The following is a 53,814-nucleotide window of genomic DNA, read 5'->3' as shown; positions in this document are numbered from 1 at the left end:
CGGTGCTCTCGGGCGCGGCCTGGCCGCCCAGCACCGCCTTGCTCAGGGGCGGCCGCTCGTACGGCGGGTGCGGCTCATCGCCCAGCAGCACGATGCGGCCGCGGTAGCCACGGCCGCGCAGCGTCGCCGCGGCCCAGCCGCCGGCCTGCCCCGCGCCGACGATGACGATGGCGCCGGCGCTCACGCGGCCTCCGGGCTCAGGTAGATGGTGCCGGCCTCGACCCGCACCGCGTAGCGCCGCAGGTCGGTGGTGACGGGCGGACATTGCGGTTTGCCGCTGCGGACGTCGAACACGCCCTGGTGCAAGGGGCATTCGATGGTGCCGTTCTCCAGGTAGCCGTCGGCCAGGCTGGCATTGCCGTGCGGGCAGCGGTCCTGGGTGGCGCAGATCTCGCCCTGCAGGTCGTACAGGCACACGGCCTCGCCCTCCAGCGCGACGCGCAGCGTGCCGGTGTCGGGGGAAATATCGCCCACCTGGGCGACCGGAGTCCAGGTCGTCATGGTCACAGCCCCATCGCGTTGCGGTAGTAGTCGTAGAACGAGCGGATCAGCACTTCGGTCACCATGTAGTCGGCCGGCTCGGTGTCGCGCCCGCCCATCTCGACGATGCCGCGCGCCTCGGGGTAGCCGGTGACACCGATCTGCACCTGGTTCAGCATCTCGCTGTCGTCCATCGAGACGAAGCCGGCCGGGCCCAGCAGATTGGCGTGCTTCAGGCGCAGGCGGGTCATTTCCTCGTCATCGTCCTCGTAGCCGTAGTAGGTGAAGACGAGTTCGTGCTCGGTCGGGCTGCGCGGAATCACGTGGCGGGTCTTGAGCGAATTGGCCTGGATGCCGAACTGCGCGGCGGGAAAGACCCAGGCGCCGCCGACCCGGCCGCGGTTGAATTCGGCGCGCGGGGTCACGGTTTCCAGGTCGAGCAGCTCCAGGTCGTCGCGAAAGCGGCTCATTTCGCTGGTGGCCTCGGTCTTCTTCTTGCCCTCGTTGTGCGACACCATCACGCTGTGCGCGCCGCCGCCGGTGGGAATGCATTCGGACTTGGAGTCCGCGCGCCACAGGCCGAAGGTGATGTAGAAGGTGTGCAGCAAGGTGGCGTGGTACGGGTCTTTCAGGTTCTCCAGGTACATCTTCCAGTTGCTGGGAATGAGCTGGCGACTGTAGCCCAGCAGCTTGAGCTTCTTGCCCGGCAGCATGTGGTCGATCTCGGCCAGCACCTCGGGGCCGCAGTAGTCCTCGAAACTGGGCGCATCGTCGGCGAACGTCGCCCAGATCGAGCCGCCGCGGTTGACGCTGCGCAGCTTGCGGATGCCGTTCTGCCTGGGATCGAAATCGCGCGGCATGCCGCCCTTGCCCATGGCGCCGCGGCGGAACGGCACGCCCTGCAGGTTGCCATCCAGGTCGTAGTTCCACTGGTGATACGGGCAGGTGAAGTCGCTCACCTGGCCGGTGTTCTTCCAGCAGATCTGCGCGCCGCGGTGGGCGCAGCGGTTCTCAAGCACGTTGATCTCGCCGCTCTCGGTGCGCACCATGATGACCGGGCGGTTGCCGATCCAGTTGCGCTTGTAGCAGCCGGTCTCGGGCACTTCGCACTCCAGGCCGACGTAGTTCCAGGTGCGGCCACCGAAGAAGACGTCCATCTCCTTTTGGAAAATGGCCGGGTCGGTATAGACCCAGTTGGGGATGCGCGTGTAGCCCTCCTTGGGCCAGCGGCGCTCGATATGGATGGGGGCCGCGGCGGGAGTTTCCAGCACGGCGGAATCGGAACAGGTCATGGCGGGTTTCCTGGCAGCGGGATCAGAGGGGAACGATGAGCGAGGTGCGCACGCGGTAGTTGTCGTAGACGCAGTCGCGGCGGGTCAGCAATGGGCCCTGCGGCGTCAGGCGCAGCTCGTCCAGGTAGCGGCCCACCATGTTCAGCGTGGGTTCGCGGTCGGACAGCGACTCCATCACGGCGAAGTTGGCCTGGGCCACGATGCGCTCGCCCTGCGCCTGGATGACGCGCACGCCGCTGATGAAGTGGCGCAGCGAGCGCGGCTCGAACATGGTGGTCTCGCGCAGCGCGGTGACGCGGTCGCGCAGCATGTTCTTGTTCATGCAATAGATCAGGCCGAGCGGCAGGCCGGCGTCATGGTTCTCGCGCGACAGCACGCGGTAATGGCAGTCCTCGGTGAAGAAGTCCGGCCACTCCTCCAGCCGGTCTTCGTCCAGGCAGTAGGCGTAGTCGTCGTAGAAGTCGCGCAGGCGGGCGCGCAGCGAGGTGTCGTCGGGCAGTTGGATCTGGGTCATGGGAATTTCCGGGATGCGGCGGGCGCGTTCAGGACGCGGCGGCCAGTTGCGCCAGGTTGCTTTCGAAGCCGCCCTGGCTGCCGAGCGCCAGGATCGGTTCCTGCATGCGCTCCTGCCAGATCAGCGATTCCATGGCGATCTGCAAGGGATGGTCCTGCACCGTCAAGGCCGAGGTGGTCTCGGTGCCCGAGTGATGCGAATGCATGGCCCAGCCGGGCGCCGACAGGATCAGGTCGCCGGCCTTCCAGTCCAGCCGCACGCCGTTGACCTTGCTGTAGCCGTTGCCGCGCAGGTAGTAGTTGATGGCCGACGAGCTGTGGCGGTGCGGCACGTGGTGGTTGTCCGGCGGCGACGACGAGATGGTGGCGAAGAAGCTGTGGGTGGTGCCGATGCGGCGCTCGGTGGCCGGGTTGTACAGCACGAACAGGCGCCGGCCGTTGTAGCCGCGCGCCATGTCCTCGACGCTGGGCAGGTGGCGCGAGACCGCCGCCCAGGGCCAGTGCAGCGCCTTCGATTCGAGCACGTCGATGTCGATCAGCCACTCGTAGCCCATCAGCCAGGCGCCTTCCGGCGTGATCTGTTCGCGCAGCGCCAGGTCACGCGCGCGGACCGACTCGGGCGAGCGCGCGGGCGCCGGGCGGGTGTTGGCGTCGGCCGGCGGCACGTCGCCCTCGAATTCCTCGACGTAGTGGATCTCCAGCTTTTCCAGCAGCGGCGCGTTCGAGTACGACAGCCGCACCCAGGGAGTATTGCCTTCGTTGCGGTACGAATGCACCTGCATCGCAGGCGTGTTCCACACGTCCCAGCGGCTCACCGCGATGTCGCGGCCGGCCACCGTGGCCACGCCCGCGCCGCTGATACAGATCTCCAGCATGTTGGAGTTCTTGCGCAAGTTGAAGGTGCGTTCGCCGGGATTGACGACGTTGATGGTGACATCCGTGCCGGGAGCCAGGCCCAGGCCGGGCGCCGTCGCCTGCGGATGCACGATGAGGGACGCACGGCGGCCGTTGTCGGGGCGCGGCGCGTCGATCAGGCGGGCGATCTCCAGGTCGATCGCTTCCTTGGGGATCACGATCGATGGCCATTTGTTCTGTTCGCGGGGCGCGGCCCCGCTGATGTCGACGAACATGTCTGTCTCCTGTGGCCGGCGGGCGGTGCGCGCCGGCGTCATGATGCTTTGAAGGGGGTAATCGAAATCAGGGCTGCGCCAGCAGCAGGTTGTCGCGGGTCTGCGGCGGCAAGGCAACGCCCAGGCCATGGTCGCGGGCGTGTTCGTACGCCACCTGCGCCATCGCCAGGTCCGACAGGCCCATGCCCATGCCCTTGAACAGCGTCAGCCGCGCATCCGGCGCGCGCGTTTCGCCGCTTGCCAGCAGCTCGCCCAACACCGCCACGCCGTCCCAGGGCGCGCCGTCCGCGCCATAGCGTTCGCGCAACTCGCGTGAACCGCGCCGGGCGTTTTCCAGGTCGTCCACCACCACGCGGTCGGCGCGCTCGAACACGTCCTGGGCGAACTCGGCCTTGGCCGGCAGGATCGCGCCCACCGCGTTCAGGTGGCGGCAGTCGGCCAGTTGGGCCGCGTCGACGAACGGTTCGACGGCACGCGTGATCAGCGTGACGATCTCGGCGCCGGCCAGCGCGTGTTCCAGCGTGGGCGATTCCTCGATCGTGAAGGCGTACTTGCCGGACACGGCATCGACGAAGGCGCGGCGCTTTGCCGGCGTCGGGCTGTAGACCCGCACGCGCCGCAGCTTGCGCACCGCGGCCAATGCGGCCAGTTGCGTCACTGCCTGCGGGCCGGTGCCGATCAGGGCGGCCTGCGTAGCGCCCTCGGGCGCCAGGGCGCGGGTGGCCACGCCGCTGATGGCGGCGGTGCGCAACATGCCCAACGCGCGCGCTTCGATCACCGCCCGCAACAGGCCGGTGTCGGCATCGAACAGGCTGAACAGCGACCCGCCGCCCGCCTTGGTGTGGACCCAGGTCTTGAAGCCGGCATAACCGCCGGGGCCGGGCTGCACCGAGCCCAATGCATGCATCGAGCTGCCGTCGCCCCAGGTGGCCAGCGCCTTGGGCACGTTACGCGCCCCGTCGCGCGCCTGGGCCACCAGCATGCGCTGCAGCGCCTCGATGGCGCGCGGGATGGTCAGCGCCGCCACCACGTCTTTTTCGGTGAGATACCGCAATGCCTCGGTCATGCCTGTGTCCTTCGTGTCAGTGGGGGTGGGCGGGTTCGTCCGCCACCGTGTTGCGCAGCGTGCCGACGCCCGGCACCTCGATCTCCAGCGTGTCGCCGGCCGCCAGGAAGCGCGGCGGCTGGCGGCTGGAACCGACGCCTTCCGGCGTGCCGGTGGCGATCACGTCGCCGGGCGCCAGCGGCGTGAAGGCGCTGATGTAGGCGATCAGTTCTGGAATCGGGAAGATCAGGTCGGCCAGTTCGCCCTGCTGCACGGTCTCGCCGTTCAGGCGCGTCTGGATGCGCAGGCCCGCCGGGTCGCCGATCTCGTCGGCGGTGACCAGCCACGGGCCGATCGCGCCGCTGCGCTCGAAGTTCTTGCCGGGCGTGACCTGGGCGTTGTGCTTCTGGAAGTCGCGCACCGAGTTTTCGGCCATGCAGGTGTAGCCGGCCACGTGGGCCAGGGCGTCGCGCGCCGCGATGTGGCGCCCTGCCCGGCCGATCACCACGGCCAGTTCGCCCTCGTAGTCGAAGCGCTCGGAGGCGCGCGGCTTCCAGACCGGCGCGCCGTGGCCAACGAAGCTGTCGGGATAGCGGGCGAACAGCGAGGGATGGCGCGGCAGCTCGCGCCCGGCCTCGGCCACGTGGCGGCCGTAGTTCAGGCCGACGCAGAGGACCTTGCGCGGCGCCGGCACCGGCGGCAGCCATTGCAGGTCCGCCAGCGCGATGCCGGGGCCTTCGTGCCGCGCGGCCGCTTGCGCGATCTGCGCCACCCCCGCCGCCAGGGCCGTGGCCAGGTCGGGCCAGTACCGCGTCAACGGCACGACCTCGGCGTCGCGCAGCATGCCCCAGGCCGGCCGGCCCGCGTGCTCGAAGCTGATCAGCTTCATCTTGTCTCCTGTCCTGTGGGCGGTGCTCCTGGCATGCAATTGAGTGACGCATTGCATGCATTCAGTGGCTTTTAAGTGCCGTGACCGCTGTTTTTCCGAATTATTGCATGCAATTTTGATAAATCGCAAGGTCGTATTGTTTTTTTGATGCGCAATTGCATGCAATTTTGTAGGTACACTGGAGGCCCCTTCAGATACGTTTCAGCCGACGATCCGCTATGGCCGCTCAGATCGACAAAGTGATTTCCGAACTCCGGGACATGGTGCTTTCCGGCGCCCTGCAACCCGGCGAACGCGTGGTGGAACTGCAGTTCTCGGCGCGCCTGGGCGTGTCACGCACGCCGCTGCGCATCGCCCTGACCGAGCTGGAAAAGGAAGGCCTGCTGGAACGCCTGCCTTCGCGCGGCTTTCGCGTGCGGGCCTTCACCGTCGACGAGATCGGCGACGCGGTCGAAGTGCGTGGGGTGCTGGAAGGCATGGCGGCGCGGCTGCTGGCCGAGCGCGGCGCCAGCGCCGAGGTGCTGGAACAGTTGTCGCAGGCGGTGGAGGAAGGCCGCGCCCTGCTGGCGCCGGCGCGGCGCGACCCCAAGGCCACGGTGGATGCGCGCGCCTGGGGCCAGATCAACCGCCGCTTCCACGAGATCCTGTGCGAAGCGGCCGGCAACCGCGCCCTGCTGTCGGCGCTGGAACACAACAACAAGACGCCGCTGGCCGGCCCCGCCGCGCTGACGCTGCCGTCCACCCCTTCCCTGCTGGAGACGCCCTTCGTGCTGCGGGCGCAATCGGACCACGAGGACCTGCTGCGGGCGATTACGCGGCGCGAAGCCGCGCGCGCCGAGAACCTGATGCGCGAACACGCCTACCGCAGCCGCGAGAACAAGCGCGTGCTGCTGGAATCGCTGCGCGGTGGCGTGTCGGGGCCGGCGCTGCCGGCCGACAGCGCGGCGGCCTAGAGCCGCGCCGCCGGTTTGAAAGCGCGAGGCCTGGGGGCTGCCCGCCGGCCTGATGCGGGCCGGGGCGACGCATCCAAACGGCGGCCCGATGCGGCCGCCACAGGCAAGACTGCGTTCAGAACAGTCGGCGCACGCGCTCGCGGATGGCGCCGGCGTAGGCCCAGCACCATACCGCCAGCGCCAGCATCGCCACCGTGAAGTAGGCGCGCGCCCCGAGCGGCACCGGATTCAGGCGCGACAGCGTGGGAAACGGCTCGTAGCCGATGAAGTCGCTGGCGGCCAGCGCGCTGAACAGCAGCGCCAGCACCGGACCGGTGAAATGCGGGCGTTCGCCGCGGGTCTGCGGATCGGCCCGGAAACGCCAGTGGAACAGGCGCAGCAGCTGGATCACGACGGCGACCAGCGGAACGACCAGGGCAAGCTGCAGCACGAGCAGCGCAACGATGACTTGAGTGGGAAGCATGGCCGCGATTTTACGCGGCCCGGGGACCGGCCCTCGGGACAACCCCTATTACCCGCCCCAAGCCAAACAACTATCGTATTCGAGAATTATCAAATAAGAGAATTCTCGCTTCCGACAAAATGGCCGCAGACCCCCAATACGATTACGCCGTCATCGGCGCCGGCATCGCCGGCGCATCCGTGGCCTACCGCCTGAGCGCGTCCGCCTCCGTCGTGGTGCTGGAGCGCGAAGCCCAGCCCGGCTACCACTCCACCGGCCGCTCGGCCGCCATGTTCATGGAGACCTACGGCACCACCCAGATCAAGGCGCTGACCCGCGCCAGCCGCGATTTCTACGAACATCCGCCGCAAGGCTTCTGCGAGCATCCCCTGCTGAGCCCGCGCGGCGTGCTGTACATCGCCGCGCCGGGCCAGCAGGACCTGCTGCGCGAGGTCTATGACGATTTCCGCAGCCAGTCGCCCAACGTCACGCTGATCGACGCCGAACAGGCGCTGGCGCGGGTGCCCTGCCTGCGGCCCGACCAGCTTTGCGGCGCGATAGAGGAACCGGATGCGCGCGACATCGACGTGCATGCGCTGCACCAGGGCTTCCTGCGCGGCATGACGCGCCAGGGCGCGGTGCTGCGCAACAACGCCGAACTCGTTACCGCCACGTTCGAGGACGGCGCCTGGACCCTGACGCTGGCCGGCGGCGAGTCGCTGCGGGCGCGCGTGCTGGTGAACGCCGCCGGCGCCTGGGCCGACCACACCGCCGAACTGTGCGGCGTGCGGCCCGTGGGCCTGCAACCGTGCCGCCGCACCGCCTTCACCTTCACCGGGCCGGACGACGTCGATTTCGCGCACTGGCCCGCCGTGGTGGGCGTGGACGAGAGCTTCTATTTCAAACCCGACGCAGGCCAACTGCTCGGCTCGCCCGCCAATGCCGACCCGGTCCCGGCGCATGACGTGGTGCCCGAGGAACTGGACGTGGCCACCGGCATCTACCGCATCGAAGCGGCCACCTCGCTGACCATCCGCCGTCCGCGCCACACCTGGGCCGGATTGCGCTCGTTCGTGGCCGATGGCGATTTCGTGATCGGCTGGGACAGCGCCACCCCCGCCTTCTTCTGGCTGGCGGCGCAGGGCGGCTACGGCATCCAGTCCGCCGCCGGCGTTTCGCAGCTGGCGGCCGACCTGTTGCTCGACCTGCCGTTGAGCGCCAGCCTGACCGCGCAGGGCGTCGACCCCGCGCGCCTGTCGCCGGCCCGTTTCTCCCCTTCCCGATAGGAGCCCGTTCCATGAGCCAAGCCATCCAGCGCCTGCCCAGCAGCCTGCCGTTCCCGTTTTCGCGGGCCGTGAAGGCCGGCGGCTTCCTGTTCCTTTCGGGTCAGGTGCCGATGAGCGCCGCCGGCGAGGTGGTGCGCGGCGACATCCAGACCCAGACCCGCGCGGCCTGCGAGCGCATCGTCGAAAGCCTGGCGGCCGGCGGCGCGCGCCTGGACCAGGTGGTCAAGGCCACGGTGTGGCTGTCGGACATGGGCCACTTCGCGGGTTTCAACGAGGTCTACAAGGAGTTCTTCGGCGCGGCGCTGCCGGTGCGTTCGACGGTGGCGTCGGCCCTGGCCCTGAACGTCGACGTGGAGATCGAAGTGCAGGCGTATATCGGAAACGACTGAAGGCAACCATCCAGAACGGAGCGAGCGCATGAAGATTTTTTCCGGGTCCCTGGCGACCGAGACCAATACCTTTTCCCCCATCCCGACCGGCCTGTCGGCCTATCGGGCGCGCGGCTACTACCCGGCCGGCCAGCACCCGGACCGCATGCAGATGTTCTCCGGCCCGCTGTGGGCCGCGCGCCAGCGCGCCCAGGGCAAGGACTGGACGCTGATCGAGGGCATGACGGCGGGCGCGACGCCGGCCGGCCTGACCACGCGCCACGCCTACGAGACCTTGCGAGACGAATTGCTCGACGACCTGCGGCGCGCCGGCAAGGTCGACATCGCGCTGTTCGGCCTGCACGGCGCCATGGTGGCTGACGGCTATGACGACTGCGAAGGCGACCTGCTGCGGCGGGCGCGCGAGATCGTCGGCCCCGACACGGTGATCGGCGCCGAACTGGATCCGCACTGCCACCTGACCGACGCCATGATGAACAGCGCCGACTTCCTGGTCTGCTTCAAGGAATATCCGCACACCGACATCCTGGACCGCGCCTACGACCTGGTCGACCTGTGCGTGGCGCGCGCCGAGGGCCGCATCAAGCCGACGCGCGCGGTCTTCGACTGCGAGATGATCTCCATCATGCACACCAGCCGCGAGCCGATGCGCGGCTTCGTCGACCGCCTGCTGGCGATGGAAGGCAAGGAAGGCGTGCTGTCGGTATCGATCGCCCACGGCTTCCCGTGGGGCGACACGCCCGACATGGGTTCCAAGGTGCTGGTCTACACCGATGGCGACGCCGGCCAGGCCGAACGGCTGGCGCGCGCGCTGGGCGAAGAGATCATCGGCTTTCGCGACCAGCTGGCGCCGCCCTATCCCGGCGCCGACGAAGCCCTGGACCAGGCGCTGGCGCTGGCCGACTTCCCGGTGGTGCTGGCCGACTCGGCCGACAACGCCGGCGGCGGCGCGCCCAGCGATGCCACCTTCATCCTGGAGCGCGTGCTGGCGCGCGGCATCCAGGACGTGGCGACCGGCCCGTTCTGGGATCCGGTGGCGGTGCAACTCTGTTTCGAGGCCGGCCAAGGCGCGCAGATCAAGCTGCGCATCGGCGGCAAGGTGGCGCCGGTGTCGGGCCAGCCGCTGGACCTGGCCTGTGAGATCGTCGCGCTCAAGCGCGACGCCGTCATGACCGGCCTGGCCGGCACGCCCGCGCTGCTGGGCGATGTGGCCGTGGTGCGCAGCCAGGGGGTGACCATCGTCATGACCACCAACCGCACCCAGGCCATGGATACCGACCTGTTCACGCAGTTCGGCGTGGACCTGGGCGCGATGAAGCTGGTCATTCCGAAGTCGTCGCAGCATTTCTACGCCTCGTACTCGAAGCTCGGCCGCCACGTCATCTATGTCGAGACGCCCGGGGCGATCACGCAAGACTACAACGCGCTGCCTTTCACCAAGCGCAAGCTGCCGAAATGGCCCTTCAAGGGCTGATATCCAACCCATTGCCCACGCAGGCAACCGGAGAAAACAAGGGGATGACCATGATGAAACGATTCAGCCTGCTGGGCGCCGCCGCGCTGCTGGCCCTCGGCCTGGCCGCGGGCCAGCCGGCCCAGGCGCAAGGCAAGACGCTGCGGATGGTGCCGCACGCCGACCTGAAGACGCTGGACCCGCTGTTCAACACCGCCTACATCACGCGCAACCACGGCTACATGGTGTTCGACACCCTGTTCGCGCAGGACAGCCACGGCCAGCCCAAGCCGCAGATGGTCGAAAGCTGGACCGCCTCGCCCGACGGCAAGGCCTGGACCTTCAAGCTGCGTCCGGGGCTGAAATTCAACGACGGCACGCCGGTCACGGCCGAGGACTGCATTGCGTCGCTGCAACGCTGGGCCAAGAAGGACACGCTGGGCCAGGCCCTGATGGCGGCGGGCGCGGAACTGGCCGCGACCGGTCCCGACAGCTTTTCGCTGACGCTCAAGCAGCCCTTCGGCCTGGTGCTGGACGCGCTGGCCAAGCCGTCCGGCATGCCTCCCTTCATCATGCCCAAGCGGCTGGCGCAGACCGACGCTAACACGCCCGTGACGGAAATGGTCGGCTCCGGTCCGTTCCTGTTCAAGCGCGATGAATGGGTGCCCGGCAACAAGGTCGTGTACGTGAAGAACCCGGCGTACGTGCCGCGCAACGAACCGGCCGACGGCCTGGCCGGCGGCAAGGTCGCCAAGGTCGACCGGGTCGAGTGGATCTACATTCCCGACGGCAACACCGCCACGGCGGCGCTGATGAACGGCGAAGTCGACATGATCGAGCAGACCACGCCGGACTTCCTGCCGGTGCTGGAAAGCAACCCGGACATCAAGCTGAACACCTCGGTGGCCACGCAGGGCATGGCCATCGTCAACGCGCTGCATCCGCCGTTCGACAAGCCGCAGGCGCGCCAGGCGCTGTACTACCTGGTGAACCAGAAGGAAATGCTGTCGGCCATCGGCTACCCCGAGAAGTACCGGGTCGACTATTGCGCCACGCTGTACATCTGTGGCTCGCCGCTGGCCAGCGACGCGGGCGCGGCGCCCTACGCCAAGCCCGACCTGGCGCGCGCCAGGCAGCTGTTGCAGGAGGCCGGCTACAAGGGCGAGAAGATCGTGGTGCTCTACCCCACCGACCACATCAGCGCGCCCGCCGTCATGGTGCTGACCCAGAACATGAAGAAGGCCGGCCTCAAGGTCGACCTGCAGACCATGGACTGGGCCTCGCTGGCGGCGCGCCGCCTGAAGAAGGACCCGCCCGACCAGGGCGGCTGGAACCTGTTCCTGACCTGGGGCGGGTACTACGATGCCAGCACGCCGGTCACCAATCCATGGCTGTCGGCCGCCTGCGGCAACAGCCTGCCCGGCTGGCCCTGCGACAAGGAACTGGACACGCTGCGCACCCAGTGGATCCAGGAGCCCGACGCCGCCAAGCGCAAGGAGATCGCGGCGCAGTTGCAGGCGCGCGCCTACCAGACGGTGCCTTACGTCATGTGGGGCGAATTCAAGCCGGTGTCGGCCATCCGCGGGCTGACGCACACCGAGCTGATGAAGACCGGCATTCCGGTCATGTGGAACGTCGAAAAACCATGATGCGGCGCGGGGCCGCGCGTGATCTGCAAGCGCGCCCCGCTCCCGGACAATCAGGCCGCCGCCAAGCGCTCCGCGCGCGCCGCGCCAGGCCGGGGGGAAACCCAGCGTGAAAACCATCCTGCGCCGCATCGCGGCCGTCATACCCGTCATGGCCGTGGTCGCGGTCGTGGTGTTCCTGCTGATCCACCTGTCGCCGGGCGATCCGGCGGCGGTGATCGCGGGCGACAACGCCACCACCGAGGACGTGGAAAAGATCCGCCAGAACCTGGGCCTGGACAAGCCGCTGCTGACGCAGTTCGGCATCTGGGTCGGGCACCTGGCCACCGGCGACCTGGGCACATCCATCGCCACCCAGATGCCCGTGGCGCAACTGATCGGCCAGCGCATGGGACCGACCCTGTCGATCGCCGCCTTCACCATGCTGTTCGCCGTGCTGGCGGCGATACCCCTGGGCGTGCTGGCGGCCTGGAACGCCGGCAAATGGCTGGACCGGCTGGTGATGATCGGCGCGGTCTGCGCGTTCTCGGTGCCGGTGTTCCTGATCGGCTACAGCCTGGTCTACGGCTTTTCCATCAAGCTGGGCTGGCTGCCGGTGCAGGGCTACAAGCCGCTGGCGGACGGGCTGGCGCCCTATCTGCGGCACCTGGTGCTGCCCTGTCTGTCGCTGGGCCTGGTGTACATGGCCCTGCTGACCCGCATGACCCGCGCCACCATGCTGGAGGCGCTGTCGGAAGACTACATCCGCACCGCCCGAGCCAAGGGCCTGGCGGCCGGGCCGATCGTCTGGCACGCGCTCAAGAACGCCGCCAATCCCATCGTCACCACCATCGGCGTGGGCGTGGCGCTGCTGATCGGCGGCGTGGTGGTCACCGAAACCGTGTTCGCCATTCCCGGCCTGGGGCGGCTGACCATCGACGCCGTGCTGCGCCACGACTACCCCGTGATCCAGGGCGTGCTGCTGGTGGCCTCGGGCATCTACGTGCTGATCAACCTGCTCGTCGACCTGAGCTACCGCCTGTTCGACCCGCGTATCCGCTATTGAAAAGGGGCGATCCATGACCACCACCACCCTGCCCCTGGCCGCGGCGCGCCCGCGCTGGCGGCGCGCCGTCCGTTCGCTGCGGCGCCATCCCATGCTGTACGTCGGCGCCGCGATCCTGCTGGCCCTGGCCGTGATCGCCGTGGCCGCGCCCTGGCTGACCTCGATCGATCCGCAAGACATCAACCCGCTGGCGCGCATGAAGCCACCGTCTGCCGAACACTTCTTCGGCACCGACGCGCTGGGCCGCGACGTGTACGCGCGCACCCTGTGGGGCGCGCAGGTGTCGCTGCTGGTCGGCGTCGTGGTCGCGCTGGTGTCGACCGCGGGCGGCGTGCTGCTGGGCATGCTGGCCGGCTATTTCCGGCGGCTGGACGCCGTGATCATGCGCATCATGGACGGCCTGATGGCGATCCCCGGCGTGCTGCTGGCGATTGCGCTGATGGCCACGCTCAAGGGCGGCCTGGCCACCGTGATCGTGGCCATCGTGGTGCCGGAAGTGCCGCGCGTGGTGCGGCTGGTGCGGGCCCTGGTGCTGACCATCCGCGAACAGCCTTACATCGAGGCCGCCGTGGCCGCCGGCACCCGCGTGCCGGCCATCCTGCTGCGCCACATCCTGCCCAACCTGTTCGCGCCGCTGATGGTGCAGGCCACCTTCATCGCCGCCTCGGCCATCCTGACCGAGGCCGTGCTGAGCTTCCTGGGCGTGGGCATCCCGCCGCAGATTCCCAGCTGGGGCAACATCATGGCCGAAGGCCGCAACTTCGTCGCGGTGGCGTTCCACATCATCCTCTACCCGGGCCTGTTCCTGGGCGTGGCCGTGCTGGCCGTCAACCTGGTGGGCGACGGGCTGCGCGACATGCTCGATCCGCGCCTGGCGAAAAAGCTGTAGGAGCGCGCGCATGCCATCCCAACCTGTCCTGCAAGTGAATGACCTGACCACCTGTTTCGAGGGCGATGACACCACGGTGCTGGCCGTGGACGGCCTGTCGTTCGACCTGATGCCGGGCGAGACGCTTGGCCTGGTGGGCGAATCCGGCTGCGGCAAGAGCGTCACGTCGCTGTCCATCATGCGGTTGCTGCGCGCGCCCGGGCGCGTGGCGCGCGGCCGCGTCGAATTCGACGGCCGCGACCTGCTGGCCCTGCCCGAGAAAACCATGCGGGCGGTGCGCGGCAACCAGCTGTCGATGATCTTCCAGGAGCCCATGACCTCGCTCAATCCGGTCTTCACGATCGGCCGCCAGATCAGCGAGCCGCTGATGCTGCACCAGGGCCTGTCGCGGCGCGAGGCCATGAAGCAGGCCGAGGCGCTCTTGGAACTGGTGCAGATCTCCGACCCGGCGCGGCGCGTGCATGAATACCCCTACCAGTTGTCCGGCGGCATGCGCCAGCGCGCCATGATCGCCATGGCCCTGGCCTGCCAGCCCAAGGTGCTGATCGCCGACGAGCCGACCACCGCGCTGGACGTGACCATCCAGGCGCAGATCCTGCACTTGCTGCGCGACATCCAGGCGCGGCTGGGCACGGCGATCGTGCTGATCACCCACGACCTGGGCGTGGTGGCGCAGATGTGCCAGCGCGTCATCGTCATGTACGCGGGTCGCAAGGTCGAGGAAGGCAGCGTCGACGACGTGCTGGACCGTGCCGCCCATCCTTATACACAGGCGCTGATCCGCTCGCTGCCCGACTTCGTCGATGGCCAGGACCACGGCGCCCGCCTGGCCGAGCTGCCCGGCATCGTGCCGGTGGTGACGCCCGAATCGCGCGGCTGCGCCTTCGCGGCGCGCTGTCCCGAGGCCCTGCCGCGCTGCGCCGAGGAGGCGCCGCCGGAAGTCGCCAGCGGCGACCGCCACCGTGTCTGGTGCTGGGCGCGCCAGCCCGCGCCGGCCGCCAAGATGGAGCAAGACCCGCGATGAACCTGCACGACGCCCCCTTCCCATCCGCCGTCGCGGCGGCCTCCGCCGCCCCCATGCTGCAGGTGACCGACCTGAAGAAGCACTTCCCGCTGGAGGGCGGCAAGGTGCTGCGCGCCGTGGACGGCGTGTCCCTTTCGGTGGCGCGCGGCCAGACCCTGAGCCTGGTGGGCGAGTCCGGTTGCGGCAAGTCCACGACCGGCAAGTGCCTGATCCGCCTGACCGATCCCACCGCGGGCCGCATCCTGCTCGAAGGCGCCGACCTGGCCGCGATGAACAGCGGCCAGTTGCGCGCCATGCGGCGGCGCATGCAATTCATCTTCCAGGATCCGTTCTCGTCGATGAACCCGCGCATGCGGGTGCGCGACATCATCGGCGAGCCGCTGCGCAACTTCGGCTACGGCCGCGAGGCCATCCGCGAACGGGTGGCGCAGTTGCTGGCCCGCGTCAGCCTGCGCCCGGACGCCGCCGACCGCTACCCGCACGAGTTCTCCGGCGGCCAGCGCCAGCGCATCGTCATCGCCCGCGCCCTGGCGCCGGAACCGGGCCTGATCGTCTGCGACGAACCGGTGTCGGCGCTGGACGTGTCGGTGCAGGCGCAGGTCATCAACCTGCTGATGGACCTGCAGCGCGACCTCGGGCTGACTTACGTGTTCATCTCGCATGACCTGAGCGTGGTGCGACACATCAGCCACCATGTGGCGGTGATGTACCTGGGGCGGATCGTCGAGAGCGGCAGCCGCGATGCGGTGTTCAACCGTCCGTCGCATCCGTATACCCGCGCCCTGCTGGCCGCGGTGCCCTCGGCCCGCCGGGGCGAACGCGCCCCCGTGGCGGTGCTCAAGGGCGAGATTCCCAGCCCGCTGGCGCCGCCGTCCGGCTGTGCCTTCCGCACCCGTTGTCCGCTGGCCCAGGCGCGCTGCGCCCAGGAAACCCCCATCGCCCGCCCGGTCGGCTCCGGCCAGCTGGTCGCCTGCCATTTCGCCACTTGATCGCCACTTGATCGCCCCGCCGGAGATTTCCATGTCCCAATCCGATTCCCAGCCCTTCGACCTGCTGCTCGCGGGCGGCACCCTCATCGACGGCAGCAACACCCCGGGGCGGCGCGCCGACCTGGGCGTGCGCGGCGACCGCATCGCCGCCATCGGCGATCTGTCGGACGCCGCCGCGCACACCCGGGTCGACGTGTCGGGCCTGGTGGTCGCGCCCGGCTTCATCGACTCGCACACCCACGACGACAACTACCTGCTCAGGCGCCGCGACATGACGCCCAAGATCTCGCAGGGCGTCACCACGGTGGTCACGGGCAATTGCGGCATCAGCCTGGCGCCGCTGGCGCACGCCAACCCGCCCGCCCCCCTGGACCTGCTGGACGAAGGCGGTTCGTACCGTTTCGAGCGCTTCGCCGACTACCTGGACGCGTTGCGGGCCACGCCGGCGGCCGTCAACGCCGCCTGCATGGTGGGCCATTCAACGCTGCGCGCCGCGGTCATGCCGGACTTGCAGCGCGCCGCCACCGACGAGGAAATCGCGGCCATGCGCGACCTGGCCGAGGAAGCCATGGCCAGCGGCGCCATCGGCATTTCGACCGGCGCCTTCTACCCGCCCGCCGCCCGCGCCACCACCGAAGAGATCATCGAGGTGTGCCGGCCGCTGAGCGCGCATGGCGGCATCTACGCCACCCACATGCGCGACGAAGGCGAGCACATCGTGGCCGCGCTGGAGGAAACCTTCCGCATCGGCCGCGAGCTGGACGTGCCGGTGGTGATCTCGCACCACAAGGTCATGGGCCAGCCCAATTTCGGCCGCTCGCGCGAGACGCTGCCGCTGATCGAGGCCGCCATGGCGCGCCAGGACGTCTCGCTGGACGCGTATCCCTACGTGGCCGGCTCCACCATGCTCAAGCAGGACCGCGTGCTGCTGGCCGGACGCACCATCATCACCTGGTGCAAGCCCTTCCCCGAACTGAGCGGGCGCGACCTGGATGAAGTCGCGGCCGAGCGTGGCAAATCCAAGTACGACGTGGTGCCCGAGCTGCAGCCGGCCGGCGCCATCTACTTCATGATGGACGAGCCCGACGTGCAGCGCATCCTGGCGTTCGGCCCGACCATGATCGGCTCCGACGGCCTGCCGCACGACGAGCGCCCGCATCCGCGCCTGTGGGGCACCTTCCCGCGGGTGCTGGGGCACTATGCGCGCGACCTGGGCCTGTTCCCGCTGGAGACGGCGGTATGGAAGATGACGGGCCTGACCGCCGCGCGCTTCGGCCTGGCCGGGCGCGGCCAGCTGCAGGCCGGGTACTTCGCCGACCTGGTGGTGTTCGACCCGGCCACGGTGGCCGATACCGCCACCTTCGAACGCCCCACCGAGCGCGCCGCCGGCATCCATTCCGTGTACGTCAACGGCGCGCCGGTCTGGCAAGAGCAGGCGTTCACCGGCCAGCATGCCGGCCGCGTGCTCGCACGCACGGCCGCCTGAGCCCGGCGCCAGCCCTTACAATCCGGCGTGAACGGGGCGGCGTGCCGCCCCCTCCCAACCCTGGACGCAAACCGCTACATGGCCCCTCCCTCCGCTCGCAATACGGCCCCACCCGACATCGTGGGCAAGGAAGTGATGGGCGCGCGCCTGCGCGCCGAGCGCAAGGCCCGGAAAATGACCCTGCAAGACCTGTCGCAGGCCAGCGGCATCGCGGTCTCGACCCTGTCCAAGGCCGAGCTGGGCCAGATCGCCCTGAGCTACGAGAAGTTCGCCGCGCTGGCGCGGGCGCTGGGCATCGACATGACGCGCATGTTCATGCTGGGCGACGCGGCCCAGGCCGAGGTGGCTCCCACCTACGTCAAGAACAAGCTCAGCGACGCGCGCGACTACGCCACCGAGAACTATCACTACCGGCTGCTGATGGGCGAATACCCGGGCAAGAAGATGATGCCCATGCTGGCCCTGATCGACGCGCGCGAGGTCGTCGAGTTCGAGGACTACATCCGCCATCCCGGGCAGGAGTTCGCGCTGGTGCTGTCGGGCAAGGTGCGCATCCAGTTCGAGAACGGCGACAGCGTGGTGCTGAACCGGCTGGAATCCGCCTATTTCGACAGCGGCATCGGCCATGTCTACCTGTCGCTGAGCAAGAAACCGGCCGAGGTGCTGGCCGTGTGCAGCGACCTGGACGAAGTGCCCTCGCGCCTCAAGCCCGCGCCGCGCAAGCCCTGAGGCCGCCCGCCTCCTTCCTGCCGCGGGCAGCGCCCGCCTGGCGCCTTGTGCGCGTGCCGCCGGCCCGCCGCGGCCGGAGGCACGCGCATCGCCATTCGCCGCTACGGGAAATCCCGTAGAAACTTTCTTTCCCCGCCCGGGGTCACTCATTATTCAGCTACTTGTCAGGACAGCAGGCCTGGAAACAGGCCATGCCGCCCCGCCAGGCCGGATGACGCCCTGGCCAACGGGCCGTGTCGCCTGACGCCCTCCAGCCGTGAGTCCGAGCCCCCGCGCATCGTGCGCGGCGGCAACCTGCCGGGAGAATGCCATGCCGTCTTTGCCGCGCCGTCCGTTGCGCGCCCACCCCGGTGCCGCCGGCGAGCGAGGCGGCGCGGCCACCGCCGCGTCCGGCCCGCCGGGCCTGTCGGTGATGGACGCCACGGTGGTGCTGGTCGGCGTGGTGATCGGCATCGGCATCTTCGGCTTTCCGCCCCTGGTGGCGCAGCACGCGGCGTCCGAGGCGATGTACCTGGCGTACTGGTGCGCCGGCGGCCTGGTGATGCTGGTGGGCGCGCTGTGCTACGCCGAGCTGGGCGCGGCCTATCCCGGCGCCGGCGGCGAATACCTTTATCTGTCGCGCGCCTGGGGGCCGCGCGTGGGCCTGCTGTTCGCCTGGGCCCGCTGCACCGTAATCCAGACCGGCGCGATCGCGGTGGTGGCCTTCATCTACGGGGACTATGCGCAGCAACTGCTGCCGCTGGGCGAACACGGCGCCACCACGCACGCGGCGCTGTCGGTGATCGGCCTGACCGCGCTGAACGTGGCCGGCACGCGCCACTCGAAGCGGCTGCAATGGCTGTTCACGATCCTGACATTGGCGGCGCTGGCGGCGGTGCTGACCGCCGCGCTGTTCACCTCGACGCCGCTGGCGCCGGCGCCAACAGCGCTGGAAGGCAATGTGGCCGGCCTGATGGGCATGGGCATGGTGTTCGTGTTGCTGACCTACGGCGGCTGGAACGAGGCCGCCTATCTCAGCGGCGAACTGCGCAACCCCGGACGCAACATGGCGCGGGTGCTGTTGATCGGCACCGCGGTGGTCACCGGCGCCTACCTGCTGACCAACCTGGCGCTGCTGGAACTGTTCGGGCTGCAGGGCCTGCGCGACACGCCGGCGCTGGGCGCGGCCGTGATGCAGCTGGCGGCCGGCCCCTACGCCGCCGCCCTGCTCAGCCTGGTGATCTGCGCCACCGCGCTGAGCACCATCAACGGCACCATCATCACCGGCGCGCGCGTCTACTACGCGCTGGGGCGCGACCTGCCGCGCCTGCGGGCGCTGGCCGGCTGGAGCGCGCGCAACGAGGCGCCGGTCAGCGCCTTGCTGGCCCAGGGCGCGATCACGCTGGCCTTGCTGGGGGTGGGCGCCTTCAGCCACAACGGCGTGCAGGCCATGGTCGCCTACACCGCGCCGGTGTTCTGGCTGTTCATGCTGCTGGTGGCGGCCTCCGTGTGGCGCCTGCGCCGGCTCGATCCGGCGCGTCCGCGGCCGTTCCGGGTGCCGCTGTATCCCCTGACCCCGGCGTTGCTGGCGCTGGCCTGCGCCGGGCTGGTCTATTCCAGCGCCGTCTATGCCGGCGCCGGCGCCCTGATCGGGCTGGCGGTGCTGGCGGTCGGCGTCCCGGTGCTGCGCCTGCTCAAGCCCGCCGGGGCGTCGCCGGCCGAGCCGCCCGGTTGACCGCCGGGGCCCTCGCCGCCACGCCCTTTTTTCCGTCCGCCCAAGGAGTCTTCATCATGCAAGCTGCCCTATCGTCCGTTCCGTTCGCCCGCCGCTGGGCCGCCCTGGGGTCGGCGCTGGCCCTGGCCTTCTCCATTTCGCTGCTGGCCGAGGCGCGCGCCGCCGGCGCAACCGCGGAGCCCCCCGCCAAGACCGACGCCTACGTGCCCGACGTGGGCCAGGACGGCAAGGACGTCATCTGGGTGCCGACCCCGCAGGCCCTGGTCGACAAGATGCTCGACATGGCCCGGGTCACGCCGCGGGACCGGTTGATGGACCTGGGCTCGGGCGATGGCCGCACCGTCATCACCGCCGCCCAACGCGGCCTGCGGGCCAAGGGCATCGAATACAACCCCGACCTGGTGACCCTGTCGCGCAGCAACGCGGCCAAGGCGGGCGTGGCCGACCGCGCCACCTTCGAGGTGGCGGACCTGTTCGAGACCGACCTGTCGCAGGCGGACGTGATCACCATGTTCCTGCTGTCGACCATCAATGAAAAACTGCGGCCGCGGCTGCTGGAGCTGGCGCCCGGCACCCGCATCGTGTCCAACACCTTCCGCATGGGCGATTGGGAGCCGGACGCCTCCGAGACGGTTACCGAGGCCTGCCAGACCTACTGCAACGCGCTGCTGTGGATCGTGCCGGCCAAGGTCGGCGGCCAGTGGGACCTGGACGGCCGCCGGTTGCTGCTGGAGCAGCGCTACCAGATGCTGACGGGCAAACTGGGCGGCAGCGAGATCACGGATGCGCGCATGGACGGGCGCAGGATATCGTTCTCCGTCGATGGCGTGCGCTACACCGGCGAAGTGGACGGCAACGCCATCAGTGGCAACGCCGCGGGCAAGGGGCAATGGTCGGCGCGGCGGATCTAGCGCCGCGGCGGCGCCGGGCTCCGCGGGCCTAGCGCGCCGCGGCCCGGATCACCCGGTGCACGAATTGCAGCTTGCCGACCACCGCGGCCGGCAGCACGAACGGATAGAAATCACGCTGCCCCATGCTGCGCGACAGCTCGTTGAGCGCCCCGGTCAGCGCCACCCAGGCGTTGACCAGGTCGAGAAAGCCCTGCCCTTCGGGATCGTCCGGATCGTACAGCGATACCCGGGTGAAAGGCTCAACGGCCTGTTGCACGGCCACGCGGGTGACGCCGAAGCTGATGGCGGTGTCCAGCGTGTCCATCATGTGCAGGTAGTGGGCCCAGGTCTCGGCCCAGTCTTCCCACGGGTGGCAGGACGCATAGGTACTGATGAAACGCCCCGCCCAGTCGGCCGGCGGACCTTGCTCGTAATTGCGCCGCAGCGCCTGCGCATAGTCGGCGCGCTCATCGCCGAACACGGCGCGGAACGGCGCCAGCCAGGGGCCGCCGGCCACCAGCTGGTCCCAGTAGAAATGGCCGATCTCGTGGCGGAAGTGCCCCAGCAGCGTGCGGTAAGGCTCATGCATCGCCTCGCGCACCCGGTCACGGTAGGCATCGTCGGCCTCGCGGATGTTCAGCGTGATCAGCCCGCGGTTGTGCCCGGTCAGCAGCGGCGCGCCGTCCGCCGCCGGGGCCAGCAGATCGAACGCCAGGCCGCCGTCGCCCGCCGCCTGCGAGCGCCGGATAGGCAGGCCCAGCGTCAGGAGCTGGGCGACCAGCTGGCGCTTGGCGGCTTCCACCTTGCCCCATAGCGGGCCGTTTTCCGCGACGGATAAATCGGGAATGGTGCGGTTCAGGCCACAGGCCAGGCAGAGCGACCCGCTGGCCGCGGCCGGCAGCAGCCAGTTGCAGGCCGCGGCCGAGGCGTAATTGGCGCAGCGCCTGAAGGTCCGGCCGCGCGCGCGCCCGGCTTCGATCCATAGGCCCCCGGCCTTGCCGGGGTCCAGCGCCAGGACGTGGCCGCGCTTTGGGTCGAAGCCCAGTTGCCGGTGGCAGTTCAGGCATTCGCTGTTGTTGAAAAAGACCTGCTGGCCGCAGACGCAGCGGAATGCCTTGGCGCGGGCATGGCGCTCGCTGGCGCGCGAGCGATGCGGGGATTTCAATTGGCGGCCCAGGGCCTGGAAAAAATCATTCATGCGTGGGGCTCCGGCACGGGGCGGCGCGCTTACCGCGCCACCGCCTGATCGAGCCGCAGTCCGCGGCGCTGGGTGTCCAGCGTCACCTTCGCGCCAAGCGGTAGCGTCAGGTTGGGATCGCCGTGGCCGCTGGGCCAGGCCGCCAGCACCGGTATGCCGCGCCCGCCGAACTGTTCCAGCAGCAGCGGAAACAACTGGCTTTGGCCCGGCGCGTCGCCCATCGGCAGGCCCAGCCGGGTGAAATTGCCCGCCAGCACGCCCTTGATATGGTCGAACTTGCCCGCCGAACGCAACTGCCACAGCAGCCGGTCGATGCGGGGCAGCGCCTCGTTGACGTCCTCGATGAACAGGATGGCGTCGCGCGTGGCGATCTCATGGCGCGAGCCGATCATGGCGGCGATCAGCGCCAGGTTGCCGCCCACCAGCCGGCCGCTGGCCACGCCCGGCGCCAGGACCACCGGATTGGATGCGGGCGGCGCGTCAATCCAGGCGCCCTGCCCGATCTGCCCGCCCACCATGGCCAGCACGTGGCTGGCGGTGGGTTCCTCCTTGCCGGCCAGCAGGTCCTGCGCCAGCATCGGACCGTGGAAAGTGACGAAACCGGCATGGCGCTGCATTGCCAGATGCAGCGCCGTGATGTCGCTGTATCCGATGAAGGGCTTGGGATGTCGGCGCAGCAGGTCGAAGTCGAGCCTGTCGGCCAGCCGCCATGAGCCGAAGCCGCCCTGCAGGCACCAGATCGCGTCGATCGCGGGATCGGCGAACGCCGAGTGCAGGTCGTTCAGGCGCGCATTGTCATCGCCGGCCAGGTAGTCGTATGGCGCATCGCTGCGCGTGAGCGCGGCGGGCATGATGCGGGGCTCGTAGCCGCGCGCCTGCAGCCATTCGGCCGCGTCCAGGGCCGCCCCGTCGGCCGCCGACGCGGGCGCCACGATCGCCACCCGGCCGCCCGGCCGCAAGGCGGGCACGGCCGTGTCGCGGCCGGGCGCGGCACCGCTTGCCGCCGTGTCACGCGTGGTCGCGGCCGGGCCGGCTCCCGAAGGCGTCACCCGACTCGCGCAACCCGCCAGCGCCAGGCTGGACAATCCCAGGGCGCCCGCGACCCTTAGCAGGCCGCGTCGCGCGGGATCGATCGGGACTTGAGACTCGCGAGGCCGTATCGCCATATTGGATCCTTGTTCGTTTTATATTGTTTTATTTATCAATCACTTATTGGAATTATCTATAATTTACATGAGAAAAAGCCCGGACCTTGCGGCCACCTGCAACTCGCTGGCTCAGGCGTCCCGACGCTGAATCCGCAGCGCCTCATCCTAGAATTCACTTTAAGTTATTCGAGAAAACACTTTAAGTTATTCCAGAAATCACTTTAAGTTGTCAGAAGCGCTCGTATTCCAGCCGATAACGCCATTGCCCCACCGCCAGCCCGGCCATCGGCAGTCGACCGATGCGGATACGGCGCAGGGCCTGCAGTTCCAGCCCCGCCATGTCGCAGGCGTATTCAATGAAACCCAGGGCTGGCGTCTTGAGCGCGAAGCGCAGGTGGGTTTCGTTCTGCCAGCTGACCTTCATCGGCGTGGCCGGGCGGCCCTCATAGGCCAGGCCGCGCTGCAGTCGCGCCAGCCCGACCGCGTCCAGCGTGCCGCGCACCTGCGCAATGTATTCCTGCTCGACGTGGCGCCCCTCTTCCACCAGCTTGCGCGCGACCGCGTATTCCTGCGTGTACACCACCAGCCCGCTGGCCGCGCGCTCCAGCGGCGTGGCCAGCTTGAGGCCGTTGAACATGCGCTTGAGATAGCGCTGGCCCGAACGGTCGCCCGGCATCAGGTTTTCGGGCACGACCAGGCCCAGCGCCGAATGCGCCGGGTCCGACGCCGACAGGCCCGCCGGCTTGTGCACCAGTATGCTCACCGGCCGCATCTCTTCCAGCCGCGCGCCCGGCAGCAGGACGACAACCTGGCCAGGGCTGACGCGGAAACCGGGTTCCTCGACGACCTTGCCGTCCACGGCGACCCAGCCGCCCTCGATGTAGCGTTCGGCGTCGCCACGGGAACAGGATTGCTCGGCGGCCAGCCGCTTGGCCAGGCGGACGCTGTCGCTCATGGCCGGCCCGCGCAAGAAAGGAGGACCGGGAAATGGATGGGGCGGGAAATCGGCGGAAATATCGTCATCTCGAATACAGCGTGAAAGGCGGGAACAGACCGGCCCCGCGCGGCGCTCTCGGCGCAGGCATGGGGCCTGGCGCGGATGTTACGCGGTTTTCCCACGGCGGCCCGTGCGGGACAGTTTGCGCGGCTCAGGGCTCGACGGACGGGCGAGCCGCCAGCGACGCGTCGGCGGCCGGCGGCGGCACTTCGTCGACCCAGGCCTTGAGCAGTGTGGAGGTCACCGCCAGGATCACCGGGCCGATGAACAGGCCGACAATGCCGAAGGCAAACATGCCGCCCAGCACCCCGGCCAGGATCAGCAGCATCGACAGGTTCACGCCGCGCTTGATCAGCAGCGGCCGCAGCAGGTTGTCGAGCATGGTGACCAGCACCGCCCATACCAGCAGCAGGACCGCCGCCACTTTCATGTCGTTCTGGAACAGCCAGATCACACCGCCAAGCAGGGGCAGGAAAGGCCCCAGTTGCGCCAGGCACAGCATCAGCATCAAGGCCGTGATGATGCCTGCCGCCGGCACGCCGGCGATCCACAGGCCCAGGCCGCCCAGCGCCGACTGCACCACGGCCGTCACCACGATGCCCAGCGCCACCGCGCGGATCGACAGGCCCGCCAAGCGGATCGCCGCCACGCCACGGTGCCCTGCCAGCCGGTTGGCGAAGCGCTGCATGAAATCCGCCGCCACGTCGCCCTGGCTGTAGAGAATGCCGGCAATGACGATGGTGATCAGCATGTGCATCACGAACACGCCGACGATGGCCGCATTGCTCAGCAGCCACTTGGCCGCCATGGTGATGTACGGCTCCAGCCGCGCCAGCAGGCCGCCGGCGCCGGCGTCGGCCAGCGCCTGCCATTCATGCGCGATGCGCTCGCCGCCCAGCGGAATCCCGCGCACCCAGCCCGGCGGCGCCATCAGCGCATAGTCAGGCAGGCCCTTGATCGCGGTCATGATGGCCCCGCCATGCAGGGCCAGCGTCGAGATGGCCTGGTACAGCGGCAGCACGATCACCACCAGCAGCACGATCAGCATGGCCACGGTGGCAAGCCAGCGGCGGCCGCCGCAGCGCCGTTGCACCGCCAGCATCACCGGCCAGGTCGCCACCACGATGGTGGTGGCCCAGATCAAGCCGAACAGGAACGGCTTGAGCACATACAGGCTGCCGATCATCAGCGCCGAGAGGATGACGACGACGAGCAGGTTGCGGGCAAGATCCGCGGGCGGACGTGGGTTCGGGTTCAAGCTGGACTCCAGGCGGCGGATTGGCCGTGTATGAATTTATCCGAACTTCGGCGGGCGCGGCGCGGCGCGGCCTCAGGCGGCGCCGCCGCCAGACGCTGGCGGCGGCGCGGCGGGGGCGGAAATCAGGTGGCGCGTGAGTTCCAGCAGCTGCGCGTCGCGGGCTTTCTGTTGCGCCATCAATTCGGCCTGCTGCGCTTCGGCGGCCGCCAGGCGTTGGGCCAGTTCCTGCTCGCGGCGGCGCGATGCCTGCAGCGCTTCCCGCGCCGTGGCCAGCTCGGCCAGCCGCCGGCCCTGCTCCGCCTGGGCCTCGGCCTGCGCCGCGCGCAGTTGCGCGGCGGCCTCGGATTCGGCCACACGCAGGCGCTCGGCGGCCTCGGCCTCGGCCGCATGCAGGCGCTTGGCATTGCCGCGCTCGGCGTCCAGATCGTTGAGCCAGCGGCGTTCATGCGCCGCGTGGCGCGCATGGGCGGCCGCCAGCGCCTCGGCCTGCTCCTGGCGGCCGCGTTCGGCATCGGCTACCTGGGCCAGCAAGGCGGCGCGCGCATCGGCAAGCTGCTGCTGGCCGTGGGCCAGCGCCTCGTCACGCTGGCGCAGCTGGCTTTCGGCCGTGCGCAGGCGCGCTTCCGTTGCCGCCAACTGCCCGGTTGCGACTTTCAGGGCTTCTTCCAGGTCGCGCTCGCGGCTGGCCAGCAACGCCTCGCGCCGGGCCAATTGCGCGGCCAGGTCGGCCAGGCGCTGGTCTTCCGCCCGTTGCGCGTCTTCGCGTTCGCGATTGTCGGCGGCAAGGTCGGCCCTGGCCGCCGACAGGGCGGCCTCCCAGAAGTGCGCGGCGGCCTGGGCGATGGGCTGCGGCACCGGCGTCGGCGCGGCGAAAGCGCCCGGGTCCTGGATCCGGGCGCCCAATGCGCGGAACCAGGTTTCCAGGTGCGGGCTGACCGTATTGGGCGAGCCGCGGCCGATCTTCTGGCGCACGCGCTCGATGGTGGGGCGCGCGCCTTCCAGCAGCAAGGCATCGGCGGCGCGCCAGACGTCCTGTTCGGTGATTCCGGTGGCCATGGCGGGTTTCCTGGGCAGATATCGATGATTTACTCACGATAATGGAATCTTATCGTGAGTAATTTTCCTTATTCATTATATATCATACACCATATGTATGAAATATAACTAAACGCCAGCGCCCCCTTGATCTGAGGGTATCAAGCGCGAAAATCGCCGGAATTTCCGCTCGCGAGGCGAGCTTGAGGCGGATTTCCGGCATGCCGGCCGCAAGCATCCGGACGCCGGAGATGGCGGCCGCGCTCTACATGCACCCTGCCTGTGCGCCGAGAGCCGGCATGGCCTGCCCGGCCACGGGTGCTAAGATCCCACGCATCCATCGACAACCGAATGCACACGATCTCAGGGCCGCCAGTCGGGCCGAAGGGTGAAGCTGCCAATGAAACGCTTGGCGTTGATCATCATGTTGTCCGCCTCCGCCTTCGCCACCTGCCAGGCGCAGGCAGCCCGGACCTGGCACTTCACCGGCGCCGAGCTGGTCGCGGCCCTGGAAGGCCGGATGCCCTCCGAGATTCGCGACGCATCGCTTCGCCGCCAATTCTCTTCTTCCTATGCGCAAGCCTATGTGCTCGGGATCGCCGACCTGACGCAAGGCACGGCCTGGTGCACCCGCGGCGGCGTCCTGCCGCATGAACTGAAGGACAGGGTGTACAGCTACCTGTCCACACTGCCCGCCAGCCGTCTCGGCGGAAATGCCGGTCCGCTCGTGAGCGAGGCGCTGCGGCAGTCGTTTGCCTGCCCAGGATGACGAGACTTCTCTTTGCCTTTCTGGCCGGGCCGTTCTGGACCGCCCTGTTCCTGGGCCTGCAAGCGCGGCTCTTCTGGCGCGAGCCCGGCTTCATCGGCGCCGGCGGGCAGCCGGACTGGACCCTCATGGCCACGCTGCTGGGCCTGCTGGCCGGCGCCATCGCCATGGCCGTGCTGGGCCTGCCGGCGCATCGCGTGCTGCGGCGGCGCGGTCGCGTCACGCTGGCGCCCTACGTGCTGGCCTTCACCGCCATCGGCCTGGCCGGCTGGTGCGCCGCGCTTCTCATCGCCTCGCTGTTCGGCCCCGGCGACCTGCGCTTGGCCCTGTACATGCTGGCCGACACCGTCGTGTCGCGCCCCGGGGTGCCCTTGTCCGCCGCCGTCCTGGGCGCCCTGGTGGGCGCCAGCTTCTGGTGCATCGCCCGGCCCGACAGGACTGCGCCCTCCCTTCGGTCATCCCCGTCGTCGCCAGGAGACCGGGCTTGATCCGTCCTCGCCCGCCCCGGCCGCTGCCATCCCGCCGTGCGCGGCGGGGTCCGCGACAAGGCGGTGAACGTTGAACGGGCGCAGCTTCCCGCTGAGGCGGTCACTGCACGCCCTGCTGCTGGCGGGCGCCGTCGCGCAGGCTACGCCCGCCGCGGCCCTCGAACGCCAGGAGATCGAAACCACGCTCGCGGCCGCCATGACCCAGGTGGTGAACCAGTATGTCGATCCGCTCGATTCGGGCGCCCTGACCGTGCGCGGCCTGCGCGCGCTCGGCGCGCTGCCCGAGACGGCCGCGCCGTCACGCCAGGCCGGGATTGAACAGGCCATCCTGGCCGGCAGGCAGGCCGAGGGCATTACCCCCCAGACCCGCATCCTGGCCGGCGAGATCCTGCGCTTTGGCGACGGCGCGCCGCGCGAGGCGGCCCTGGATGCGGCCCTGCGCGGCATGATGACCGGCCTTGACCCCTATAGCCGCGTCGCCTCCCGCGCCGAACTGGCGCCGCCGCCTGCATCGGTGGGCCTCGAACTGTCGATCCGGGACGGCGCCCTGACCGTCGTGCGGCCCCTGCCTGGCGGCCCCGGTGAACAAGCCGGCATCCAGGCCGGCGATATCCTGACCCGCGTGGACGGCCGCGCCACCGCGGGCCTGCCGCTGCCCGAAGCCGTTGCCCTGCTGCGCGGCGCGCCCGGCACCCGTCCCATGCTCACGCTGCGGCGGCCGGGCACGGCTGGCGCGATCATGGCGCAACCCGTGCGCGGGCCGGTGCAGGCGCCGCCCACGGTGCGTTGGGAACTGGACGGCGCGGTCGCGGTGATCCGCAACTCCGCCTTCGACAGCAGAACCGGCGGCCAGCTGCGGGATGCCGTCGACGCGGCGGCCACGCGCGCCGCCGCGCCGCTGGCGGGCCTGGTGCTGGACCTGCGCGGCAACGCCGGCGGGCTGCTCGACGCGGCCGAGCAGGTCGCCGGCCTGGCGCTGCCCGAAGGGTCCGTGATCGGCAGCCTGCGCGGCCGCGCCCCGGACAACGTTCGCGCGCTGCGCGCCCGCGATCCTCTCGTGCCGCGTGGCGTGCCAATGGTGGTGCTTGTCGATGGCCGCACCGCCGCCGGCGCGGAAATCGTGGCAGCCGCCCTGCAGGACCACGGCCGCGCCTTGCTGATCGGCGCGAAGACCTTGGGCGCGGGCACGATCCAGACCGTCCTGCCGCTGCCCGCCGGCCAGGGCGCGCTGATCGTCACCACCCACCGTGTCCACCGCGCCAACGGCGCCCGGCTGGACGGGACAGGGGTGGCGCCGGACATGCGGCTCGACGAGGCCAAGCGGCGCATCACCGTGCGCGACGATATCGCGGCCGATTTCAACGGCGCCCTGGCGCAACGGGTGCGCGACGCGGTGGCGGGCGCGCCCGCCCGCGCCGACGTGGCCCTGCTGGCCGCGCGGGCCGCCCTGGCCCACGCAACCGCCGATTGAGGCGGGCCCATGCCCGACCCGGAACGAAGGAGCAAACCGATGCATACCGACCAGATTCCACCGGACTACCTGCCGCTATCGGTGCCCGGCCTGCCGACGCTCTATGGGCCGAACAGCGCCTGGCGCGTCTGGCTGGCGGCGTTGCCGCTGCCCGCGACGTCGCGATTGCGCGGCGCCGGCGCCCTTGCCGCATCGAAAGGCCAGGCCCACCACGACCGGCTCGCGCAGGACGGTGAAGTCATCGCCTTTTTCGAGAACGATGATGGCTCCGGCGAGCAGCCGGCGCCGATGATGATCGCGGCGGCCCGATGGTTGCTGGACCATGACGCCGCATTCCACCGCGCGGTGGTGGATGCCATGCTGGCGGACCTGCCGCGCCTGCGCGCCGAGCAGGATGGCATCGTGCTGGACGATGATGCCTTCCGCCTGCCGCCGCACTGGGACGAGCAGACCTTGCTCACCTTGATCCGCCTGAACAGCATCACGTTCCACCCCGTCGACGGCGGGCCCTACATCGGCCTGGACTTGCGCTGCGCCTGGGATGATGAGCACGGCTACGGATTGATGATGGCCGGCACCGACGTCATCGAGACCGGCGGCGCCGACGTCGGGTCATTGTCATGGATCGCGGCGCGGCACGCGACGTCCCTGGGCACGGGCCAATAGCGCCCGGCCTGTCGTCCACCTTGCGGATGCGGCGGAAAGCGTGGAACCCCTTCCGCGTTTGCGGCGATCCGCGCGATTCAGGAGCAAGACGTGGTTTTGATTTCCTCGGTTCGTTCCCCCCCCGGCGTGGGCAGCCAACGCATCCGGCGGCGCCAGCCGGGCCGCCCGGCGCGATGGCCCGCGGCGCTCCTGGTACTGGCCTTATGCTGCGGGCCGCTGGCGGCCGGCGCGCAAGACAGCCTGGGCCTGATGTACGCGAATGCGCAAGGCGGCGAGAAGGACGATGCGCAAGCGGTGGCATGGTTGCGCCGCGCCGCCGAGCAGGGGGAAGCCGGCGCGCAGTTCAACCTGGCCGTGATGTATGCGAACGGTCGCGGCGTGCCGCAGGACTACGCGCTTGCCGCGCAATGGTGCGAGAAAGCCGCCGTCCAGGGCAATGCCGAAGCGCAGACCATGCTCGGCCGGATGTACGCCCAGGGCCAGGGGGTGGCGCGCCAGGAAGACCTGGCCGTGCAATGGTGGCGCCGCGCCGCCGACCAGGGCTACGCCGAGGCCCGGTATCAGTTGGGCGACCACTTCTTCGACGCCCCTGCCCCGCGGCGGGACGATGCCCAGGCCAGGCGCTGGTTCGCCCTGGCGGCGGCCCAGGGCCACGCCGAGGCCCAGAACAACCTCGGCGTCATGTACGCGGACGGACTGGGCGGGCCGCGCGAGGTCGGCAAGGCGGTCGAGTGGTTCCGCAAGGCCGCCGAACAGGGGCTGCCCAAGGCGCAGAACAATCTCGGCGCCATGTACTTCACCGGCAGTGGCGTGCCCGCCGACGATAAGCTCGCCGTGCAGTGGTGGCGCCGCGCCGCCGACCAGGGGAATGCCGCCGCGCAGGACCGCCTGGGCGGCGCTTATCTGTCCGGCCGGGGCGTGCCCCAGGACGATTTGCAGGCCTCGCAATGGTTGCGCAAAGCCGCCGAGCAGAACCATGCACCGGCCCAGGACACGCTGGGCACGCTGTATGAGCAGGGACGAGGCGTGCCGAAGGACGAATCGCAGGCTGTGCGGTGGTACCGTCGTGCCGCCGAGCAAGGTCTGGATACGGCACAGTACAACCTGGCGCGGCAATACGACTTCGGACGCGGCGTGCCGCGCGACCTCGCGTCGGCCCGGGCGTGGTACGGGAAAGCAGCCGACCAGGGCTATCCGCGAGCGCAGTTCAACCTTGCCGTGATGTATGCCAACGGCGATGGCGTCGCGCAGGATGATGCGCAGGCCGTGCGTCTGATGCGCAAGGCGGCCACGCAAGGCCACCGCCAGGCGACGTTCGGCCTGGGAGTGATGTACGCCGAAGGACGCGGCGTGCCGCGCAATCTGGAAGCCGCCTTCGCATTGATCAGCGCCATTGCCTCGCCGGACGAGGAGATGGCGCAGTATCGCGACATGCTCCTGACCCACATGCCGCCCGGCCAGCGCGAACGGGCCGAGCGGCTCGCCGACGAGCTGCGCGCCACCGGCGTCAGCGAAGCCACGATGCGACGCCTGGCTCCCGAAAGCGACGGCCAGCCCGCGTCATGACGCTTCCAGGCGGGCCAGCGCCGCCGCCAGGTCGTCGCGCGCCTGGCCGGGCGCGGCGCGGTCCAGCGCCTGCCGTATCGGCGCGACGGCGGCCGGCCCCGATCGGATCAGCAGCGCCTGCACCGATGACCGCAGCAGCGGATCATCGCTGCGCAGGCGCGCGCTGATCGCCGCGTCGAGCACCGCCGGCGCGATCGTCGCCGGCAACGGCCCGGATTCGCCCGCCACCGCGGCCAGCATCGTCGCCTTGTCGACAAGCCGCGCGGCATCGGATTCCTTTTTCACCGATGCGGCAAGATACAGCAGCCCCGCCGGGCCGGCCTGCGCCAGCGCGCGCCATGTCACCCGGGACGGCGCGCGGCTGCGCGACACGGCATCGATCATCGCCCGCGCGATGGCATCATCAGGCTTGGCAAAGCCGCCCAGCGTCACGATGATGCGTTCACGCGCCTCGTCCGAAGGCGCCGCTTCCAATTCCGCGATGAGGCCGCGAACCACGTCGTCATAGCCGGACGCGCCCGGCCCGAGGGCCTGGGCGATCTGGACGCGAATAGCCGGCGACGTTGACGCGGCGCCGGCCGCATCGAGTTTCTGGCGCACGTCCGCGGGCAAGGAAGCGCCGCGCGCGACCTGCGCCAGATCGCCGAGCATCCGCTCGTCCCGGGTGTCCCTGATGGCCTGGAAAAGCTGTTCCGGCGCGCCCCGGGTAGCGCTCCAGAGCGCCGTCCGCGCGGCCGCGCGCGCTGGTTCCGTCGGGCTCTGCCGCAAGTGTCCGAGCAACGGCGCCGCCATGGCGGCGCGGCCGCTCGCATCGAGCACGGCCAGGACCCTGGCCAAGGCCTGCATGCGCGCCTGCGGCACGTTGCCGGCCAGGTCCCGGCCCATGGTTTGCAACAGTTCATCCGGCAGGGTGACGCCGCCCTGGCGGCGTTGCGGCAGAAACGACGCCGTCCAGAGAAGCTCGGCCAACGCCTGCATGGCGCCGGTCCTGTCGGCCTCGCCTTTCGCCGCCTGATACTGGCGCGCGATCGTCGCGAGCGCTTGCCGGTCGCGCGCCGGAATCTCCGCGCGCGGCGCCGCCGCGATGGACGGGTCCCGTGGCGCCGCCCCGGCGGGCCAGGCCGCCGTCAAGGCCAGGACGGCCGACAGGCCGAATTGGCGGCAGAGCCGGCCGAATGCGCGCCGTCCCTGGTGCGGCGCGGCGGTTGCGCGGACATCATTCATCGCGTAGACACTCCAGGAATGCCGCGGTCAGGCTTGACTCGGCTTGTTGCTGTGCCGCCAGGATGTGGCGGGAAAACACGACCGCCGGCGCAAAAGGCAGGCAGACCACGCCCGGTATCTTCAAATGTCGCATCACCAGCGGATTGATCACGCTCACGCCCAGCCCCATCGCCACCATGCGGCAGATGGTGGCTGCGTAGGGCGTGTCCAGAATAAGCTTGCGGCGATCCGGCTCAAAGGCGGCGTCGATCGCCGCCCGCGTGCCATCGCCCTGCGTCAACGAGATAAAGGGCTCTCCATCCAGATCGCGGGCACTGACCTTGCGCCTGCGCGCCAGGCGGTGCCCGCTCGGCACGATGCAAACCCCCTCCTCCTGCGCCCAGAGGCTCGCGGTAACGCCTGGCGTATCGGCCAGGTATGACACCAGGCCCAGGTCGCAGTAGCGCGTCGCGGTCCATTTCGCGACCATCGGTGAGTCGCCTGTGTGTATCGACACCGGCACGTCCGGATAACGCTGGCGGAACGTTCGCATGACCTTGGGCATGACGCACATGGCAATGGACGGCACCGCGCCGATGCGCAGCGTGCCGGGACCGACCTGGCGGATCAGGCGGGCCGCGTCGGCCAGCGCATCCATGCCGAGAAACGCGCGCTGCACTTCCTGATAGAACGCCTCGGCTTCAGGGGTGGGCGCCAAGCCGCCCGCGCGGCGTTCGAACAGGCGGAATCCCGTCGCGCTTTCCAGTTGGCCGATGACCCGGCTGACGTTCGATTGAGACGTGTGGAGCTGGCTGGCGGCCAGCGTCATGGACCGCGTCAGCATCACGACGCGAAAAGTCTCGATGTGCTTGAACTTCATCCGTGGATTCTCCTGCCTCGGGCCGCACAGCATATCAAAATTGCATGCGCAGGCGGAATACTGTCATTTGACGTAATGATGTTCGATTTCCATACTGCATTCCCATCTCAGCGGGCAGCCTGCACGCGCAGAAGGAGCAGAAAAAGCATGGAATCGAAGGTCAGTCGCCGCTTGCAGCAAGCCACCGCCCAGGAAGTCTGCGACCACATCTACCTGCCGCGCCTGAACCGCGAGTTCAGCAGCGGTTTCGACTATCTTTCCGACATCAACCAGGCGCACTTGCTCATGCTGGCGCGCGCTGGCCTGATGCCTCGGGCATCGGCGATCGGCCTGGCGCAGGCGCTGCAGCAAATGGAACGGGACGGACCCGCGGCGGTGCCGCTGGACCCGCAGCGTGAAGACGCCTACTTCAACTACGAAGCGCACTTGATGCGCCTTGCGGGCGCGGACGCGGGAGGCCGCCTGCACGTGGCGCGCAGCCGCAATGACATCCTCGCCACCCACGACCGGTTGCGGGCGCGCGATGCCGGCCTGGACGTGCTTGATGCGCTGAACAACGTTCGCGAAGTGGCGATATCGCGCGCGCAGCAATACGCCGATGTGGTCATGCCGGGCTACACGCATCTGCAATCGGCGCAACCGATCACCTACGGCCATTACCTGATCGCGGCCGCGGACGCCATTGCCCGCGATGCCGCCCGCATCGAGCAGGCGCTGGCCCACATCGATGCCTGTCCGCTCGGCGCCGGCGCGCTCGCGGGCACGACCTTCCCCATCCGGCGCGAGGACACCGCGCGGCTGCTGGGCTTTGGCCATTGCGTGGCCAATTCGCTCGACGCCGTGGCGTCGCGGGACTTCGCCTGGGAACTGATGTCGGCCATGACCATCGCGTCCTTGACCTGGGGAAGAATCGCCCAGGACTTCTATGTATGGGCCACCCCCGAGTTCGGGCTGATCCACTTCCCCGATCGCGTCGCGGGCACGTCGAGCATCATGCCGCAGAAGAAGAACCCCGTGGTGGTGGAGTATCTGAAAGGCAAGACCAGCCACCTGATCGCGCTGTTCACCGCCTCCATGACGGCGGTGAAGGGCACCCACTTCACGCATAGCGGCGATGGCAACAGGGAAAGCATGCGCAGCTTCTGGGAAAGCGCCGACGAGTGCATCCGCTGCCTGGCGCTGTTCCGCCTGGTGCTGGATGCCGCGGAACCTGTCGAGCACACCATGCTGCGCAAGGCCAGAACCGATTTCTCGACCGCGACCGACCTGGCCGACGCCCTGGTGCGCGAGTCGGGCCTGTCGTTCCGCGAGGCCCATCATGCGGTGGGCGCGGTGGTGCGCCAGGCCCTCGATGCCGACCTGGCGGCTGACGAGATCACGGCGGCAATGGTCAACGCCGCCGCTTCGCAACAGACCGGGCGCGACATCCGCCTGGACGCGGCATCGGTGCGGCGATGCCTGGATCCACTGGCCAGCGTGCAAGCCCGTTCGGCCCATGGCGGGCCCGCGCCGGTCCTGTCGAGCCAGCGTATTGCCGAACTGCGTGGCGCGCTGGAGGCGGCCAGGACGCAGGCGGCGGCGCGGCGCGCGTCCGTCGCCGCCGCGCGCGCCACGCTCAAGCAAGAGCTCGCGGCACTGGCTTCGGCGCCGCCGCGCTAAGGCGCATCCCGACGCTTCCATTCCTGCCACACAACGGTACAAGGGGTTCCCTCATGAAGCTTGCCATCACGCTTGCCGCCGCCTCGGCGCTGGCATTTTCTTCCGTCGCCGCCGCGGATGCCTACCCGACCAAGCCGATCCGCCTGGTCATCCCGTTCGCCGTGGGCGGCAGCACCGACAATCTCGGCCGGGTACTGGCGGCCCGCTTGTCGGAAAAGCTCGGCCAGCAAGTCGTGGCGGACAATCGGCCCGGCGCTGGCGGCAATATCGGCACGGACCTCGTCGCCAAGGCGCCCGCCGATGGGTACACGCTGCTGTTCGCCACCGAAGGCACCTTGGGCATCAACCCTTCCCTATACAAGCGGCTGCCGTTCGACCCGGACAAGGACTTCACCCCCATCGCGCTGTTCGCCAGCGTACCCAACATCCTGGTCGTCAATCCCAAGGTCCAGGCCAACAGCGTGGCGGAACTGGTCGCCTATGCCAAGGGCAAGCCCGCAAGCCTGAACATGGGCTCGGCCGGCAACGGCACGACCAACCATCTTTCGGGTGAACTGTTCCAGGCGATGACCGGCGCGTCCTTCACGCATGTTCCCTACAAGGGCAGCGGGCCCGCGATGGCCGACCTGCTGGCCAACCAGATCCAGTTGATGTTCGACAACCTGCCGGGTTCCCTGCCGCAGGTGAAGGCGGGCGGCCTGCGCGCCCTGGCCGTAACCAGCGCCAGGCGCTCGCCCTTGCTGCCGGACGTGCCGACCATGGCCGAGGCCGGCGTGCCGGGTTATGACGTCGAGGTGTGGTTCGGCGTCGTGGCGCCCAAGAACCTGCCCGCGCAAACGCTGGCGATCCTGTCCAGGGCGATCACCGACATCTCGCGGGAGCCGGCCACGACCGCGAAGATCCTGAGCATTGGCGCGACGCCCCTGGCGTCCACGCCATCCGAGTTCGGCCAGCAAATTCGCAGCGCCCGCGAAAAATGGGCCCCGATCGTGGCGCAGTCGGGCGCGACCATCGATTGATGGCCGCGTGCGCACGCGCCTGGCGGTTCAGGCGTCGTCCGCCGCGCCCAGCAGCGCCAGGTAGCGCGGCAGGTCCACATTGCCGCCGGTTACCACCACGCCGACCCGCTTGCCTCGCAGCGGCAGGCCGCCATGGCGCGCGGCCGCAAGGCCCAGGCAAGCGGTGGGCTCGACCACCAGTTTCATCGCCTGCGCGAACATGCGCATGGCCTCGATCAGCGCGCGGTCCGGCACGGCCACGATGCCAGCCGCGCCGTCGCGGATCAACGCAAAGGTGAGCGCGCCCAGGTGCTGGGCGCGGGCGCCGTCGGCAATGGTTTCCGGCGGCGCGATGTGGACCACGGCGCCGCGCCGCAGCGACTGGCGGCCGTGATCGCCGGCCTCCGGCTCGCTGCCGTAGACCTGGCACTGGGGCGCGAGCCGCCCGGCGGCGAGGATCGCGCCCGCCAGCAGGCCGCCACCGCCCTGCGGCAACAACAGCGCGTCCAGCGGACCCGTCTCCTGGAGCAATTCGAGCGTGGCCGTGCCTTGTCCGGCAATGACGTCCGCGTGGTCATAAGGAGGAACCAGGGTCAGCCCGTCGCTTTCCGACAGCCGCCGCGCAATGGCTTCCCGATCGTCGGCGCGGCGGTCGTACAGGACGATGCGGGCGCCGCAGGCCCGGGTTGCCTCCATTTTGGAGGCAGCCGCATCGCGCGGCATCACCACGGTGACCGGGATGTCGAGCATCCGCCCCGCCAGCGCAATGCCCTGCGCGTGGTTGCCGCCCGAAAACGCGACGGCGCCGCGGCGGCGCTGGCCGGCGTCCAAGCGCGCCAGCGCATTGAACGCGCCGCGGAACTTGAAGGCGCCGGTACGCTGCAGGTTCTCGCACTTGAAGTGCAATTCGGCGCCGACCCATGCATCCATCGCCGCCGAGCGCAGCACCGGCGTGCGCAGGGCGTGGCCGGCCAGGCGGTCGGCGGCAGCGACCACGTCCTCGAAATCGGGCAGCAAGGGGGGACTCATGAAGGTGGCGGGCGGCGGCGCAATGGAAAACGGGCGGATCGGACAGCATAGCAAGCGCGGCGCGGGGCGTGAACGACATTCTTTTCATATCGGCATGGCATGCCATGGCCGGCGCTCGCGTCTCGCGCGCAACTCTATGTTTATGAAAATTCGGTAGTTTCCCCGAGCGGAAAGACATCCCACAATCTGCGGCTTTTCTGATTGCAGGAAGCCATCCATGAAATCCCTGACGACCAAACTCCTGTTCGGCCTGGCGGCCGCGACCCTCGCGGCAACCGCCAGCGCCGACACCACGGCCGCGCCGGCGGAAGTGCGCTTCGCCTGGGCCGGCGCGCCGCGCGTATGGGTATTGGGCAAGGCGGACAAATCGTTCGACCAGGCGCTCGGCGTGCCCGTGAAATGGGTGCAGTTCAATACCGGCGCGGACGTGCTCGCGCTGTTCGCCAGCAAGCAGATCGACATTGCCCGCTTCGGCTCCAATCCGGCGGTGTCCGGGTACGCGCAGGGCCTGCCGATCGAACTCATCTCGGTGCCCGAAATCATCACCACGGCCGAACAACTGGTGGTGCGGGCGGACATCAAAGACGTCAAGGGAATCGAAGGCAGGACCATCGCCTACCCGCCCAATTCGACCGCCCAGTACGCGCTGGAGGCCTTGCTCGACCGCGGCCATGCCGACCGCGCCAAGGTCAAGCTCGTGCCGCTCAAGCCGGCGGAGATCGTGGCGGCCTGGAAGCGCGGCGACATCGACGGCGCCTACGCCTGGGATCCGGCCAAGGCCCAGTTGGTCGCGGACGGTGCCCACGTGGTGTTTTCCACCGGCGACCTGCGCAAGGACGGCGTGCTCATCTACAACAATTTCGTCGTCAGCAAGGATTTCGCCGCCAAGTACCCGCAACTGGTCGCCGCGTTCCTGAAGAACTACCAGAAAAAGGTCGAGGAATACCGGCAGGACCCCGAGCGGGCCGCCGCCACCATCGCCGCCACGCTCGACCAGCCCGTGGACTCGGTGCGCACCGCGCTGCGCGGGATGGAGTATCCGACCATCGCGGAACTGCTCTCCGCCGAATACCTGGGCGCGAGCGCCGACGGCGCGCCCTCCGGCATTGCCCGCGCCCAGGCCGAGACCGCCGCGTTCCTGGTCAAGGCCGGGCAGCTGCAGTCGACCCGCGTGCCGGCCAGTTTCGTGCCGTTCAACAATGCGTCATTTCTGCGGCAGGCGGGGAACTGAGCGGCATGAAACAGGCATATCGTTACGCGATCAGCGCGGCCTCGGTGGCCCTCGCGCTGATCGCATGGCAGTTGTCGGCCCGATTCGGGTGGACGGACCCGCTGCTGCTGCCTCCCCCGTCCGAGGTCCTGCGCACCGCCGTCGACGTCGCCATGCACGGCTATCAGCAGACCTCCTTGTGGGAACACACGGCCACCAGCGTGGCCCGCGCGGGCGTCGCATTCGCGGCCGCCATCGTGATCGGCGTGCCGCTGGGCCTGCTGATGGGCATGTCGCCGGCCCTCTCGGCGGTGCTTGATCCTTTCGTGCAGTTCCTGCGGCCGCTGCCCAAGATCGCGCTGATTCCGCTTACGGTGGTCTGGTTCGGGATCGGCGAAGGTTCCAAGTTCTTCCTGATCTTCATCGCCAGCTTCCTCAGCATCCTGGTTGGCGCCGCCGCCGCGGTCGGCGGCGTCAGCGCCGCGCGCCTGCGCGCGGCCCAGGTGCTGGGCGCGAGCCGCGCGCAGGTGTTCCGCCACGTCGTGCTGCCGCATACCCTGCCGGAACTGTTCACCAGCGTGCGGCTGTCGCTGGGCATCGGCTGGACCGCGCTGATTGCGGCGGAGCTGGTCGCCGCCAATACCGGCCTGGGCTGGATGGTCCTGAATGCCGGCAACTACCTGCGCACCGACGTCGTCATCCTGGGAATCGTGCTGCTGGGCCTGATCGGCTATCTGCTGGACGTCCTGCTGCTGGCGGCGCAGAAGCGCTTCGCCCCCTGGACGGGAAAAGACGCATGAGCATCCCGCAGAACGTGATCGAATTGCGCGGCGCGGGCAAGGACTTCGGACTGTCCGGCAGGCGCGGCGAGGCGCGCACACGGGCCCTGGAAGACGTATCGCTGGCGATTCCGCAAGGCCAGTTCGTCTGCCTGCTGGGGCCTTCGGGTTGCGGCAAGTCGACCATCCTGAATCTGGTCGCCGGCTTCGAGCCGCCCACCCGCGGGGCGGTGCTGGCGCATGGACGCGAAGTGCGCGGCCCCAGCCCCGGGCGAGGCGTGGTGTTCCAGAAGCCGGCCCTGTTCCCCTGGCTGTCGGTGTTGGACAACATTACCTTCGGCCCACGCATGGCGGGCGCGAGTCCGCAAGACTACCTGCCAGAGGCGCGCGAGTACCTGCGCCGGGTGGGCTTGAAGGGATTCGAGCGTCATGCGCCCTGGCAGTTGTCCGGGGGCATGCAGCAGCGGGCGGCGCTGGCGCGGGCCTGGATCCTGAATCCGGGCATCCTGCTGATGGACGAACCCTTCGGCGCGCTCGATGCGCAGACCCGCATGATGATGCAGGAACTGCTGGGCGACATCTGGGCCGCGACCCGCCCCACCGTGCTGTTCGTGACGCACGACGTCGACGAAGCCTTGTTCCTGGCCGACCGGATCCTGGTCATGTCGGCCCGGCCCGGGCGCATCGTCGAGGACCTGGCGGTGCCCGCCGGACGCCCGCGCGACATCGAGGCGCTGGCGCTCGACCGGCAGGTCGGCGAGATGCGCCGGCACATCCTGCACCGGGTCCGCGAAGAAGCGCGCCAGACGATCGAAACGCCGTTCTGACGCGGCGGCCGCCGGTCCCCATGGTCGGGCCGCGATGGCGGTAAAGTTGGGGATTGCCCGCTCCGCCGCCGTCCATGCCACCTGCCTCGCCGCTTTCCGCCCTGCTGCACACCGTGGCGCGGCGCTATCGCATCCCCCGCCCGCGGGCCGCCGCCCTGGCGACCGACTGCGGGCCGGGCGCCGCGCTGGCGCGGGCGATCGAGCAGTTGCAGGCGGCGCGGGCCGCGGGCCAACCGCCAGACCCCGCCTTGCGCGAGGCCTTCATCGCCGCGCTCGCGAGCCTGGTGCGCGCGGCCCTGCGGCCGGAAGATGGCGATCCCGCATTCCAGGCGATGGTGCTGGAACACCGCTATTCCCAGGTGCGCGAATTCCTGGCCCTGCGCCGCCAGGAGGCCTGCGACCGACGCCAGCTGCGCACGGCGGTCGACGCCCTGGCACACCCGCGCAAGCCATCGCGCGTGGCCACGGATGCGGCGCGCGCCCTGCTGGCCGACCTGCATGCCGCCGCCACGGCGGCGGCATGGCCGCGCATGAGCCGCATCGCACTGGCGCTTGAAGCCTTGCCCGAGGTCAAGCACGCCGAAGGCCTGGCGCCCGCGCTGCGGGCGCTGCTTCAGTCCCCTGCCCTGGCCCGCCTGGAGCGCATCGATGCGCTGAGCCAGGATCCCCGCGTGCGGCAGTACACATCGATCCGCGAAAAGCAAGGTCCCCGCGCCGGCAGTGACGAGGCCAGCGCCCAGGGCCAGCTCGCCCGGCAACGGGGTGTCGCGGTGGAAGTGCTGGCGACGCGCGCGCTGGAAGCCGTGGCCAGATATCTCGACCAGACGCGGGCGCAGGCAGCCCCGGACGGGCCGGGGAACGCCGCGGCCCCCCGCTATCGTGTCGTGACGTCGCTGCGGGTGCCGGCCGAACTCGCCGCCGACGCCGACCGGGCCAAAACGGAGTGGGATGCGGTCCTGTTGCGCCGCGCCGAAGGACCCGCTTCTTGCCCGCCGCTGTGGGACATCTGCCTGGTGGTCGAGGCCAAGGCTTCCGTCGAGGCGGCCACGACCGACCTGCCTCGCCTGCTGCGCGGCCTGCGCCTGCTCGCCCGCGCCCAATCCGGCGCGGTCTATGCGTTTGCCACGCAGCAGGGCCGGGTGCAGGTGCGCGGCGCCTCGTTGGCGACGCTGCCCACGCGGGAGGCGGCGCTGGCCGACGCGGTGCTGTACTGCTGCGACGCGCCGGCCGACGGCCCGTTCGCGCCGCTCAACGCCGCCAGCCGCATGCAACTCCTGTCGGCGCCGGCCAGCCTGGCCTACGCAACCGCCCTGGCCGAGGGCGGACCGCTCGATGCGGACATGCTGGAGCCACTCTGGCTCGACCTGCAACGCGCGGCGCGCTGGCACCCCCTGTTGGGGCTGGCAGCCATGCGCGAACGGGCACGGTCGCTGATGGTGCATCCGGATGATCTGCTGGCGGCGGTGGTCCCCGCTCCGGCCTGATGACGCCGTCGCGCGGCAAGACACAAGGCGCCCGCCGGCTGCGCGTCACCGCCCGGCTTGCCGCGGCGGCACGCCGGCATAGAGCTCCAGCGCCGTGCGCAGCCGCTGCCTGAGCCGGTCCGCAATCGCCGCCGCCATCAACCCGCCGATCAGGGCTGCGTCCTTCAACGCCCAGTGCATGGGGAATTCGGCCAGGGGTTGGGGGGACTGCCAGAACGGATGGAACACGAAAAGGGTCGCCAGCAGCAACGCCGCCAACGCCGCCGCGCCGAGCCACAACCGCTGCCCCAGCATGATCAGTACGGCGCCGCAGACCTGGACGGCGATCGTGACGATATGGAGCAGCCGCCCCGATCCGGACGCGCCAGCGCCCGCGAGCGACTGGCCGCCCTGGGCGTCAAAGACCCCGGCCAGGCCGGAACAAAGAAACACCAGCCCCAGCAGAATGCGAGCGCAGATCCAAAGCCAGTGACCGTCCAAGACCTGCCCGATGCGTTGATGCATGCACGAAACTCCAAAAGACAACAGGGATCCCCGTTCCCATGGTGCGGATGGGCAAAGGGGCACAAAGCCCGAAGCGATCCCGGGCTTGCCGAACAAAGGGTTCGGCACTGTAAAACCTGAAGTTAGGTTGAGGTCAACAAAAAAAGCCGCTGGGCGCGGCTTTGGTTCCGGAATGCGTCATCGACCCGCGCCGGAAGGCGGATGCCGCATGCCGCGAGGCGGCCGCGCGAGGCGCCGCAGCCAGGGCGCGGCGTGGAAGACGCTCATCAAGGCATACATCCACGCCATGCCATCGAACGGCCAGGCGCCGGCGCCGCACAGCGCCGCCATGGCGCCGGCCTCGCGCATGGCCGCCAGCAACGCCATCAGTGCGAAGACCGGCGTGGCGGCCAGGGCGAGCCGGTCCGCGAAGGCGCCGGCGATCCCCGCCGCCCGGCTGCCGCCATGCAGGCCGGCGCCGCTATCCGTGCCGTGCCCGCCGCCGTTCATGTGCCAGCGCTCCCGGCCGGCCCGGGGCCGCCATACTCATCGCGCCGGCGCAGCCACAACCCGTCCTCGTTGCGGCCCTTGGGCGCGCGGTCGAGCCAGGCGTACATGCCCCAGATGGCATCGGTGCCGCGCGAATAGGTGGAATAGGTGTGGTGGATCTCTCCGTCCTGCAGCGCGAACGCGCTCATGCCCTCGCGTTCCCGCATATAGGTGGGCAGGTCGGTGCCGGTGGTGCCCGCCCAGGTCACGAACTCCGCCGGGGGCTGCGCGGCAGTGGCCAGTTGCATGACCGGGTCGTCGCGGCGGAAGTTGTACTCCACGCCCGCCTGCTGCTGGGCCGGGGTGAACGAGGCGTTGAAATCGAAATTGAAGTCGCTCCCGGCGGACGAGGCCCAGGGAAACGTCCAGCCCATCCTGTGCTTGTAGGCCTGCAGCTTCTCCAGCGGGGCCCGCGACACGGCCCACAGCATGACGTCGTGGTGGGCCAGGTGCGTGACGATGCCGTTGAAACCGTCGGCGATCGACGAACACGAGGGGCAACCGGCCTTGTAGTCGGGCCCGAACATGAAGTGATACACGAGCAACTGCGACCGCCCCTGGAACAGGTCGGCGAGGGTCGCGGCGCCGCTGTCCGTATCGAAACGGTACGACTTGTCCAGGCGCACCCATGGCAGCGCCTGCCGCTGCCGCGCCACCTCGTCGCTGGCGCGCGTCAGGCGCTTTTCGGCGTCCAGCAGCGCCAGCCGCGCCGCCAGCCATTCCTGGCGCGTCCCTATCCTGTGTGAAGTCATCGTCCTCTCCTTGGTTTCCGTCTGCGCATGCTGTCGGCGGCATGCCCGCGCCTTCTGACTGACATGGTGCCGCGGGAACCCGCCAGGCGGGGAGTAACAATGCTGGCGCGATTGCCGCCGGCGGCGCGGGCGGATCGGGCACAATTGCGGTTCAGCCATTCGGCCGTGAAGCCGCGCCATCGCATGCCCCCCCTCCAGCCGCCCTCGCCGCTCCCGCTGCCCGCCGCGCCGTCGCCGGCGGCCGCGCCCCTGGATCCGTCCGCCCTCGACCCGGCCACGGAGGCCGCGGTCCGCGCCTTGTTGCGCGAGGGCAGTTCGGCCAATACCGAATCGGCCTACCGGGCCGCCATGCGTTATTGGGCGGCCTGGTTCGCCTTGCGCTTCGGCCAGCCCCTGGCGTTGCCGGTGGCGGCGCCCGCCGTGGTGCGGTTCGTGGTCGACCACCTGCAAGTCCAGGGAACCGACGGATTGCGGCACGGCCTGCCGGACGACATCGACCGGCGCCTGGTGGCGCAAGGCGTCAAGGCGCGTCCGGGACCGCTTTCACTGAATACGGTGCTGCACCGCATCGCGGTGCTGTCGAAAGCGCACGCCCTGCAGGATCTGGTCAACCCCTGCCGCAACGAACAGGTGGCCACGCTGTTGGCGCGCGCCCGGCGCGCCTACGCCCGGCGCGGCGCCCTGCCCGTGCGCAAGCCGGCCCTGACCAAGGCGCCGCTACAGGCGCTGCTGGACACTTGCGACGATTCGCTCGAGGGCTTGCGGGACCGTGCATTGCTGCTGTTTGCCTGGGCCAGCGGCGGCCGGCGCCGTTCCGAAGTGGTGCGCGCCACCACCGCCAATACGCTGCGCACGCCGCAGGGCTACCTGTACGCGCTGGCGCATTCCAAGACCAACCAGGGCGGCGCCGCCCGCGCCGACAACATCAAACCCATCGTTGGCGCCGCCGCGCTCGCGCTGGATGCCTGGCTGGCCGCGGCCCGCATCACCGAGGGGCCGCTGTTTCGCCGGGTGCGGCGCGGAGGCGTGATCGGCGAGCCGCTGGCGGCCGCGGCGGTCCGTGACGTCGTGGTCAAGCGCAGCCGGCTGGCGGGACTGGACGAGGCCTTTTCCGCGCACAGCCTGAGGTCGGGATTCGTCACCGAGGCCGGGCGCCAGAACGTGCCGCTGGCGGAAACCATGGCCATGACGGGCCACGCCAGCGTGGCGACGGTGATGGGCTACCACCGCGCCGGCGCCGCGACGCAATCGCGCGCGGCGCGCCTGCTCGACGCCGAGGACGGGCCCGCCCCGCCGCCCCGGCCCGCCGACGCCTGAGCCGCCCGGCGCGCACTTGAATACAATTGCGGCTGCCGACGCCCGGGGGGGCGCTGCGCGTGCCCGAGGTCCAAGCCTGCTGTGTCTTCCATGCGAATCAATCTCCGCGGGCTGGTGCTCGCGCTCACGGTGTTCAGCGCCATCGCCGCCACCGCCAACGCCCTGTATGCGAGTTACCGCCTGCAGCGCGAACAACTCATCGCCAATACCCTGGAATCGAACCGGGTCTACGCCGCCAAGCTGGCGGAAAGCGCCGGCGGCTTTCTCAAGGCGGCGCAGCGCCAGCTGGGCTACAGCGCGCGCCATATCGCCGCGCACATGGACTCGCCCGGGCTGCTGGCGGCCGAAGTGCTGCGGGTGCAGGAACAGAGCGAGAACTTCAATTCGGTGGGCGTGGTCGGCGCCGACGGGCTGATCCTGGCGACGACGCAGAACTTCCGCAGTTTCCTTGGCACCCGGGTCGACAGCCCCGGCAGCCGCGCCGCGTTGCAGGCGCGCCACCCGGCCATCAGCAAGCCCTACGTATCGATCGCCGGCAATCTGCTGATCAACCTGTCGTACCCGATCTTCTCGACGGATGGCCGCTATCTGGGCTATGTCGCCGGCACCCTGCACCTGCGCAAGGAAAGCGCGCTGGAGGACCTGCTGGGGCGCCACCATTACACCGACGGCTCCTATCTCTACGTGGTGGACGGCGACGGCCGCCTGATCTATCACACGGACCCGGCGCGGGTCGGCGAGGTGGTGACGGGCAATCCGGTGATCGAGGCGGTGATCGAGGGCCAGGCCGGCGCCAGGCGGGTGACCAATTCGCGCGGCGTGGACATGCTGGCCGGCTACGCGCCGGTGCCTGCCAGCGGCTGGGGCGTGGTGGCGCAGCGGCCCACCGCGGTGACGCTGGAGCCGATCCGCGACCTGCTGTGGGCGCTGCTGGGATACGCCGCGCCGCTGGCGGTGGTGTTCCTGCTGGCCATCTGGTGGTGCGCCCGGCAGATATCCCTGCCGCTGTCGCAACTGGCCACCAATGTCGAGCATCACGACGTGGCGGTGGCGATGCAGCGCGTGAAATCCGTCAGGGCCTGGTATTTCGAGGCCGAACGCCTCAAGCGCGCGGTGATCTGGAGCTTCACCAGCCTGCAGGAGAAGATCGGCAAGCTGAACCTGGCCAGCATCACCGATCCACTGACCGGCCTGCGCAACCGGCGCGGCACGCAGGACGCGGTGGACCACCTGCAGGCGGCCGGCACGCCCTTTGCCGTGGTGGCGCTGGACATCGATCACTTCAAGCGCGTCAACGACACGTATGGCCACACGGTGGGAGACAAGGTGATCCAGGACGTGGCGCAACTGATGCGCGATTGCTCGCGTCCCAGCGACATCCTCTGTCGCAACGGCGGCGAGGAATTCCTCATCCTGCTGCCGGGCGTGGCGCCGACCGAGGCGGTGATCGTGGCCGAGCGGCTGCGCCAACGCACCGCCGAACGCGAAATCGACCTCGTCGGCGGCATCACGGTGTCAGCCGGGGTGGCCCAATGGCCGACCAGTGGACCGGAGGTGCTGCAGGCTTTCCACGCCGCCGATGCCGCGCTGTATGCCGCCAAACAGCAGGGCCGCAACCGGGTGGTGCTGCACGGCACGCCCTAGCTCCGGGCGTGGCTGGCGATGGCGGCGCAAAGCAGGCCGCCGATCACCGATACGTGCTCCAGCGCGAAAAACAAGGCCAGCTTGGCCTGCGCCTCCGGCAGGCGCCAGAATGCGTGCACGATCACGATGGTCAGGGCCAGGAACACGCTGAGCGCGGCGGCCGCCAGCCACACGGCGCGATCCGCCAGAATCAGCGCCGACCCCGCCAGCATCAGCACGGCCACAGCGATGTTGAAGAACCGCGCCGGCTCCAGGCCGGCGGCGCGCATTTCGGCCACGCCGCCCTCGAAATCGATCAATTTGGCGGCGCCCGAGGCGATGAACACCACCGCCAGGCAGAGCCGGGCGATGAACCAGAGCCAATTGCTCTGAAGCAGGGAATCGAGGTGCTGCGGGAGCTGCATGGGTGCTTTCCTGGTGGCGGATACGCCCGGCGCGGCGCGCCGGCAAAAGGGGCCGCGCGCACCGGACCGGGTTGCCAAATCTGGCGCGAGCGACTATAAGACCTCAACCTAACTTGAGGTCAACACCCATGAGTGGCGACAAGCCGATCGATATCACGCGCGTCATGACAGTGGGCGAAGTCGCCCGGCGCAGCGGCGTGCCGGTGTCCACCATCCACTTCTACGAATCCAAGGGGCTGATCCACAGCTCGCGCAGCGATGGCAACCAGCGCCGCTTTCCCGGCATCGTGCTGCGCTACATCGCCATCATCAAGGTCGCGCAACGCACCGGCATTCCGCTGGAGGAAATCCGCGAAGCGATGGCGCGCTTTCCGCAGGACAGCAACAAGCTCACCCCGGCCCAATGGAAGCAGTTGTCCTCGCAATGGCGCGCGAACCTGGACGAGCGCATCCGCAAGCTGACCCGGCTGCGCGATGAGCTGGATACCTGCATCGGCTGCGGCTGCCTGTCGCTCAAGGACTGTCCGCTACGCAATCCCGACGACGTGCTGGGCCGCGAGGGCCCGGGGCCGCGAATACTGGAACGGCCGTGATTGGCGTGGGCGCGCGGCAATGAAACGAATTGATTTCATATCTTTGCGCAACCGCCTGTATTCGATTGACATACTGTTGCGTTGCCGCCAAAGATAATCGCGCATGCCGCCCGCGCCGGGCCTGAGGGCCGCGCAATTACAGTATCCTGCGCGCACAGTCACATCGCATCAGGCCGGCTTACCCGTATGTTGCGCAGTAGATTTTCGATCAAGTCGCTGGAACGCTATTTCCTGATATTGGCGGCCGGCGTGGTGCTGCCGATGTCGGTCCTGACCGGAATCCTGCTGATCCAGAGCCGCACCGCCTATCTTGCCAGCACCGATGCCATGCGGGCGTTCGGCGTGGTGCGCGCCACGGTCGCCGCGATGGAAATGGTGTCGGCCGAGCGCGGCCCCATGAACGCCGCGCTCGGCGCCGATTACCCGGTCGCCCAACCGATGCTGGACGCGTTGCGGCAGGCGCGCGATCGCAGCGACACCAGCATCGCCGAGCTGCTGGCGCTGTACCGGGCGCCGCTCAGCCCCAACAGCGCCAGGGAATTCACCAACGTGCAGCGTATCCGCCACGCCTTGCTCAAGGCGCGCGAACAGGCCGATATCGTCATCGCCACGCGACGCGCCGACGTGTCGGGCCTGCGCGTGCAGGCCGTGGTCGACGGCATGGTGGCGCTGGTGCCCGAATTGCAGGCCGCCATGGCCGCCAGCGTCGGCGTGGTGATGCAGAACGAGGCCGATGCGCCCAACCTGCTGACACTGGCCCTGCTGGCCAGCGAACTGCGGGAACAGGCCGGCTTGCTGGGGTCGGCCTTTACGCCGGCGCTGGCCAAGCACCGCCAACTGACCGAAGCGGATGAATATCGGATCGAACGGGTGCTGGGACGCATCGATCAATTGCGCGACCTGCTGGAGACGCGCATGGCCACGCGGCCGGACCTGCGCGCCTCGCTGGCGTACAACGACATGCGGCATTTCTATTTCGACGAGGGCATGCGCTACCTGGAAGAGGTGCGCGACATGGCCGCGCTGCAACCGGGCGGCGCCAGGCTCACCACCCGCGAACTGGCCGCGGCCTATGTGCCGCTGATGCACGCCATCGGCCAGTTTCGCGACCTGATGCTGGACCAGATGGAACAGAGCATGCGCGCGCACCGCGCCCAGGCGATGCGCCTGCTGCTCATCACGCTGGTGGCGGCCACCGCGCTGGCGGCGGCGCTGATGCTGTCGCTGCGGCAGTTCCGGCGGCGCGTGATCCGTCCGTTCGTGCAGGCGACCCGCATCATCGGCGCGATCGCCGACGGCACGCCAGCCGCCACCATCCCGGTCGGCAAATATCGCGGCGAAGTCAACGGCATGTTCGAGGCGCTGAGCGTGCTCAAGGACAACGCGGCGGCCCGCAGGCAGGCCGAGCTGGAGCGCGACCGGCTGATCGTGGACCTGGCGGTCATGGCCGAGACGGACTTCCTGACCGGCCTGTTGAACCGGCGCGCCTTCGAAAGCCGTCTCGAACAGGCATTGGCGCAATGGCGCGGCACCGATGCGGTGCTGGCCTTCATCCTGTTCGATATCGACGATTTCAAGGGCATCAACGACACCCATGGCCACGCCAGCGGTGACGAGGCCTTGAAGACCGTGGCCGGGCTGTGCCGCCAGACCTGGCGCCAGGCCGACGTGGTGGCGCGGGTGGGCGGCGAGGAATTCGCCGTGCTCTGCCATGTCGGCGCGGCCGATCATGCGGTGCAGGCGGCCGAGCGCATGCGGCGGCGCATCGCGCAGGCGCGGGCCACGGCGCAGGACGGCGCGGTATTCACGCTGACCGCCAGCTTTGGCGTGGCCTACGCATCCTGGCGCAACGCCGAGCCGGCCGACGCCCTTTTCCGCCGCGCCGACGAATTGCTCTATCGCGCCAAGATGGACGGCAAGAACCGGGTCGTGCCGGGCGAAGTCGGCTGACCGGGCGCCACGACGGCGCGGCTGCGCCGCATCATCCCGGGGCCGCGCAAAAAAAACCGCGTCGGCAAGCGACGCGGCGATGGGAATGCCGGGGGGTCAGGCGGGAACGCGGGCGGCGTTCTTGTCCTGGGCGGCCTCGGTGTTTTCCGGGCGGGACTGGGTTTCAGGATCCGGACGGGTGTCGGGCGCCTTCCAGTTCAGCGGCGGAACTTCGAAGCGCGATTTCTTGCTCATCGGTTGGGACATGTGCGTACTCCTGTGGCGATGTCGGCCTGCCCCGCGCAGGCGCACGACTCGGGTATCCAGCGCGCCCGGGATGCTGGCGGAAATGCGAGGGAGGCATCAGGAACGGGCGCCAGGGCGTGGCCCTGGGGACGTCGGCGCGGATGTGATAACCCGCCGGGGCGGCGGATTGTTTTTCGCATCGATTTTTTGAGCGACGATGATGCAATTTTAGTATTAATTGACAGATATTGCAAGCAAATTGATAGCAAGCGAGCGCTCGGACCGCGCGTCAGGGCGGCGGCATGCGGCTTGCTGGCCGGTGGATCCCCCTCACTTTTGGCGGCTGAACCGCCCCCAGGGCCAGCCCCGGGCGGCCGGGCCCGCCACCACTGCGCCGAGGATCTCCCATGATCATCGAAGTCTTTCAGCATGCCGACCGCGAATGGACATTTCGCCGTATCGACCTGATGGGCGTGCAGGAGCACGACGGCCGCTACGCGACCCAGGAAGAAGCGGTGGCGGCCGCGGCCGCAACGTATCCCGGCGTTGCCGCGACGGTCATCACCGGCGAGGCCGGGACGTGATCAGTCGAAATCGCCCGCGCCCAGCGGGATGACGCCCTCGGTGGGAATCGAACGCGCCTGGCTGGCCGCATCGCGCACCGCGTCCGCGCCGTTCTCGAACGCATGCAGCAACTCGGCCGCGCTGCCGTCGCGGGCGCCGAAGCGGCGCCGCAGCACATCGCCCGAGATTTCGAACTGGCGGGTGACGCCGTTGACGCCCAGGCTGAAAACGATGGCATCGCCCTGGGCTTTGGCGCCCGTGGATTTGGTGAACTTCATGGCGGGGGCTCCCATATGGCCGGTGGATCGAACCCGCCATGCCGCGCGGCGGGTGTCCTGTCGGCCAGCAAGCCCTGTTCCAGCGCTTGACGGCGGGAGAACGGTCGTTCTAACATGGCGCAACCTTGAAGAGAACGCTCATTCTCCATGCCTTCGGATACCGCCCTTCCTTCCCCGGACACCCGCCAGCGCCTGTTGCAGGCGACCGAAAGACTCGTCTACGCCGGCGGCATCCATGCCACCGGCATGGACCTGATCGTCAGGACTTCGGGCGTGGCGCGCAAGCAGGTGTACCGGCTCTATCCGAACAAGGACGCCCTGGTGGCGGCGGCGCTGCGCGCGCGCGACGAGCGGTGGATGCAATGGTTCGTCGCGGCCAGCTCGCGGGCGCAGGCCCCTCGCGCCCGGCTGCTGGCGATGTTCGACGCCTTGCGGGAATGGTTCGGCACCGACGATTTTCGTGGCTGCGCTTTCCTGAACGCGGCCGGAGAGATCGGTGACGAGGCCAGCCCGATCCTGGCGGTGGCGCGCGAGCACAAGGCCCGCCTGCTGGAGTACGTGCGGACGCTGACCCGCGCCGCCGCATTGCCGGACCCCGACGAGGCCGCCGCGCAGTTGCTGGTGCTCATCGATGGCGCGATCGCGGTGGCGCTGGTCACGCGCGATCCCGCCATCGCCGACAGCGCCGGCCGGGCCGCGGCCGCTTTGCTCGGCCAATCCGGCTGACCGTGGCGCCCCGCTTGCCCTTTCCGTCCCGGTTCGCCGCGACGCCTTTCCGTGCCCCTGCCGTGAGGTATCCCCCATGACATCCCCCGCCGCTTCCCGCCCTCCTCTTCCTCCCTTCACGCACGCCAGCGCGGTGCAGAAGGTCCGCCTGGCCGAAGACGGCTGGAACAGCCGCGACCCCGACAAGGTGGCGCTGGCCTACAGCCTGGACACGCGCTGGCGCAACCGCGCCGAATTCGTCCGCAATCGCGATGAAGCGCGCGCCTTCCTGGCGCGCAAATGGGCCAGGGAACTTGAGTACCGGCTGATCAAGGAACTATGGGCCTTTGGCGGCAACCGCATCGCGGTGCGCTATGCCTACGAGTGGCGCGACGACTCCGGCAACTGGTTCCGCTCATATGGCAACGAGAACTGGGAATTCGGCGAAGACGGCCTGATGATCCAGCGGCATGCCAGCATCAACGACCTGCCGATCCAGGAAGCCGATCGCAAGTTCCGCTGGCCGCTGGGCCGCCGGCCGGACGACCACCCGGGCCTGTCCGAACTGGGCCTGTAGGCGGCGCCCGCGGCGCGGCGTCAGGGCATCGGCACGCGCTTGATGCCTTCGCCGTCGTCGCCGGCCAGCACCGGCAACGGCAGGCGCACTTCGCGCCCGCCATGCTCGACCACCAACCCCTGCGCATCGATGCCCACCAGGCGCGCCGACCGGGTCAACCGGTCGCCGATGGCGTAGGCCTGCGCCGGCCCGCCATTGACCGACAGCACGGCCGCGCCACGGCCTGCGCCGGCCAGCGCGCCGGCCACCCGCACATCCAGCCGCGCCGGACCGGGCGCCATCCAGGCCGCGACCTCGGCGGCGCCGTCTTCCGTCACCGCGACGGCCGGCACCGCGACGACGGGCGCGGACGTGACGGGTTGGCTCAGGCGCCAGCCCCACCAGGCCAGCCCGGCGACCAGGGCGGCCGCGCCCGCCAGGCTGGCCACGTGGGAAGGGGCGACACGCAAGTTCAAGGCCATGGCGGCAAGCTCCTGGTTGGGAGGACCCGTGAATCCGGGCAGTCGCGCGGCAGGCCGCCGCGCCGGCGTGTTGAACGCATTGAACGCATGAACATATCGACCCGATCGATGCTACGCGGCCTGTGCGTCAGTTGCGCGACGGCGCTTCAGTGCAGCAACAGCACGCGCCGGTAGCGCAGCGGCGTCTGGCCGAGCACGCCGCGCGAGATCACCAGTTCCAGCGCCTGCGCGGGCTGCTCGCCCTGCGCCGGCAACGCCACCCAGCCTCGTCCCGGGGCCCAGGCCCGCACGCTGAAATCCAGCAATTGGTCCAGCACGACGGTGGCCGCATCGGCCGCTGGCGCGGGCAGCGGCGTCAGGGCGGTCGGCGTGCCCGCCGCGCGGATCAGGTTGCCGCCGCGGCGTTCCCACACCACCCGCTGGCGCGCGTCCGGCCGGCCGGGCGCGCCGCGGATGATGTCGATGCGTGGCGCCGGCGTCTTCATCCCGCTCACGCGGATCGCCTCGGGCAGCAACTGCGGCAGCACGGGCTGCGGCTCGGCCTCCTGCGCATCGGATGCCGCCTGCGCCTCGGGCGCGGCCGGCGCAGCGGACTCGGCCAGGTCCGGGCTGCGGGCGCCGATGTCGCGCTCGAACTGGTCGAAGGCGCGCTGCAGCGCCAGCGCCTCCTCGGTGTGCTGGTCGAGCCTGCGGCTGGTCAGCGCGACGCTGTCGATGGCGCGCCAGGAGATCAGGCTGATGACGGCCATGATCATGATGGCGATGACGACTTCGATCAGGGTGAAGCCGGCCTGGCGCTGCCCGGTCATGGCGGGCGGTTCTCCACGATTCCCGACAGCGTCGCCAGGCGCGGCGTCGGGCGCTGGTCCAGGTAGACCTCGACCGTGACCCTCCGCGCGCCCTGGCGGGCGTCGGCATAGCGGCTGTCGCACACCAGGTTCAGCGCGCCCTGCGGGCAGGCCGCCTTGTCGCGGCTGGCGGTCAGGGCCGGCGGCGCCAGTTGCAGTTCCACCAGGCGGTTCTGCGCCGACAGCAGCGCCAGCGCGCGCTCGCGCAGCACGCCGTTGTTGGTCGTCAGCATGCCGGTGGTGCGCATGACGGCGGCCAACGCCACGCTGACGATGGCCAGCGCGATCAGGATTTCCAGCAGCGTGAAACCCGCGGCCCGCGCCAGCGGTCGCGGCGGACGGGACGGCGGCGCGCGACGGATCATGCGAGGCTCCGGCTGCATGGCGGACGGCTCATTGGACCAGGAAGCGGCCGTTGGCATCGCGGCGCACTTCGACCTGCCCCGCCGCGCTGGACAGCGTCAGGCGCCACGGCTGCCCGAACCACTCCGGGGTCAGCAGCACCGGCACGGCGGGCGCCACCCGCACCGGTCCCGCCTGCCATTGCCGCGGCCGCAGCGCCGGATCGCGCGGGAAATCGTCGATGCGCGTCGGGTCCAGCACCGGCACCGGCCCGTCCAGCATCCAGGCGCCGCGCACGAAACGGTAGCCGTCGGCGTCGGCCTGCCAGGCGATCGCGCGGCCATCGATGCGCACCTCGCTTTGCGCCGCCGCCAGCCGTTCGACCAGCCGCTGGGCGTCATCGCGCAATTGGCGCGCCGGGTCGGAGCGGATGCTCAGGCCAAGCGCGGCGGTGGCCACGCCCACGATCACCAGCACCACCATCAACTCGATCAGCGTGAAGCCGCGCTGCGTCCGCCGCGAGCGTGCCGGGCGCGCCGGCGCGGCGCTCGAAGGCCGGGCGACGGCGCGACCGTTCATGCCTGCAACCGGGCCGCCTGGCTTTCGACATGCTGCCGGGCATCGCGCAGATGGCGCCTGACAATGCGGCCGGACACCCCGTAGCGCGCCGCTGCCTCGCTTTGCAGCATGCCCTCGATGCGCACGCCGATGTAGATCTCGCGCTGTTGCCGCGGCAAGGCCTCGATCAGGCGCATCAGTCCGCGCATCGACGAGCGCGCCTGCGCGATGCGCAGCGGGCCGGGCGCCGCGTCCTCGACGTCTTCGAGCACGACGTCGGTGGCGCTGAACGGCCGTTCGGCGCGCAGCCGGTCGATGGCGATGTTGCACGCCATGCGGAACACGTAGGCGCCTGGATTGGCGATGGCGGGCGCTGGCGGCGCCGCGCCGTCGGCCAACCGCAGCCAGGCGTCGTGCAGGCTGTCGGCGGCCAGGTCGGCGCATCCCAGGTGGCCGCGCAGCGCCTGCATCAGCCGCGCATAGTTGGCCGCGACGAATTCGCCCAGGCAGGCCGGCCGCGGACGCGCCGCCAGGGCGCCGCCGGCGCAGTATTCGTCGCGGCGCCGCTGCGCCTGGGGCGCCGGTTCAAGGCATAAGGACATGGCGGTTCTCCGTGGC

Annotated in this window: 59 protein-coding genes (2 of these 59 running past the window's edge); 31 read left to right on the top strand and 28 right to left on the bottom strand. The window is 69.6% G+C overall.

The annotated features are described in order from the left end of the window. The 7 genes from ACVN9Z_RS21375 to ACVN9Z_RS21345 form a co-directional block, all read right to left on the bottom strand. On the bottom strand, positions 1-184 hold the start of the coding sequence (locus ACVN9Z_RS21375) for an NAD(P)/FAD-dependent oxidoreductase (protein WP_038503541.1). 1,043 nt of this gene lie to the left of the window's left edge; 184 of the gene's 1,227 nt are visible here — the first part of the coding sequence; its start codon is at positions 182-184; its stop codon lies off the left edge, out of view. Beyond that, entirely contained in the window at positions 181-501 is a 321-nt protein-coding gene (locus ACVN9Z_RS21370; RefSeq protein WP_047990780.1) for a non-heme iron oxygenase ferredoxin subunit, read from the bottom strand. Before ACVN9Z_RS21370 ends, ACVN9Z_RS21375 begins: the two co-directional genes overlap by 4 nt. Positions 502-503: 2 nt before the next feature. Continuing rightward, on the bottom strand, positions 504-1,772 hold the full coding sequence (locus tag ACVN9Z_RS21365) for a Rieske 2Fe-2S domain-containing protein (RefSeq protein ID WP_458212588.1): 1,269 nt from the start codon (positions 1,770-1,772) through the stop codon (positions 504-506). Positions 1,773-1,794: 22 nt separating this feature from the next. Further along, positions 1,795-2,286, bottom strand: coding sequence for an aromatic-ring-hydroxylating dioxygenase subunit beta (locus ACVN9Z_RS21360; protein ID WP_006384216.1), 492 nt, complete (start codon positions 2,284-2,286; stop codon positions 1,795-1,797). A 28-nt stretch (positions 2,287-2,314) separates the two neighbouring features. Further along, on the bottom strand, positions 2,315-3,415 hold the full coding sequence (locus ACVN9Z_RS21355) for a cupin domain-containing protein (RefSeq protein WP_458212587.1): 1,101 nt from the start codon (positions 3,413-3,415) through the stop codon (positions 2,315-2,317). Positions 3,416-3,482: 67 nt separating this feature from the next. Beyond that, complete coding sequence (locus tag ACVN9Z_RS21350) at positions 3,483-4,481, bottom strand: ornithine cyclodeaminase family protein (protein ID WP_054472098.1); 999 nt, start codon at positions 4,479-4,481, stop codon at positions 3,483-3,485. A gap of 16 nt (positions 4,482-4,497) precedes the next feature. Beyond that, positions 4,498-5,349, bottom strand: a complete 852-nt coding sequence (locus ACVN9Z_RS21345) for a fumarylacetoacetate hydrolase family protein (RefSeq protein WP_458212586.1) — start codon at positions 5,347-5,349, stop codon at positions 4,498-4,500. A gap of 218 nt (positions 5,350-5,567) precedes the next feature. Between ACVN9Z_RS21345 and ACVN9Z_RS21340 the strand changes: the two genes are divergently transcribed. Next, on the top strand, positions 5,568-6,302 hold the full coding sequence (locus tag ACVN9Z_RS21340) for a GntR family transcriptional regulator (RefSeq protein WP_006384220.1): 735 nt from the start codon (positions 5,568-5,570) through the stop codon (positions 6,300-6,302). A gap of 115 nt (positions 6,303-6,417) precedes the next feature. Here the strand turns inward: ACVN9Z_RS21340 and ACVN9Z_RS21335 are convergent, their stop codons facing one another. Further along, complete coding sequence (locus ACVN9Z_RS21335; protein ID WP_047990775.1) at positions 6,418-6,765, bottom strand: hypothetical protein; 348 nt, start codon at positions 6,763-6,765, stop codon at positions 6,418-6,420. A gap of 119 nt (positions 6,766-6,884) precedes the next feature. On the opposite strand from ACVN9Z_RS21335, the gene ACVN9Z_RS21330 reads away from it, so the two are divergent. From ACVN9Z_RS21330 to ACVN9Z_RS21275, 12 genes are all read left to right on the top strand, one after another. After that, positions 6,885-8,030: an NAD(P)/FAD-dependent oxidoreductase gene (locus ACVN9Z_RS21330; protein ID WP_173001313.1), complete on the top strand. Its 1,146-nt coding sequence runs from the start codon at positions 6,885-6,887 to the stop codon at positions 8,028-8,030. 11 nt (positions 8,031-8,041) lie between these two features. Then, the gene (locus tag ACVN9Z_RS21325) at positions 8,042-8,419 is read left to right on the top strand and encodes a RidA family protein (protein ID WP_006384223.1); all 378 of its coding nucleotides are present in this window, start codon (positions 8,042-8,044) and stop codon (positions 8,417-8,419) included. 28 nt (positions 8,420-8,447) lie between these two features. Further along, positions 8,448-9,893, top strand: a complete 1,446-nt coding sequence (locus tag ACVN9Z_RS21320; RefSeq protein WP_054514010.1) for a M81 family metallopeptidase — start codon at positions 8,448-8,450, stop codon at positions 9,891-9,893. Between the two features lie 50 nt (positions 9,894-9,943). Further along, entirely contained in the window at positions 9,944-11,521 is a 1,578-nt protein-coding gene (locus ACVN9Z_RS21315) for an ABC transporter substrate-binding protein (RefSeq protein WP_173361363.1), read from the top strand. Between the two features lie 106 nt (positions 11,522-11,627). Next, positions 11,628-12,563: an ABC transporter permease gene (locus ACVN9Z_RS21310; protein WP_104414320.1), complete on the top strand. Its 936-nt coding sequence runs from the start codon at positions 11,628-11,630 to the stop codon at positions 12,561-12,563. 13 nt (positions 12,564-12,576) lie between these two features. After that, positions 12,577-13,452 carry an ABC transporter permease gene (locus ACVN9Z_RS21305; RefSeq protein ID WP_024068852.1) on the top strand — a complete coding sequence of 292 codons (876 nt, stop codon included), beginning with the start codon at positions 12,577-12,579 and terminating at the stop codon, positions 13,450-13,452. 10 nt (positions 13,453-13,462) lie between these two features. Further along, on the top strand, positions 13,463-14,476 hold the full coding sequence (locus tag ACVN9Z_RS21300; RefSeq protein WP_024068851.1) for an ABC transporter ATP-binding protein: 1,014 nt from the start codon (positions 13,463-13,465) through the stop codon (positions 14,474-14,476). Then, complete coding sequence (locus ACVN9Z_RS21295; RefSeq protein ID WP_458212585.1) at positions 14,473-15,465, top strand: ABC transporter ATP-binding protein; 993 nt, start codon at positions 14,473-14,475, stop codon at positions 15,463-15,465. The genes ACVN9Z_RS21300 and ACVN9Z_RS21295 overlap by 4 nt, the downstream gene beginning before the upstream one ends. A 31-nt stretch (positions 15,466-15,496) precedes the next feature. Next, complete coding sequence (locus ACVN9Z_RS21290) at positions 15,497-16,951, top strand: N-acyl-D-amino-acid deacylase family protein (RefSeq protein ID WP_049054695.1); 1,455 nt, start codon at positions 15,497-15,499, stop codon at positions 16,949-16,951. Between the two features lie 78 nt (positions 16,952-17,029). Beyond that, complete coding sequence (locus ACVN9Z_RS21285) at positions 17,030-17,680, top strand: helix-turn-helix domain-containing protein (RefSeq protein ID WP_035181226.1); 651 nt, start codon at positions 17,030-17,032, stop codon at positions 17,678-17,680. 412 nt (positions 17,681-18,092) lie between these two features. Then, a complete protein-coding gene (locus ACVN9Z_RS21280) occupies positions 18,093-19,394 on the top strand; it encodes an APC family permease (RefSeq protein WP_049054696.1) in 1,302 nt (433 codons plus the stop codon). 56 nt (positions 19,395-19,450) lie between these two features. Further along, positions 19,451-20,305 (top strand): SAM-dependent methyltransferase, encoded by an 855-nt coding sequence (locus ACVN9Z_RS21275; protein WP_049054693.1) that lies wholly within the window; start codon positions 19,451-19,453, stop codon positions 20,303-20,305. Between the two features lie 28 nt (positions 20,306-20,333). On the opposite strand, the gene ACVN9Z_RS21270 is transcribed toward ACVN9Z_RS21275, so the two are convergent. The 5 genes from ACVN9Z_RS21270 to ACVN9Z_RS21250 form a co-directional block, all read right to left on the bottom strand. Beyond that, positions 20,334-21,482: a zinc-binding metallopeptidase family protein gene (locus tag ACVN9Z_RS21270; RefSeq protein WP_024068848.1), complete on the bottom strand. Its 1,149-nt coding sequence runs from the start codon at positions 21,480-21,482 to the stop codon at positions 20,334-20,336. 29 nt (positions 21,483-21,511) lie between these two features. After that, positions 21,512-22,450, bottom strand: a complete 939-nt coding sequence (locus tag ACVN9Z_RS21265; RefSeq protein ID WP_020927661.1) for a S66 peptidase family protein — start codon at positions 22,448-22,450, stop codon at positions 21,512-21,514. 409 nt (positions 22,451-22,859) lie between these two features. Beyond that, complete coding sequence (locus ACVN9Z_RS21260; RefSeq protein ID WP_006384916.1) at positions 22,860-23,585, bottom strand: RNA pseudouridine synthase; 726 nt, start codon at positions 23,583-23,585, stop codon at positions 22,860-22,862. A 193-nt stretch (positions 23,586-23,778) separates the two neighbouring features. Continuing rightward, entirely contained in the window at positions 23,779-24,885 is a 1,107-nt protein-coding gene (gene ydiK / locus ACVN9Z_RS21255) for an AI-2E family transporter YdiK (protein WP_049054692.1), read from the bottom strand. Between the two features lie 72 nt (positions 24,886-24,957). After that, complete coding sequence (locus ACVN9Z_RS21250; protein ID WP_458212584.1) at positions 24,958-25,941, bottom strand: DNA-binding protein; 984 nt, start codon at positions 25,939-25,941, stop codon at positions 24,958-24,960. Positions 25,942-26,320: 379 nt separating this feature from the next. Between ACVN9Z_RS21250 and ACVN9Z_RS21245 the strand changes: the two genes are divergently transcribed. The 5 genes from ACVN9Z_RS21245 to ACVN9Z_RS21225 all read left to right on the top strand — a co-directional run bounded on the left by ACVN9Z_RS21245 (position 26,321) and on the right by ACVN9Z_RS21225 (position 30,877). Further along, positions 26,321-26,689 (top strand): Rap1a/Tai family immunity protein, encoded by a 369-nt coding sequence (locus ACVN9Z_RS21245; RefSeq protein WP_035181679.1) that lies wholly within the window; start codon positions 26,321-26,323, stop codon positions 26,687-26,689. After that, on the top strand, positions 26,686-27,174 hold the full coding sequence (locus tag ACVN9Z_RS21240; RefSeq protein WP_006384911.1) for a hypothetical protein: 489 nt from the start codon (positions 26,686-26,688) through the stop codon (positions 27,172-27,174). The genes ACVN9Z_RS21245 and ACVN9Z_RS21240 overlap by 4 nt, the downstream gene beginning before the upstream one ends. Before the next feature lie 70 nt (positions 27,175-27,244). Beyond that, on the top strand, positions 27,245-28,645 hold the full coding sequence (locus tag ACVN9Z_RS21235) for a S41 family peptidase (protein ID WP_346505842.1): 1,401 nt from the start codon (positions 27,245-27,247) through the stop codon (positions 28,643-28,645). Positions 28,646-28,684: 39 nt separating this feature from the next. Next, the gene (locus ACVN9Z_RS21230; protein ID WP_458212583.1) at positions 28,685-29,311 is read left to right on the top strand and encodes a DUF6985 domain-containing protein; all 627 of its coding nucleotides are present in this window, start codon (positions 28,685-28,687) and stop codon (positions 29,309-29,311) included. 90 nt (positions 29,312-29,401) lie between these two features. Next, a complete protein-coding gene (locus tag ACVN9Z_RS21225) occupies positions 29,402-30,877 on the top strand; it encodes a tetratricopeptide repeat protein (RefSeq protein WP_458212582.1) in 1,476 nt (491 codons plus the stop codon). On the opposite strand, the gene ACVN9Z_RS21220 is transcribed toward ACVN9Z_RS21225, so the two are convergent. Both ACVN9Z_RS21220 and ACVN9Z_RS21215 read right to left on the bottom strand, forming a co-directional pair. After that, on the bottom strand, positions 30,872-32,101 hold the full coding sequence (locus ACVN9Z_RS21220; protein ID WP_026384995.1) for a hypothetical protein: 1,230 nt from the start codon (positions 32,099-32,101) through the stop codon (positions 30,872-30,874). The two genes, ACVN9Z_RS21225 and ACVN9Z_RS21220, sit on opposite strands and share 6 nt — an antisense overlap. Continuing rightward, positions 32,094-32,960 (bottom strand): LysR family transcriptional regulator, encoded by an 867-nt coding sequence (locus ACVN9Z_RS21215; protein ID WP_054515259.1) that lies wholly within the window; start codon positions 32,958-32,960, stop codon positions 32,094-32,096. The genes ACVN9Z_RS21220 and ACVN9Z_RS21215 overlap by 8 nt, the downstream gene beginning before the upstream one ends. 147 nt (positions 32,961-33,107) lie before the next feature. Between ACVN9Z_RS21215 and argH the strand changes: the two genes are divergently transcribed. After that, a complete protein-coding gene (gene argH, locus ACVN9Z_RS21210) occupies positions 33,108-34,619 on the top strand; it encodes an argininosuccinate lyase (RefSeq protein WP_026384993.1) in 1,512 nt (503 codons plus the stop codon). Positions 34,620-34,672: 53 nt separating this feature from the next. Next, positions 34,673-35,638, top strand: coding sequence for a tripartite tricarboxylate transporter substrate binding protein (locus ACVN9Z_RS21205; RefSeq protein ID WP_054444853.1), 966 nt, complete (start codon positions 34,673-34,675; stop codon positions 35,636-35,638). A 27-nt stretch (positions 35,639-35,665) separates the two neighbouring features. On the opposite strand, the gene ACVN9Z_RS21200 is transcribed toward ACVN9Z_RS21205, so the two are convergent. Continuing rightward, on the bottom strand, positions 35,666-36,646 hold the full coding sequence (locus ACVN9Z_RS21200) for a threo-3-hydroxy-L-aspartate ammonia-lyase (protein WP_054517446.1): 981 nt from the start codon (positions 36,644-36,646) through the stop codon (positions 35,666-35,668). A gap of 217 nt (positions 36,647-36,863) precedes the next feature. Between ACVN9Z_RS21200 and ACVN9Z_RS21195 the strand changes: the two genes are divergently transcribed. The 4 genes from ACVN9Z_RS21195 (at position 36,864) to ACVN9Z_RS21180 (ending at position 40,946) form a co-directional block, all read left to right on the top strand. Next, positions 36,864-37,877 (top strand): ABC transporter substrate-binding protein, encoded by a 1,014-nt coding sequence (locus ACVN9Z_RS21195; RefSeq protein ID WP_024068839.1) that lies wholly within the window; start codon positions 36,864-36,866, stop codon positions 37,875-37,877. Positions 37,878-37,882: 5 nt separating this feature from the next. Then, positions 37,883-38,656, top strand: a complete 774-nt coding sequence (locus ACVN9Z_RS21190) for an ABC transporter permease (RefSeq protein ID WP_020927649.1) — start codon at positions 37,883-37,885, stop codon at positions 38,654-38,656. Then, entirely contained in the window at positions 38,653-39,462 is an 810-nt protein-coding gene (locus ACVN9Z_RS21185) for an ABC transporter ATP-binding protein (protein WP_006385073.1), read from the top strand. The genes ACVN9Z_RS21190 and ACVN9Z_RS21185 overlap by 4 nt, the downstream gene beginning before the upstream one ends. Positions 39,463-39,536: 74 nt before the next feature. Further along, the gene (locus tag ACVN9Z_RS21180; protein WP_458212581.1) at positions 39,537-40,946 is read left to right on the top strand and encodes a 3-deoxy-D-arabino-heptulosonate 7-phosphate synthase; all 1,410 of its coding nucleotides are present in this window, start codon (positions 39,537-39,539) and stop codon (positions 40,944-40,946) included. A 45-nt stretch (positions 40,947-40,991) separates the two neighbouring features. On the opposite strand, the gene ACVN9Z_RS21175 is transcribed toward ACVN9Z_RS21180, so the two are convergent. The 3 genes from ACVN9Z_RS21175 to ACVN9Z_RS21165 form a co-directional block, all read right to left on the bottom strand. Then, positions 40,992-41,450, bottom strand: coding sequence for a DoxX family membrane protein (locus ACVN9Z_RS21175; RefSeq protein WP_020927646.1), 459 nt, complete (start codon positions 41,448-41,450; stop codon positions 40,992-40,994). Between the two features lie 177 nt (positions 41,451-41,627). Then, positions 41,628-41,939, bottom strand: a complete 312-nt coding sequence (locus ACVN9Z_RS21170) for a hypothetical protein (RefSeq protein WP_020927645.1) — start codon at positions 41,937-41,939, stop codon at positions 41,628-41,630. Further along, positions 41,936-42,730 (bottom strand): DUF899 domain-containing protein, encoded by a 795-nt coding sequence (locus ACVN9Z_RS21165; RefSeq protein ID WP_006384458.1) that lies wholly within the window; start codon positions 42,728-42,730, stop codon positions 41,936-41,938. The genes ACVN9Z_RS21170 and ACVN9Z_RS21165 overlap by 4 nt, the downstream gene beginning before the upstream one ends. A 297-nt stretch (positions 42,731-43,027) precedes the next feature. On the opposite strand from ACVN9Z_RS21165, the gene ACVN9Z_RS21160 reads away from it, so the two are divergent. Together ACVN9Z_RS21160 and ACVN9Z_RS21155 are read left to right on the top strand one after the other, a co-directional pair. Beyond that, positions 43,028-44,047, top strand: a complete 1,020-nt coding sequence (locus ACVN9Z_RS21160) for a tyrosine-type recombinase/integrase (RefSeq protein WP_458213520.1) — start codon at positions 43,028-43,030, stop codon at positions 44,045-44,047. Between the two features lie 90 nt (positions 44,048-44,137). Further along, complete coding sequence (locus tag ACVN9Z_RS21155; protein WP_024068835.1) at positions 44,138-45,691, top strand: sensor domain-containing diguanylate cyclase; 1,554 nt, start codon at positions 44,138-44,140, stop codon at positions 45,689-45,691. On the opposite strand, the gene ACVN9Z_RS21150 is transcribed toward ACVN9Z_RS21155, so the two are convergent. Beyond that, the gene (locus ACVN9Z_RS21150; RefSeq protein ID WP_006384455.1) at positions 45,688-46,095 is read right to left on the bottom strand and encodes a DoxX family protein; all 408 of its coding nucleotides are present in this window, start codon (positions 46,093-46,095) and stop codon (positions 45,688-45,690) included. The genes ACVN9Z_RS21155 and ACVN9Z_RS21150 overlap by 4 nt on opposite strands. A gap of 128 nt (positions 46,096-46,223) precedes the next feature. Here ACVN9Z_RS21150 and soxR point away from each other — a divergent pair, with 128 nt between their 5' ends. Both soxR and ACVN9Z_RS21140 read left to right on the top strand, forming a co-directional pair. Further along, positions 46,224-46,688: a redox-sensitive transcriptional activator SoxR gene (gene soxR / locus ACVN9Z_RS21145; protein ID WP_006384454.1), complete on the top strand. Its 465-nt coding sequence runs from the start codon at positions 46,224-46,226 to the stop codon at positions 46,686-46,688. A 186-nt stretch (positions 46,689-46,874) separates the two neighbouring features. Beyond that, a complete protein-coding gene (locus ACVN9Z_RS21140) occupies positions 46,875-48,638 on the top strand; it encodes a diguanylate cyclase (protein ID WP_458212580.1) in 1,764 nt (587 codons plus the stop codon). 96 nt (positions 48,639-48,734) lie between these two features. On the opposite strand, the gene ACVN9Z_RS21135 is transcribed toward ACVN9Z_RS21140, so the two are convergent. Beyond that, positions 48,735-48,884: a hypothetical protein gene (locus tag ACVN9Z_RS21135; RefSeq protein WP_020927639.1), complete on the bottom strand. Its 150-nt coding sequence runs from the start codon at positions 48,882-48,884 to the stop codon at positions 48,735-48,737. Positions 48,885-49,270: 386 nt separating this feature from the next. On the opposite strand from ACVN9Z_RS21135, the gene ACVN9Z_RS21130 reads away from it, so the two are divergent. Next, positions 49,271-49,447 (top strand): hypothetical protein, encoded by a 177-nt coding sequence (locus ACVN9Z_RS21130; RefSeq protein ID WP_020927638.1) that lies wholly within the window; start codon positions 49,271-49,273, stop codon positions 49,445-49,447. Here the strand turns inward: ACVN9Z_RS21130 and ACVN9Z_RS21125 are convergent, their stop codons facing one another. After that, positions 49,448-49,705 carry a DUF1488 family protein gene (locus tag ACVN9Z_RS21125; RefSeq protein ID WP_020927637.1) on the bottom strand — a complete coding sequence of 86 codons (258 nt, stop codon included), beginning with the start codon at positions 49,703-49,705 and terminating at the stop codon, positions 49,448-49,450. It lies immediately after the preceding gene. Positions 49,706-49,852: 147 nt separating this feature from the next. On the opposite strand from ACVN9Z_RS21125, the gene ACVN9Z_RS21120 reads away from it, so the two are divergent. Both ACVN9Z_RS21120 and ACVN9Z_RS21115 read left to right on the top strand, forming a co-directional pair. Next, entirely contained in the window at positions 49,853-50,431 is a 579-nt protein-coding gene (locus ACVN9Z_RS21120; RefSeq protein WP_006384450.1) for a TetR/AcrR family transcriptional regulator, read from the top strand. A gap of 76 nt (positions 50,432-50,507) precedes the next feature. Continuing rightward, positions 50,508-50,987, top strand: coding sequence for a nuclear transport factor 2 family protein (locus ACVN9Z_RS21115; RefSeq protein ID WP_006384449.1), 480 nt, complete (start codon positions 50,508-50,510; stop codon positions 50,985-50,987). Positions 50,988-51,007: 20 nt separating this feature from the next. Here ACVN9Z_RS21115 and ACVN9Z_RS21110 read toward each other — a convergent pair whose 3' ends face one another. The 6 genes from ACVN9Z_RS21110 to ACVN9Z_RS21085 all read right to left on the bottom strand — a co-directional run. After that, positions 51,008-51,448, bottom strand: coding sequence for a type II secretion system protein N (locus ACVN9Z_RS21110; protein ID WP_049057944.1), 441 nt, complete (start codon positions 51,446-51,448; stop codon positions 51,008-51,010). Between the two features lie 146 nt (positions 51,449-51,594). Further along, entirely contained in the window at positions 51,595-52,257 is a 663-nt protein-coding gene (locus ACVN9Z_RS21105; protein WP_020927635.1) for a PulJ/GspJ family protein, read from the bottom strand. Continuing rightward, entirely contained in the window at positions 52,254-52,661 is a 408-nt protein-coding gene (gspI, locus tag ACVN9Z_RS21100) for a type II secretion system minor pseudopilin GspI (protein ID WP_006384581.1), read from the bottom strand. Before gspI ends, ACVN9Z_RS21105 begins: the two co-directional genes overlap by 4 nt. Positions 52,662-52,689: 28 nt before the next feature. After that, positions 52,690-53,217 carry a type II secretion system minor pseudopilin GspH gene (gspH, locus tag ACVN9Z_RS21095; RefSeq protein WP_020927634.1) on the bottom strand — a complete coding sequence of 176 codons (528 nt, stop codon included), beginning with the start codon at positions 53,215-53,217 and terminating at the stop codon, positions 52,690-52,692. Next, complete coding sequence (locus ACVN9Z_RS21090; protein WP_020927633.1) at positions 53,214-53,798, bottom strand: RNA polymerase sigma factor; 585 nt, start codon at positions 53,796-53,798, stop codon at positions 53,214-53,216. Before ACVN9Z_RS21090 ends, gspH begins: the two co-directional genes overlap by 4 nt. Beyond that, positions 53,782-53,814: the end of a transposase gene (locus ACVN9Z_RS21085; protein ID WP_020927632.1), read on the bottom strand. The gene runs 591 nt beyond the window's last position; the window shows 33 of its 624 coding nt (coding positions 592-624); the start codon falls outside the window, past its right edge; the stop codon is at positions 53,782-53,784. Before ACVN9Z_RS21085 ends, ACVN9Z_RS21090 begins: the two co-directional genes overlap by 17 nt.

Source organism: Achromobacter sp. KK8, assembly GCF_054188005.1.
This window is presented reverse-complemented; position numbering and strand designations above follow the sequence as displayed.

Excerpts from the sequence above, each read along its gene's own strand:
- ACVN9Z_RS21295 (WP_458212585.1), top strand. The coding sequence starts at position 14,473 with ATGAACCTGCACGACGCCCCCTTCCCATCCGCCGTCGCGGCGGCCTCC.
- ACVN9Z_RS21240 (WP_006384911.1), top strand. The coding sequence starts at position 26,686 with ATGACGAGACTTCTCTTTGCCTTTCTGGCCGGGCCGTTCTGGACCGCC.
- ACVN9Z_RS21140 (WP_458212580.1), top strand. The coding sequence starts at position 46,875 with ATGTTGCGCAGTAGATTTTCGATCAAGTCGCTGGAACGCTATTTCCTG.
- ACVN9Z_RS21125 (WP_020927637.1), bottom strand. The coding sequence starts at position 49,705 with ATGAAGTTCACCAAATCCACGGGCGCCAAAGCCCAGGGCGATGCCATC.
- ACVN9Z_RS21325 (WP_006384223.1), top strand. The coding sequence starts at position 8,042 with ATGAGCCAAGCCATCCAGCGCCTGCCCAGCAGCCTGCCGTTCCCGTTT.
- ACVN9Z_RS21165 (WP_006384458.1), bottom strand. The coding sequence starts at position 42,730 with ATGACTTCACACAGGATAGGGACGCGCCAGGAATGGCTGGCGGCGCGG.
- gspH (WP_020927634.1), bottom strand. The coding sequence starts at position 53,217 with ATGAACGGTCGCGCCGTCGCCCGGCCTTCGAGCGCCGCGCCGGCGCGC.
- ACVN9Z_RS21090 (WP_020927633.1), bottom strand. The coding sequence starts at position 53,798 with ATGTCCTTATGCCTTGAACCGGCGCCCCAGGCGCAGCGGCGCCGCGAC.
- ACVN9Z_RS21370 (WP_047990780.1), bottom strand. The coding sequence starts at position 501 with ATGACGACCTGGACTCCGGTCGCCCAGGTGGGCGATATTTCCCCCGAC.
- ACVN9Z_RS21275 (WP_049054693.1), top strand. The coding sequence starts at position 19,451 with ATGCAAGCTGCCCTATCGTCCGTTCCGTTCGCCCGCCGCTGGGCCGCC.
- ACVN9Z_RS21365 (WP_458212588.1), bottom strand. The coding sequence starts at position 1,772 with ATGACCTGTTCCGATTCCGCCGTGCTGGAAACTCCCGCCGCGGCCCCC.
- ACVN9Z_RS21320 (WP_054514010.1), top strand. The coding sequence starts at position 8,448 with ATGAAGATTTTTTCCGGGTCCCTGGCGACCGAGACCAATACCTTTTCC.
- ACVN9Z_RS21130 (WP_020927638.1), top strand. The coding sequence starts at position 49,271 with ATGATCATCGAAGTCTTTCAGCATGCCGACCGCGAATGGACATTTCGC.
- ACVN9Z_RS21355 (WP_458212587.1), bottom strand. The coding sequence starts at position 3,415 with ATGTTCGTCGACATCAGCGGGGCCGCGCCCCGCGAACAGAACAAATGG.
- ACVN9Z_RS21315 (WP_173361363.1), top strand. The coding sequence starts at position 9,944 with ATGATGAAACGATTCAGCCTGCTGGGCGCCGCCGCGCTGCTGGCCCTC.
- ACVN9Z_RS21215 (WP_054515259.1), bottom strand. The coding sequence starts at position 32,960 with ATGAAGTTCAAGCACATCGAGACTTTTCGCGTCGTGATGCTGACGCGG.
- argH (WP_026384993.1), top strand. The coding sequence starts at position 33,108 with ATGGAATCGAAGGTCAGTCGCCGCTTGCAGCAAGCCACCGCCCAGGAA.
- ACVN9Z_RS21175 (WP_020927646.1), bottom strand. The coding sequence starts at position 41,450 with ATGCATCAACGCATCGGGCAGGTCTTGGACGGTCACTGGCTTTGGATC.
- ACVN9Z_RS21110 (WP_049057944.1), bottom strand. The coding sequence starts at position 51,448 with ATGGCCTTGAACTTGCGTGTCGCCCCTTCCCACGTGGCCAGCCTGGCG.
- ACVN9Z_RS21105 (WP_020927635.1), bottom strand. The coding sequence starts at position 52,257 with ATGACCGGGCAGCGCCAGGCCGGCTTCACCCTGATCGAAGTCGTCATC.
- ACVN9Z_RS21150 (WP_006384455.1), bottom strand. The coding sequence starts at position 46,095 with ATGCAGCTCCCGCAGCACCTCGATTCCCTGCTTCAGAGCAATTGGCTC.
- ACVN9Z_RS21120 (WP_006384450.1), top strand. The coding sequence starts at position 49,853 with ATGCCTTCGGATACCGCCCTTCCTTCCCCGGACACCCGCCAGCGCCTG.
- ACVN9Z_RS21280 (WP_049054696.1), top strand. The coding sequence starts at position 18,093 with ATGGACGCCACGGTGGTGCTGGTCGGCGTGGTGATCGGCATCGGCATC.
- ACVN9Z_RS21270 (WP_024068848.1), bottom strand. The coding sequence starts at position 21,482 with ATGAATGATTTTTTCCAGGCCCTGGGCCGCCAATTGAAATCCCCGCAT.
- ACVN9Z_RS21350 (WP_054472098.1), bottom strand. The coding sequence starts at position 4,481 with ATGACCGAGGCATTGCGGTATCTCACCGAAAAAGACGTGGTGGCGGCG.
- ACVN9Z_RS21185 (WP_006385073.1), top strand. The coding sequence starts at position 38,653 with ATGAGCATCCCGCAGAACGTGATCGAATTGCGCGGCGCGGGCAAGGAC.
- ACVN9Z_RS21220 (WP_026384995.1), bottom strand. The coding sequence starts at position 32,101 with ATGAATGATGTCCGCGCAACCGCCGCGCCGCACCAGGGACGGCGCGCA.
- ACVN9Z_RS21345 (WP_458212586.1), bottom strand. The coding sequence starts at position 5,349 with ATGAAGCTGATCAGCTTCGAGCACGCGGGCCGGCCGGCCTGGGGCATG.
- ACVN9Z_RS21170 (WP_020927645.1), bottom strand. The coding sequence starts at position 41,939 with ATGAACGGCGGCGGGCACGGCACGGATAGCGGCGCCGGCCTGCATGGC.
- ACVN9Z_RS21360 (WP_006384216.1), bottom strand. The coding sequence starts at position 2,286 with ATGACCCAGATCCAACTGCCCGACGACACCTCGCTGCGCGCCCGCCTG.
- ACVN9Z_RS21330 (WP_173001313.1), top strand. The coding sequence starts at position 6,885 with ATGGCCGCAGACCCCCAATACGATTACGCCGTCATCGGCGCCGGCATC.
- ACVN9Z_RS21305 (WP_024068852.1), top strand. The coding sequence starts at position 12,577 with ATGACCACCACCACCCTGCCCCTGGCCGCGGCGCGCCCGCGCTGGCGG.
- ACVN9Z_RS21290 (WP_049054695.1), top strand. The coding sequence starts at position 15,497 with ATGTCCCAATCCGATTCCCAGCCCTTCGACCTGCTGCTCGCGGGCGGC.
- ACVN9Z_RS21340 (WP_006384220.1), top strand. The coding sequence starts at position 5,568 with ATGGCCGCTCAGATCGACAAAGTGATTTCCGAACTCCGGGACATGGTG.
- ACVN9Z_RS21245 (WP_035181679.1), top strand. The coding sequence starts at position 26,321 with ATGAAACGCTTGGCGTTGATCATCATGTTGTCCGCCTCCGCCTTCGCC.
- ACVN9Z_RS21230 (WP_458212583.1), top strand. The coding sequence starts at position 28,685 with ATGCATACCGACCAGATTCCACCGGACTACCTGCCGCTATCGGTGCCC.
- ACVN9Z_RS21200 (WP_054517446.1), bottom strand. The coding sequence starts at position 36,646 with ATGAGTCCCCCCTTGCTGCCCGATTTCGAGGACGTGGTCGCTGCCGCC.
- ACVN9Z_RS21285 (WP_035181226.1), top strand. The coding sequence starts at position 17,030 with ATGGCCCCTCCCTCCGCTCGCAATACGGCCCCACCCGACATCGTGGGC.
- soxR (WP_006384454.1), top strand. The coding sequence starts at position 46,224 with ATGAGTGGCGACAAGCCGATCGATATCACGCGCGTCATGACAGTGGGC.
- ACVN9Z_RS21335 (WP_047990775.1), bottom strand. The coding sequence starts at position 6,765 with ATGCTTCCCACTCAAGTCATCGTTGCGCTGCTCGTGCTGCAGCTTGCC.
- ACVN9Z_RS21180 (WP_458212581.1), top strand. The coding sequence starts at position 39,537 with ATGCCACCTGCCTCGCCGCTTTCCGCCCTGCTGCACACCGTGGCGCGG.
- ACVN9Z_RS21135 (WP_020927639.1), bottom strand. The coding sequence starts at position 48,884 with ATGTCCCAACCGATGAGCAAGAAATCGCGCTTCGAAGTTCCGCCGCTG.
- ACVN9Z_RS21205 (WP_054444853.1), top strand. The coding sequence starts at position 34,673 with ATGAAGCTTGCCATCACGCTTGCCGCCGCCTCGGCGCTGGCATTTTCT.
- ACVN9Z_RS21195 (WP_024068839.1), top strand. The coding sequence starts at position 36,864 with ATGAAATCCCTGACGACCAAACTCCTGTTCGGCCTGGCGGCCGCGACC.
- ACVN9Z_RS21155 (WP_024068835.1), top strand. The coding sequence starts at position 44,138 with ATGCGAATCAATCTCCGCGGGCTGGTGCTCGCGCTCACGGTGTTCAGC.
- ACVN9Z_RS21115 (WP_006384449.1), top strand. The coding sequence starts at position 50,508 with ATGACATCCCCCGCCGCTTCCCGCCCTCCTCTTCCTCCCTTCACGCAC.
- ACVN9Z_RS21300 (WP_024068851.1), top strand. The coding sequence starts at position 13,463 with ATGCCATCCCAACCTGTCCTGCAAGTGAATGACCTGACCACCTGTTTC.
- gspI (WP_006384581.1), bottom strand. The coding sequence starts at position 52,661 with ATGATCCGTCGCGCGCCGCCGTCCCGTCCGCCGCGACCGCTGGCGCGG.
- ACVN9Z_RS21260 (WP_006384916.1), bottom strand. The coding sequence starts at position 23,585 with ATGAGCGACAGCGTCCGCCTGGCCAAGCGGCTGGCCGCCGAGCAATCC.
- ACVN9Z_RS21190 (WP_020927649.1), top strand. The coding sequence starts at position 37,883 with ATGAAACAGGCATATCGTTACGCGATCAGCGCGGCCTCGGTGGCCCTC.
- ACVN9Z_RS21250 (WP_458212584.1), bottom strand. The coding sequence starts at position 25,941 with ATGGCCACCGGAATCACCGAACAGGACGTCTGGCGCGCCGCCGATGCC.